56 protein-coding genes (1 of these 56 running past the window's edge) are annotated in these 57,671 nt (G+C 36.0%); 19 read left to right on the top strand and 37 right to left on the bottom strand.

Going from position 1 to position 57,671, the window contains the following annotated elements:
• On the bottom strand, positions 1-346 hold the start of the coding sequence (locus MKX78_RS06885; RefSeq protein ID WP_307318022.1) for an AraC family transcriptional regulator. 512 nt of this gene lie to the left of the window's left edge; the window shows 346 of its 858 coding nt (coding positions 1-346); it begins with the start codon at positions 344-346; the stop codon falls past the left edge of the window.
• Positions 347-612: 266 nt separating this feature from the next.
• On the opposite strand from MKX78_RS06885, the gene MKX78_RS06880 reads away from it, so the two are divergent.
• Positions 613-2,286, top strand: a complete 1,674-nt coding sequence (locus MKX78_RS06880; RefSeq protein ID WP_307318024.1) for a BCCT family transporter — start codon at positions 613-615, stop codon at positions 2,284-2,286.
• Between the two features lie 27 nt (positions 2,287-2,313).
• Here MKX78_RS06880 and hemG read toward each other — a convergent pair whose 3' ends face one another.
• Positions 2,314-3,699 carry a protoporphyrinogen oxidase gene (gene hemG / locus MKX78_RS06875; RefSeq protein WP_095370040.1) on the bottom strand — a complete coding sequence of 462 codons (1,386 nt, stop codon included), beginning with the start codon at positions 3,697-3,699 and terminating at the stop codon, positions 2,314-2,316.
• A 184-nt stretch (positions 3,700-3,883) separates the two neighbouring features.
• On the opposite strand from hemG, the gene MKX78_RS06870 reads away from it, so the two are divergent.
• Together MKX78_RS06870 and MKX78_RS06865 are read left to right on the top strand one after the other, a co-directional pair.
• Positions 3,884-4,573, top strand: coding sequence for an ABC transporter ATP-binding protein (locus MKX78_RS06870; RefSeq protein WP_095370041.1), 690 nt, complete (start codon positions 3,884-3,886; stop codon positions 4,571-4,573).
• Positions 4,570-5,904 (top strand): ABC transporter permease, encoded by a 1,335-nt coding sequence (locus MKX78_RS06865; RefSeq protein ID WP_307318028.1) that lies wholly within the window; start codon positions 4,570-4,572, stop codon positions 5,902-5,904. The genes MKX78_RS06870 and MKX78_RS06865 overlap by 4 nt, the downstream gene beginning before the upstream one ends.
• An 87-nt stretch (positions 5,905-5,991) precedes the next feature.
• Here MKX78_RS06865 and MKX78_RS06860 read toward each other — a convergent pair whose 3' ends face one another.
• The 7 genes from MKX78_RS06860 to kynU form a co-directional block, all read right to left on the bottom strand.
• On the bottom strand, positions 5,992-7,056 hold the full coding sequence (locus MKX78_RS06860; RefSeq protein ID WP_307318029.1) for a C45 family autoproteolytic acyltransferase/hydolase: 1,065 nt from the start codon (positions 7,054-7,056) through the stop codon (positions 5,992-5,994).
• 237 nt (positions 7,057-7,293) lie between these two features.
• A complete protein-coding gene (locus MKX78_RS06855) occupies positions 7,294-7,716 on the bottom strand; it encodes a GNAT family N-acetyltransferase (protein ID WP_095370044.1) in 423 nt (140 codons plus the stop codon).
• A 135-nt stretch (positions 7,717-7,851) separates the two neighbouring features.
• Positions 7,852-8,748, bottom strand: a complete 897-nt coding sequence (locus MKX78_RS06850) for a hypothetical protein (protein WP_180316991.1) — start codon at positions 8,746-8,748, stop codon at positions 7,852-7,854.
• On the bottom strand, positions 8,745-9,266 hold the full coding sequence (locus MKX78_RS06845; protein WP_322910077.1) for a signal peptidase I: 522 nt from the start codon (positions 9,264-9,266) through the stop codon (positions 8,745-8,747). The genes MKX78_RS06850 and MKX78_RS06845 overlap by 4 nt, the downstream gene beginning before the upstream one ends.
• A gap of 287 nt (positions 9,267-9,553) precedes the next feature.
• Entirely contained in the window at positions 9,554-10,402 is an 849-nt protein-coding gene (kynA, locus tag MKX78_RS06840) for a tryptophan 2,3-dioxygenase (RefSeq protein WP_180316992.1), read from the bottom strand.
• Positions 10,402-11,040 carry an arylformamidase gene (kynB, locus tag MKX78_RS06835; RefSeq protein WP_095370048.1) on the bottom strand — a complete coding sequence of 213 codons (639 nt, stop codon included), beginning with the start codon at positions 11,038-11,040 and terminating at the stop codon, positions 10,402-10,404. Before kynB ends, kynA begins: the two co-directional genes overlap by 1 nt.
• Positions 11,040-12,281 carry a kynureninase gene (kynU, locus tag MKX78_RS06830; RefSeq protein WP_307318066.1) on the bottom strand — a complete coding sequence of 414 codons (1,242 nt, stop codon included), beginning with the start codon at positions 12,279-12,281 and terminating at the stop codon, positions 11,040-11,042. Before kynU ends, kynB begins: the two co-directional genes overlap by 1 nt.
• A gap of 211 nt (positions 12,282-12,492) precedes the next feature.
• Between kynU and MKX78_RS06825 the strand changes: the two genes are divergently transcribed.
• Together MKX78_RS06825 and MKX78_RS06820 are read left to right on the top strand one after the other, a co-directional pair.
• Complete coding sequence (locus MKX78_RS06825; RefSeq protein ID WP_095370049.1) at positions 12,493-12,942, top strand: hypothetical protein; 450 nt, start codon at positions 12,493-12,495, stop codon at positions 12,940-12,942.
• Positions 12,930-13,217 carry a YxcD family protein gene (locus MKX78_RS06820; protein WP_224935623.1) on the top strand — a complete coding sequence of 96 codons (288 nt, stop codon included), beginning with the start codon at positions 12,930-12,932 and terminating at the stop codon, positions 13,215-13,217. Before MKX78_RS06825 ends, MKX78_RS06820 begins: the two co-directional genes overlap by 13 nt.
• A 57-nt stretch (positions 13,218-13,274) precedes the next feature.
• On the opposite strand, the gene MKX78_RS06815 is transcribed toward MKX78_RS06820, so the two are convergent.
• Positions 13,275-14,240 (bottom strand): bile acid:sodium symporter family protein, encoded by a 966-nt coding sequence (locus tag MKX78_RS06815; protein ID WP_307318035.1) that lies wholly within the window; start codon positions 14,238-14,240, stop codon positions 13,275-13,277.
• Entirely contained in the window at positions 14,241-15,656 is a 1,416-nt protein-coding gene (locus MKX78_RS06810; protein ID WP_095370052.1) for an FAD-binding oxidoreductase, read from the bottom strand.
• 175 nt (positions 15,657-15,831) lie between these two features.
• Between MKX78_RS06810 and MKX78_RS06805 the strand changes: the two genes are divergently transcribed.
• Entirely contained in the window at positions 15,832-16,548 is a 717-nt protein-coding gene (locus MKX78_RS06805) for a FadR/GntR family transcriptional regulator (RefSeq protein ID WP_233435279.1), read from the top strand.
• A 49-nt stretch (positions 16,549-16,597) separates the two neighbouring features.
• A complete protein-coding gene (locus MKX78_RS06800; protein WP_307318038.1) occupies positions 16,598-17,074 on the top strand; it encodes a glutathione peroxidase in 477 nt (158 codons plus the stop codon).
• 101 nt (positions 17,075-17,175) lie between these two features.
• On the opposite strand, the gene MKX78_RS06795 is transcribed toward MKX78_RS06800, so the two are convergent.
• The 4 genes from MKX78_RS06795 to MKX78_RS06780 all read right to left on the bottom strand — a co-directional run bounded on the left by MKX78_RS06795 (position 17,176) and on the right by MKX78_RS06780 (position 21,420).
• Entirely contained in the window at positions 17,176-18,147 is a 972-nt protein-coding gene (locus MKX78_RS06795) for a proline dehydrogenase family protein (protein ID WP_095370054.1), read from the bottom strand.
• Between the two features lie 400 nt (positions 18,148-18,547).
• A complete protein-coding gene (locus MKX78_RS06790; protein ID WP_307318039.1) occupies positions 18,548-19,258 on the bottom strand; it encodes a LutC/YkgG family protein in 711 nt (236 codons plus the stop codon).
• The gene (locus MKX78_RS06785) at positions 19,248-20,684 is read right to left on the bottom strand and encodes a LutB/LldF family L-lactate oxidation iron-sulfur protein (RefSeq protein ID WP_095370056.1); all 1,437 of its coding nucleotides are present in this window, start codon (positions 20,682-20,684) and stop codon (positions 19,248-19,250) included. The genes MKX78_RS06790 and MKX78_RS06785 overlap by 11 nt, the downstream gene beginning before the upstream one ends.
• Positions 20,685-20,694: 10 nt before the next feature.
• On the bottom strand, positions 20,695-21,420 hold the full coding sequence (locus MKX78_RS06780) for a (Fe-S)-binding protein (protein ID WP_095370057.1): 726 nt from the start codon (positions 21,418-21,420) through the stop codon (positions 20,695-20,697).
• A gap of 551 nt (positions 21,421-21,971) precedes the next feature.
• Between MKX78_RS06780 and MKX78_RS06775 the strand changes: the two genes are divergently transcribed.
• From MKX78_RS06775 to MKX78_RS06760, 4 genes are all read left to right on the top strand, one after another.
• On the top strand, positions 21,972-22,439 hold the full coding sequence (locus MKX78_RS06775) for an RNA polymerase sigma factor (protein WP_233435280.1): 468 nt from the start codon (positions 21,972-21,974) through the stop codon (positions 22,437-22,439).
• 2 nt (positions 22,440-22,441) lie between these two features.
• Positions 22,442-23,632 carry a hypothetical protein gene (locus MKX78_RS06770; protein ID WP_322910054.1) on the top strand — a complete coding sequence of 397 codons (1,191 nt, stop codon included), beginning with the start codon at positions 22,442-22,444 and terminating at the stop codon, positions 23,630-23,632.
• A 3-nt stretch (positions 23,633-23,635) separates the two neighbouring features.
• Positions 23,636-24,985, top strand: a complete 1,350-nt coding sequence (locus MKX78_RS06765) for an MFS transporter (RefSeq protein WP_341050335.1) — start codon at positions 23,636-23,638, stop codon at positions 24,983-24,985.
• Positions 24,986-25,084: 99 nt separating this feature from the next.
• The gene (locus MKX78_RS06760; RefSeq protein ID WP_157733759.1) at positions 25,085-25,243 is read left to right on the top strand and encodes a hypothetical protein; all 159 of its coding nucleotides are present in this window, start codon (positions 25,085-25,087) and stop codon (positions 25,241-25,243) included.
• Between the two features lie 86 nt (positions 25,244-25,329).
• Here the strand turns inward: MKX78_RS06760 and MKX78_RS06755 are convergent, their stop codons facing one another.
• From MKX78_RS06755 to MKX78_RS06730, 6 genes are all read right to left on the bottom strand, one after another.
• Positions 25,330-26,622, bottom strand: a complete 1,293-nt coding sequence (locus MKX78_RS06755) for a globin-coupled sensor protein (RefSeq protein ID WP_341050333.1) — start codon at positions 26,620-26,622, stop codon at positions 25,330-25,332.
• A gap of 276 nt (positions 26,623-26,898) precedes the next feature.
• On the bottom strand, positions 26,899-27,600 hold the full coding sequence (locus MKX78_RS06750) for an ABC transporter ATP-binding protein (RefSeq protein WP_341050332.1): 702 nt from the start codon (positions 27,598-27,600) through the stop codon (positions 26,899-26,901).
• Positions 27,593-28,348 (bottom strand): ABC transporter ATP-binding protein, encoded by a 756-nt coding sequence (locus tag MKX78_RS06745; RefSeq protein ID WP_095370061.1) that lies wholly within the window; start codon positions 28,346-28,348, stop codon positions 27,593-27,595. The genes MKX78_RS06750 and MKX78_RS06745 overlap by 8 nt, the downstream gene beginning before the upstream one ends.
• A complete protein-coding gene (locus MKX78_RS06740) occupies positions 28,348-29,337 on the bottom strand; it encodes a branched-chain amino acid ABC transporter permease (RefSeq protein ID WP_341050330.1) in 990 nt (329 codons plus the stop codon). The genes MKX78_RS06745 and MKX78_RS06740 overlap by 1 nt, the downstream gene beginning before the upstream one ends.
• Positions 29,334-30,194, bottom strand: coding sequence for a branched-chain amino acid ABC transporter permease (locus MKX78_RS06735; RefSeq protein WP_224935586.1), 861 nt, complete (start codon positions 30,192-30,194; stop codon positions 29,334-29,336). Before MKX78_RS06735 ends, MKX78_RS06740 begins: the two co-directional genes overlap by 4 nt.
• 133 nt (positions 30,195-30,327) lie before the next feature.
• Positions 30,328-31,551 carry an ABC transporter substrate-binding protein gene (locus tag MKX78_RS06730; RefSeq protein ID WP_322910050.1) on the bottom strand — a complete coding sequence of 408 codons (1,224 nt, stop codon included), beginning with the start codon at positions 31,549-31,551 and terminating at the stop codon, positions 30,328-30,330.
• A gap of 799 nt (positions 31,552-32,350) precedes the next feature.
• Between MKX78_RS06730 and MKX78_RS06725 the strand changes: the two genes are divergently transcribed.
• Together MKX78_RS06725 and MKX78_RS06720 are read left to right on the top strand one after the other, a co-directional pair.
• Complete coding sequence (locus tag MKX78_RS06725) at positions 32,351-33,448, top strand: CotS family spore coat protein (protein ID WP_370873396.1); 1,098 nt, start codon at positions 32,351-32,353, stop codon at positions 33,446-33,448.
• Positions 33,445-34,803, top strand: coding sequence for a glycosyltransferase family 4 protein (locus MKX78_RS06720; protein WP_307318052.1), 1,359 nt, complete (start codon positions 33,445-33,447; stop codon positions 34,801-34,803). Before MKX78_RS06725 ends, MKX78_RS06720 begins: the two co-directional genes overlap by 4 nt.
• Positions 34,804-35,242: 439 nt before the next feature.
• On the opposite strand, the gene MKX78_RS06715 is transcribed toward MKX78_RS06720, so the two are convergent.
• The 3 genes from MKX78_RS06715 to MKX78_RS06705 are packed head-to-tail and all read right to left on the bottom strand — an operon-like array spanning position 35,243 to position 38,663.
• Positions 35,243-36,433, bottom strand: coding sequence for a glycosyltransferase family 4 protein (locus MKX78_RS06715; protein WP_307318053.1), 1,191 nt, complete (start codon positions 36,431-36,433; stop codon positions 35,243-35,245).
• On the bottom strand, positions 36,433-37,386 hold the full coding sequence (locus MKX78_RS06710) for an NAD-dependent epimerase/dehydratase family protein (protein WP_307318055.1): 954 nt from the start codon (positions 37,384-37,386) through the stop codon (positions 36,433-36,435). The genes MKX78_RS06715 and MKX78_RS06710 overlap by 1 nt, the downstream gene beginning before the upstream one ends.
• Entirely contained in the window at positions 37,383-38,663 is a 1,281-nt protein-coding gene (locus MKX78_RS06705) for a UDP-glucose dehydrogenase family protein (RefSeq protein WP_095370066.1), read from the bottom strand. Before MKX78_RS06705 ends, MKX78_RS06710 begins: the two co-directional genes overlap by 4 nt.
• 208 nt (positions 38,664-38,871) lie before the next feature.
• Here MKX78_RS06705 and MKX78_RS06700 point away from each other — a divergent pair, with 208 nt between their 5' ends.
• Entirely contained in the window at positions 38,872-39,699 is an 828-nt protein-coding gene (locus MKX78_RS06700) for a UTP--glucose-1-phosphate uridylyltransferase (protein ID WP_095370067.1), read from the top strand.
• Between the two features lie 332 nt (positions 39,700-40,031).
• Here MKX78_RS06700 and MKX78_RS06695 read toward each other — a convergent pair whose 3' ends face one another.
• On the bottom strand, positions 40,032-41,117 hold the full coding sequence (locus tag MKX78_RS06695) for a CotH kinase family protein (protein ID WP_307318057.1): 1,086 nt from the start codon (positions 41,115-41,117) through the stop codon (positions 40,032-40,034).
• A gap of 156 nt (positions 41,118-41,273) precedes the next feature.
• Here MKX78_RS06695 and MKX78_RS06690 point away from each other — a divergent pair, with 156 nt between their 5' ends.
• Positions 41,274-41,507: a hypothetical protein gene (locus MKX78_RS06690; protein ID WP_307318058.1), complete on the top strand. Its 234-nt coding sequence runs from the start codon at positions 41,274-41,276 to the stop codon at positions 41,505-41,507.
• Between the two features lie 186 nt (positions 41,508-41,693).
• Here MKX78_RS06690 and rlmD read toward each other — a convergent pair whose 3' ends face one another.
• The 6 genes from rlmD to MKX78_RS06660 all read right to left on the bottom strand — a co-directional run bounded on the left by rlmD (position 41,694) and on the right by MKX78_RS06660 (position 47,324).
• A complete protein-coding gene (gene rlmD, locus MKX78_RS06685) occupies positions 41,694-43,091 on the bottom strand; it encodes a 23S rRNA (uracil(1939)-C(5))-methyltransferase RlmD (RefSeq protein ID WP_095370070.1) in 1,398 nt (465 codons plus the stop codon).
• Between the two features lie 17 nt (positions 43,092-43,108).
• Positions 43,109-43,972 (bottom strand): DNA-3-methyladenine glycosylase family protein, encoded by an 864-nt coding sequence (locus tag MKX78_RS06680; protein ID WP_307318059.1) that lies wholly within the window; start codon positions 43,970-43,972, stop codon positions 43,109-43,111.
• Between the two features lie 128 nt (positions 43,973-44,100).
• Positions 44,101-44,367, bottom strand: coding sequence for a hypothetical protein (locus MKX78_RS06675; protein WP_307318060.1), 267 nt, complete (start codon positions 44,365-44,367; stop codon positions 44,101-44,103).
• A 135-nt stretch (positions 44,368-44,502) separates the two neighbouring features.
• On the bottom strand, positions 44,503-45,297 hold the full coding sequence (gene pdaA, locus MKX78_RS06670) for a delta-lactam-biosynthetic de-N-acetylase (RefSeq protein WP_095370072.1): 795 nt from the start codon (positions 45,295-45,297) through the stop codon (positions 44,503-44,505).
• Positions 45,298-45,423: 126 nt separating this feature from the next.
• Positions 45,424-46,974 carry a fumarate hydratase gene (locus MKX78_RS06665; RefSeq protein WP_095370073.1) on the bottom strand — a complete coding sequence of 517 codons (1,551 nt, stop codon included), beginning with the start codon at positions 46,972-46,974 and terminating at the stop codon, positions 45,424-45,426.
• A gap of 167 nt (positions 46,975-47,141) precedes the next feature.
• Entirely contained in the window at positions 47,142-47,324 is a 183-nt protein-coding gene (locus MKX78_RS06660) for an SE1561 family protein (protein WP_095370074.1), read from the bottom strand.
• A 143-nt stretch (positions 47,325-47,467) separates the two neighbouring features.
• Between MKX78_RS06660 and yfkAB the strand changes: the two genes are divergently transcribed.
• On the top strand, positions 47,468-48,595 hold the full coding sequence (yfkAB, locus tag MKX78_RS06655; RefSeq protein WP_307319343.1) for a radical SAM/CxCxxxxC motif protein YfkAB: 1,128 nt from the start codon (positions 47,468-47,470) through the stop codon (positions 48,593-48,595).
• A gap of 35 nt (positions 48,596-48,630) precedes the next feature.
• Here the strand turns inward: yfkAB and MKX78_RS06650 are convergent, their stop codons facing one another.
• On the bottom strand, positions 48,631-49,440 hold the full coding sequence (locus tag MKX78_RS06650) for a YfkD famly protein (protein ID WP_307319345.1): 810 nt from the start codon (positions 49,438-49,440) through the stop codon (positions 48,631-48,633).
• Positions 49,441-49,786: 346 nt separating this feature from the next.
• Positions 49,787-50,845, bottom strand: a complete 1,059-nt coding sequence (gene cax, locus MKX78_RS06645) for a calcium/proton exchanger (protein WP_095370077.1) — start codon at positions 50,843-50,845, stop codon at positions 49,787-49,789.
• Positions 50,846-51,003: 158 nt separating this feature from the next.
• On the opposite strand from cax, the gene MKX78_RS06640 reads away from it, so the two are divergent.
• On the top strand, positions 51,004-52,182 hold the full coding sequence (locus tag MKX78_RS06640) for an MFS transporter (RefSeq protein WP_095370078.1): 1,179 nt from the start codon (positions 51,004-51,006) through the stop codon (positions 52,180-52,182).
• A gap of 190 nt (positions 52,183-52,372) precedes the next feature.
• A complete protein-coding gene (locus MKX78_RS06635; protein WP_307319348.1) occupies positions 52,373-54,292 on the top strand; it encodes a heavy metal translocating P-type ATPase in 1,920 nt (639 codons plus the stop codon).
• Positions 54,293-54,499: 207 nt separating this feature from the next.
• Here the strand turns inward: MKX78_RS06635 and MKX78_RS06630 are convergent, their stop codons facing one another.
• Positions 54,500-55,324, bottom strand: coding sequence for a YihY/virulence factor BrkB family protein (locus tag MKX78_RS06630; RefSeq protein WP_095370079.1), 825 nt, complete (start codon positions 55,322-55,324; stop codon positions 54,500-54,502).
• Between the two features lie 20 nt (positions 55,325-55,344).
• Positions 55,345-55,695: a YtxH domain-containing protein gene (locus tag MKX78_RS06625; RefSeq protein ID WP_307319351.1), complete on the bottom strand. Its 351-nt coding sequence runs from the start codon at positions 55,693-55,695 to the stop codon at positions 55,345-55,347.
• A gap of 149 nt (positions 55,696-55,844) precedes the next feature.
• On the opposite strand from MKX78_RS06625, the gene MKX78_RS06620 reads away from it, so the two are divergent.
• Complete coding sequence (locus tag MKX78_RS06620; RefSeq protein WP_095370081.1) at positions 55,845-56,072, top strand: DUF1128 domain-containing protein; 228 nt, start codon at positions 55,845-55,847, stop codon at positions 56,070-56,072.
• A 44-nt stretch (positions 56,073-56,116) separates the two neighbouring features.
• Here MKX78_RS06620 and map read toward each other — a convergent pair whose 3' ends face one another.
• Positions 56,117-56,863: a type I methionyl aminopeptidase gene (map, locus tag MKX78_RS06615; protein ID WP_095370082.1), complete on the bottom strand. Its 747-nt coding sequence runs from the start codon at positions 56,861-56,863 to the stop codon at positions 56,117-56,119.
• Between the two features lie 117 nt (positions 56,864-56,980).
• Positions 56,981-57,493, bottom strand: a complete 513-nt coding sequence (locus MKX78_RS06610) for a type 1 glutamine amidotransferase domain-containing protein (protein ID WP_341050313.1) — start codon at positions 57,491-57,493, stop codon at positions 56,981-56,983.
• Between the last annotated feature and the right edge of the window lie 178 nt (positions 57,494-57,671).

Raw genomic sequence — 57,671 nt, 5'->3', positions numbered from 1 at the left:
AGGGCTGATATAATTTCAACTTTCCACGGTATTTCTTTACTTCTGATGGTGAGATATGATGTTGCTTCTTGAATGCCTTAGTAAATGCTTCTGGGGTTTCATAGCCATATTTTAGGGCAATATTAATAATTTTCTCATCATTATTACCAAGCTCAATAGCTGCACCCGTTAATCTTCGTCGTCTTATATATTCCCCTAGCGTCATATCCGTTAAAATGGCAAACGTTCGTTGAAAGTGAAAAGGAGAAGTATTCGCTTGTTTTGCTACCTCCTCACTGTTTAATTTTTTCAACAGGTTTGCTTCAATATAATCCAACGCTTTTTGTATATCTGTTACCCAACTCATAGTCTCTTCTCCTTCGGTTCGATTGTATACCGAATCATTTATTTACTCCTGTCATTTATTGCTCTGTTTGGTTAGGTTAACTACGGTCGCATAAAAGAACAAACACTTCCTATCACTGCAGTATTCCTTACCATTTTTCACATGATAAGTGTACATAATATTTATATTAATTCGAAACACTAGAAAAGGTAAAAGAATTACAGTAGGGATCTTCCATTTAATCATCCGGAGTTACGCTTTGACAATAAAAAAGGTGGTATATGACAGTGAATAATGAAACTAAACATCAGAAATTCGGGGCCGTCTTTTATTGGTCAGTTGGTATTTTACTCGTTTTAATTTTTATCGGTGCATTCGCTCCAAAAGTGATGGAAAACTATACAGCTGCTATTCAGTCAGCCATCACCTCTACTTTTGGCTGGTATTATTTAATCATAGTCACGGTTTTTGTCTGTGTTTGCTTATTTTTAATTGTTAGCCCTTATGGGAAATTAAAACTGGGGAAGTCAGATGAAAAACCAGAATATAGTTATCCTACTTGGTTTGCCCTTTTATTTAGTGCCGGGATGGGTACAGGACTCCTTTTCTGGGGAACAGCAGAACCGATTTCTCATTTCGCAATTGACTCTCCTACAGGGCAAACGGGTACCGATCAAGCAGCAATGGATGCTTTAAGGTATGTCTATTTTCATTGGGGTATTCATGGTTGGAGTATATACGTCATTATTGCTCTTTGTCTTGCCTTTTTCAATTTTCGTCGAGGGGGAGATGGTTCAATTAGCTCTACACTATCTCCTATTATGAAAAACACCGATGGTCCGTTAGGAAAACTAATAGATATTATCGGTATTATTGCCACTGTTGCGGGAATCGCCACTACTCTTGGTTTTGGTGCTAGTCAAATTAATGGCGGGATCTCTTACATTTGGAATATCCCTAATTCTTTTCTCATTCAATTAGTGATTATTATCATTATTACAGTCATTTTCTTAATCTCAGCCACCACTGGGATTGATAAAGGTATCAAACTCTTATCCAATGTCAATATGATACTTGCGCTCGTACTCCTACTCTTTTTTATTGTTTTTGGTTCAACTGTTTATTCCTTAAATTTGTTCACAGACACGATTGGAAAATATATACAACGACTGCCAGAGATGAGTTTTAGATTAACACCCAATAATGAGCAAAGCAGAGAGTGGATTAACAATTGGACGATTTTTTATTGGGCATGGTGGATGGCATGGTCACCGTATGTCGGCACATTTATAGCAAGAGTATCTAGAGGAAGGACCATACGTGAATTTACTATTGGAGTATTGCTTGTACCTACCATTGTTACATTTATTTGGTTCGCTTTCTTAGGAGGTACTGCTATCGATATGCAAATGACAGGGATAGCTGATTTGGCTTCAATGACTACAGAGCAAATGCTATTTGGAACATTAGCAGAGATGCCGATTAGTTTTATTACCTCTGTCCTCTCTCTTATCTTGATTGCTATTTTCTTTATTACATCAGGTGACTCCGCTACTGTTGTGTTGGGGATGCAATCAGTTAAAGGTGTGTTAAATCCGACGAATCGTAATAAACTCATATGGGGTGTCTTACTATCAGCCATCGCCACTGTATTGCTCTATTCTGGTGGCCTACAAGCACTACAAAATACAATGATTATTGCTGCCTTCCCATTTTCGTTCGTAATGATCCTCATGACGATATCTTTAATCAAAGAACTGCAGCAAGTAAAAAGAGAACTAGAGCTTTCAGGCGCAACCAAAGATAAACTAATGTCAAGAAGGTTACAAAAACAATTAATCAAACAAGAACTAAAAGATGAAAAACGTTGGATTGAGAGTAAAATGGAAGAAGAGAAAAAACGCTTAAAAAAGAAAAAGAAAGAAAAAATGGAAGAACTAAATAACAAGAAGGAGGAATAACCTCCCCCCTCTTGTTTTTTTAGTTCTTCACAATGTAGCTGTTATTCTTCTAGCCACTTCAATACCATTCTCCATACAATCCGGAATCCCTGAACCATAGTAAGAACTTCCTGCTATATACACGCCAGGATATTTTTCTATAAGCGTTTGTTCAATTCCTTTGATTAAATGCGGGTGGTCCAGTGTATAAGTAGGCATTAATTCATTCCATTTTGTTATTTCCCATACAATGGGTTCAGCTGTTAGTTTTAAGCTTTTCTGTAAATCTTCTCTTGCAAGATCAAGTAATCCTGTATCTTCCATATCCTTCACGCTAGCGAATGAAGGGTGGCTACTTTTGTAGAAGAGACGGACAAGCAGATTCCCACTTTTAGACGTATGTTTCCATTTTCTACTCGTCCATGTACAAGCATTACAGTGTAGCTCATTATTGCTTGATGTAATAAAGCCAGTTCCATCTTTGGGTAAGACCGCATCAGGAACATCGAATCCTATGTAAACACTAATGAGTGAGCTGTTTTTCATGTTAGAAAAATACTGATTCAATGCTGCGTCATCAAGTAATTGTTGCGCAACTTGATGTGGAGTGCTCAAGACAATATGATCTGCTTTCATCACTTCACCATTTGAAAAACTCACCTTATAATGTTGCTTCACTTTTTGTATTGATTGTGCCTCGTATCCTTTTTTGATTTCCACTGCCCCAAGAGATTTTTCATATGCGTCAATAATTGTTGAAAGACCATTTTTGAAAGAGAGGAACTTCCTTTCACCGCTACTCTGATATTTCTCCTTATGATCATTGAACCCCATGATAATGCTTCCGTATTTCTTTTTATATTCGAAAACAGCTGGTAAGGTAGATGAAATCGTCAAATCTTGTAGTTTTCCAGAATAAACACCCGATAATACTGGAGCAATCTGCTTCTCTACTAATTCCTCGCCAAAATAATAGGTAAGAAAGTCACCAATACTATCTTCAACTGTAAATGGATTCTTATGGTGATAAACGTCTTTTAATGCTCGAACTTTACCTTCAGCAGAGACTAATGTAGTTTTAGCCAATGACTCGATACTTGTCGGTATACCAAATACAGCATCAACTGGGATGGGCTTTATCTCGCCATCGGTAAATAAATAAGAGCGACCTGTCCCGTTATAAACGACCTCATCACTTAAATTCAGTTCTGAAAAGATTTCTCTACCCATTACTTTCCTTGAGACAATAGAATCAGCGCCCGTTTCCATCATAAATCCATCCGCTTCAACGGTTTTAATTTTTCCACCTAGATGATTTTGTGCTTCTGTTAATATAATGCGAATGTCGCGATTGTTTGCGTTTTTCCATTTTTGTAGTTCATGGGCAGCTGACAGACCATTTATGCCACCACCGACGATCAACACCGTTTCCATTACGTACACCTCAACTTTTTCTCAATGATAATAGTTTATCACAACATCACTACTTCAACTCAATCTCTATCAACAATTGAATGACTTTTGCATTTAAAAAAGATTTTTTTTGATAAATATGTAGGGATACTTCATTTCACTTACGTCTATTAAGTTGTATTCAAAAGAAAAGGTGGGAAAATGCATGATTGAGGTAAATAAGATTTATCATTCTTTTGAAATAGGTAAAAAAGAGAAGAAAACGGTCATACCTGTTCTGAAGGATGTATCATTCCAAATTAACAAAGGAGAAATTGTATCCATTGTAGGTAAAAGCGGATCTGGAAAATCAACTTTACTAAATATTATTAGCGGATTTATTAAACCTACGGATGGTGAAGTTAAGATTAATAATCAAACTGTGACGGAGCTTTCTGAAGGAGAGTTTGCTTCCTTTAGACTTCAGCATATCGGTTTTATCTTTCAAAACTTTCAATTGATTCCAAGTATGACAGCATTCCAAAATGTTGAATTGCCGTTAACTTTTAAAGGGATGAATGAAAAGGAACGTAAACAAAAAACGTTAGAGACACTTGAGCGTGTTGGACTAGCAGAGTTCAAGGACCATTACCCAAGCGAATTATCAGGCGGACAACAACAACGGGTCAGTATTGCTCGTGCACTTGTAGTGAATCCACCTCTTATTCTTGCTGATGAACCAACGGGTAGCCTAGATAGTGACACCGAGAAAAGCTTACTCGCTTTCATTAAACAATTAAATGAAGAATTAGGGATTACTTTTCTTATCATTACTCATGATGAAGAGGTTGCCGAGTTCGGTCATCGCACAATAGAAATTGTTGACGGTCATGTATTGGAGGAAGTAGGGAAATGACATTTAAAGATCAGTTTAAGTTCGTTAGACAAAATTTAAAGAAAAATAAATCTAGGTTATTTATGACAGTACTTGCTACTGCGATTGGTGTTGCATTCTTAATTGTACTTGCCTCTGTCGGCTTCGGACTTCATAAATCGATTATTTCTGATATGATGCAAAACCAATTGGTTACCCAAGTGGAGATATACGGGAAAGAAGATTCACAAGGACTAACAAATGAAGATATTACTTATTTTGAAGAAATGGACGGAGTGGAAGCCGTTACCCGCAGGAATGAATTGGCGCAGATGCCTTTCTTCCAACTAGATGACTATACATCTAATACGAATGCCATCGTCACACACTTTCCATCAGAGATTAAAGCAGACTTCAAGCTCGCCTCTGGGCGCTTACCTGAGGGAGAGAATGAAGTTGTTGTCGGTTATCACTTTACTGACAGCTTAATTAAAAACGGTGCTAACCCTGAGAAATTGTACGATGATGAAGGAAATATCAACGAGGACTATGTCTATACTGATGACTTGCTAAATAAAGAAATGGACATGGAAGTCATTAAATTAACAGATGGGAAAGAAACGAAGAAAACCATTTCTGTTAAAATTGTAGGAATCGCTGAAAAGCCTGCTCGCGATTGGGCATATGAAGCACATGTCTTTATTTCCGAAGAAATCTTACAAGAAGTTGAACAATTCACTGGCGTTATGCGCGGTGCCACTGAAATGTACGAAGGCGGCGAACTTGACGCCAAACAATCGGAAGACGTCTATGATTATGTAAAAGTATACGCAAATAACGTTCAAGAAGTAGAAGGAATTAACAAGACTCTTGAAGATAAAGGCTATATGATTTATTCGATTGCCAATGAAATGAAACAAATGAATGTCATCTTCCTTATTATGAAAATCGGCCTTATCTTTATTGGTACGATTGCATTGATTATTGCATCTATTGGTATATACAATACGATGACAATGGCTGTAACGGAAAGGGCACCGGATATCGGAATTATGAAAGCGATTGGTGCACATCCACGTACAATTAAAAATATCTTTTTATTAGAAAGTACTTATATCGGCTTATTAGGCGCCATCTTTGGGACGATTGTTGCTTATGGTGTCAGCTTCCTAGTCAATTTATCTGTACCATTTATTATTCAAACAGCATTTGATGAGGCAGCTCCAGAAGGACTATTATTGTCATATATCCCTTGGTCACTGACCCTTATTAGTGTCGGTATTTGTTTACTCGTTACCGTATTCTCAGGTCTCCGCCCTGCAAAGAGAGCAACAAAAGTGGATGTTCTTAAGGCGATGAGAAGAGAATTATAATCAAAATCAGTACCATAACAGGCCACCCTAAAGCCAGTTTTGAGCATTTCTTCATTTGCACAACTGGCTTTTTCTTTTTTTATCATTTCACTTAAACCAATTCGCCCCTTCATCCATGTGAAGAAAAGGAATATCCGTGTCCACTTTACCAGTCATTCTCTCGATTGATAACTCTTTTCCTAATAGCCAAGAAGCAAAGTCAATCTCATAAGGTTGTTGATTTCCTCCCAATGCCATCCATACTTTTAGGCTACGCGGAAAATATACAGATGTATGAATAGTCCCCGCCCAGCTTCCATACAAATCAGAAAATACACCTTTACCTATACCATTCATCAATTGAAAAGCTTGCTCTGGACTACTCATTGCTGCGCGATTTTCTTCCATAACAGCTAAACGACGCTTTGAATCTGCTAATTGATGACGGTTTTCTGATAAGAGTTTCTCAAAATGGTTTGTACAGGATAGAGTTTCACGCACTGTCACTTCTCTTGGGGTGGTTTCCACTGCCGCACTTCTTCCCTTCTTATCATGAACAACATAAGTAAAGGAATGACGATGAGGAATTTCTTTTAACATCGCAACTGCTTCTTCAACATCTTGACATGACTCTAAAATAAGTCTGCCAATCATACAACAAATAAAACCATCACCTGGTCTTCTTCTATTCATAAAGTTATAGCCCATTGCTAAACCACACTCATTCATACCATCCATTCGCCCTGTTACTCGTTGCGATGGACCAATCATACTATAGCCCATTCCATCAGTCGGTTGGAATAGTGTATATCGCCCTTCATATGTTTTGGGATGATAATCATAATTGCGGATTAAATAATCCTCACCTATATATATAGAACAGCCTGATTTATGATGATTCACGCGATAGCCACCGTATTCTTGTAATACCCGCTCTATTGGCCATTCTAATGCCTCTTGTAAACCCATTAGTTCATCCCAAACACCTGGAGCAAAGTGTGTAATCATCGACTTTGCTTCTTCTACATTGATAGTAAAGCGTGGCTTCCTTACCTTCCACTGGTCTTCTCTATTTTTCACGGACAATGAGTCCTTTAATAACTCCCCTTGCAAGAAACCATAATCATAATGATTGCCTCTAAATTGAATAATATCACTATAGATTTTCTTCATATGTATCCTCCTCACAGTTGCTCTCAACATAAGCATACTGGAAGTCCTTCGGAAAATAAAGACAACTCGCCAGTGCAAATTAAAAAGCAGGAAACCATTAACTTTTCAACTAATATTCTACTTGTTGTGTTCATAATCATTAATGTAAACTCCTTCCATTTCATTCTTTTGCCAATACAAAAAAAAACGAACAAAGCTATTGAAATAGCATTTGCCCGTTTTAATGCAAGAACTTCTTTATATCGTTTTATTAATATTTCTCCCAGACTGCCTCTCATAATTGCGTATAATCATGCTATTTCCCTTCGTCATGGCGAATCTTTCATAGTACGGAACTAAATCATCATCACAAGATAAGTCAATCATATAAATATCGCTCAGTTCCTGTAGCATCATCTTTACAAGTGTTTCTCCAATACCTTGCTGTTGATAGTCTGGTCGTACTTCTAGCAGCGGAATGTATGCCGAGATCACACCATCACTGATAGCTGTAATAAAGCCTACGACTCTATCGTTCGTTTCATCAATGGCCACAATCGCTTTATAGCTATTGTGCATTAGGTATAGATGCGTTTTCGGTTGCGGATAATTCCCCCATCCCACAAAAAAACCTGATAGCATGTCTATCGTTATATCTTGTAGATTACTCGTATATATCATTCTTTAACCCCTTTTCTCGTTAGATTAGGCTGAAAAGAAGATATATATTGATTCATATAATAACAAACAACTTGCCCCTTTCTTACTCTCTCAACTAACTATTCTACAGTAACCCTGGTTATCCTGCCTTCAGTATTAGTTTGAAGTAAACCATTTGTATAACTGTTGCGATTCAATAGTTAGGTAAACATTCGTATCTTTTCTAAAATCGATTACACCAGCCTGAGAAGTATTGACACGATCCGCTGTTAATTTCCAAACTTTTGGTCCAGCGTAATATTCATGATCTGTCACGACTTTATACCATGTATTGCCACCCTCTTGTGATTCTGTTATTGTAAAATTACCGACCTTTTTCTCGAAGTCCCCATTACCTTCTCCCATTTTCACTTCAATGACCTTATTACCTTGGTCATTTTTATAAAAATTCACTTCTTTATTTGCTGTTGTTCTGATATCCCCTGAAGGTGTTGCCTTAAAAGCGATTGAACCAGTATAATACGGAGGTCCTTCCTCTTCATCTACTTGAGTAGCGACAACTTTCAGTTTTAAATTTCCTGTTTTCCCTTGGAAGTTAATATCATTATCACCATGTGGCCACCTTGCGAAAATACGAAATTGCTCGTTATCCACTGTCGGTTTAAATGTTGAAGTATGATCGATTTCCTTCCACTCCCCATTCACTTTTCTTTCTAATGACAAAACAATTGGCGAATTGCCATTGGCAGGGAATAATTTACCCGATGGAATTAAATCTACTTGATACTCAACGGGCACCTTCGTATCATTTTTTTGAATTTCAAAAGCATAAACTTTGACAGGATCCATCCCTGGGTAAAAATTCTCACCTAAGGAGAATTGTCCATCCCCAATTGTCTCACCGCTTTCATTCACTGCGTTCACATTAAATTTTGCAGCTTGAACTGTGTTTCCTGTACTCGTAAAGCTTTTAGAAAAATAAGCAACTGTCCCAAAAATAGCTGTAGCAATTAATAATAATGCCAATGAACTTAACGATAACTTTGTTTTCAACTCTTCTCCCCCTCAAATTCATTTATGATTTTTTTGTTCCTTTTAAATAGCTTGTCTGAAAAAATAATGGCAAGAACAATGAAAAACATCAAACTTAAACCAATTGGACTGATCAAGAATTCAGCAATAGAGCCTACTTTCGGCAACACCCATTCTACTTTACCTGTTAGATGTTCAGACCGTATCTTCGTCTCATCCTCAGTATTATTTGCATCGCCTTTCGTCTTAAAAAATGAGCCAGATTCATCCTTAGCTACTTCAGTTACTCTGTGAGTGACAAAGTCTGCCCCATTTCGGTATGTAATCACATCATTTTCGTTGATTTGATTAAACGTAGATTGTTTAACCACAACAACATCACCTGGTGAGATACTCGGCTCCATGCTTCCTGTTAATACAATAAGAAGACTTCTCCCAAATAGAGATGGTGGCTTTTCTTGATTTTGGTCACTAGTGATTAGCGTGTATAAAGAAAGAACACCTAATAAAATGAGAAGGACAAATAAACTATTACCAATGACCGAAATGACCTTTCGAATACTTCCTCCTCCCTTCTCGTTTCAATTGTTCTTCAATTAAGAATAAATATAGTAATATTAGGAAAATATGACAAGAGAGTAAATACCTAAATATTCAGAAATTTAAGTATAAAAATCAAAACCTGTAACAAACCACTACTTTTTACCTAATGATTTATTATTCCTATCTTATCATTCGTTTACGTAACAATTTGCTATAAAAGTAGAAAAAAGCCCCTGTCTTCAAATGATATAGAGGGCTTTTTGGACTATTACTATTTATTCATTTATAATTCTGTTCTAATCATCCATAACTCAGGGAAGAACTGTTGATCAATGACTTTCTTTAGATAACCGACGCCAGATGAGCCACCTGTACCTTTCTTGAAGCCTATTATTCTCTCTACTGTTTTCATATGCCTAAATCTCCATTGTTGAAACGAATCCTCAATATCTACTAGTTTCTCTGCTAATTCATAGAGCTCCCAATACTTCTCGTTATTTAAATACACCGATTTCCATGCTTCTTTAACCGATTCATTATATTCATAAGTATCTTCTACATCTCTACAAAGTATCGTCTCATCAATTGTTAATCCATTACGCTGTAAACAATGGATACTGACATCATAGAGACTTTTTGCTGCATATGATTTCAACAACTCTTCTTTCAAGTCAGCATCTTTTTGATAGATTTTTAGCACATGCGGTGTTTTATACCCTAGTGCGAATTCTATCATACGATATTGATAAGATTGAAAGCCTGAAGCTTGGCCGAGGAAAGGTCGAAACTCGATATACTCAGATGGTGTGAGAGTAGATAGAACGTCCCAAGCCTGTATAATTTGAGATTGTGTTTTCGTTACCCTAGATAAGCATTTTTGTGCTGTCGACAAGTCATCAGCTTCAATGGCTGCAATACTTGATTGAATTTCATGTAAGATAAGTTTCATCCATAATTCAGATACTTGATGAATAATAATAAACAACATCTCATCATGGTGACCAGACAACCTTTTTTGCGCGCCCAGTACTTGATCTAGTTGCAAGTATTCACCATATGTCATATTCTCATCGAATGCGGTATGTATCCCATTTTCATTCTCAAACGGGGGCTGCCCCTGTTTATTTGTCATCATGCACCCCCTCCTTCTAATTTTCTTATTACTGCTCTTACTGGACTGCCATCCCCGCCTTCAATTCTTAGTGGAAGAGCAATCAGTTCATAGTCTCCCTGTACAATATCATGAACAACGATATTTTCTAGTATATGAATATTATGTTGATGGAGCTTATGGTGAATAGGTAATGCTTTACTATCCAATTCATCCACTGACGGAAAATCAACACCAATCAGTTCCACCCCACATTTTTTTAAATATAACGGGACATCTTCACTGATGACAGGGACCCTTGTTGGAAAATGCTTTGGCTTAGGCTCACTACTCGTTTTGATTAATAGTCGCTTTACATTCTGTAATGGGAATTGGTCTAATAAGGCGGTTGTGATTCTTTCTTCACCTGATAAATCAATCAGTTTAGCTCTACCAATATACAAATTAATATCTAATTCATTTGTCTTTTTACCATCTTCTATAAAATGAAACGGTGCATCTACATGGGTACCGATATGTATACTTGTAGACAGTTGACCAATATTAACCGAACCAGTCTCTTCTCTCGTTGCAGATAAGTTAAAAGAAAAAGCTTCATCTCCTGGCCAATGTGCCATCCCATTGTGCAGTGGCTGAGAAATATCTATCCAATGTCCCATCAGGCAATCACTCCTCGTATATTTTCGAACTTTTTATATGTTTCCTCTTCCATGATTTTCTTCAATATGTTTATTGCACGCCATACATCTTCAAACGAATTATATAAGGACACAGGTGCTAAACGGATTCCATCTGGCATGCGAAAATCAGGAATAACACCTTCCTCCTTTAAAGCTTTGCAAATTCTCGCAGCCTCTTTATGCCCAAGTAAAATATGTGCCCCTCTACTCTCATCCGTGCGGTTGTATAGTTGAAAGGCAAAAGGTTTTAATTCATAGTGAATTAAGTCCATCATATAATCTGTTAATTGCAAAGACTTTTGCCTAATAGCATTAATCCCAACTTCATCAAACATAGAAAGCGCTCCCAATAATGGTGCCATACTTAAAATTTGTGGCGTGCCCATTTGATATGCACTTGCGTCATCTGCTACAGTCATCTCATGTTCCATGTCAAATTGCTTCTGTTTATGAGAACCAAACCAGCCAGCTAAGCCAGGAGCTGTTCCATGATGACATTCATTGATATATAAACCACCTACAGCACCAGGTCCACCATTTAGATGTTTATAATTGCACCAAAAGGCAAAGTCAACATTCCATTCTGTTAATGAATGGGGAATGGCTCCAATGGAATGACATAAATCAAAGCCAATTAGTATGTCTCTTTTATGAGCTTCTTCGACTAACCTTTTCATTTGGAGAATTTGTCCACTTCGATACAATACACTAGGTAAAATAATGAGTGCAATTTCTTCATTCATCGCTGCAATAATATCTTCTTCGCGAATAAATTGACCATCTCTACTTTGAATACTAATAAATTGTTCCTCTGAATAGCCTCTCATACGAAGATGACTTTTGATCGCATAAATATCAGACGGAAAGTTTAGCTCATCCGCGATAATTTTATTTTTACCTTCTTTTGGTTGGAAAAAGGTAGCTAATATTTGATGCAAATTAACTGTCGTAGAATTAGATGCGATAACTTCTGCTTTCTTAGCTCCTACGAGCTTGGCCAAGCTTTCCCCAATTGTTTCGGCCATATAATACCACGGAGCCCCTCCCTCGGTCCAACCATCAATTGCGTATTCCTTCCATGATTGAATTACTTCATTTAGTGATTTTTCAGCTCTTTTAGATAATAACCCTAAAGAGTTTCCATCTAGATATATTAAATCGTCTCTCAGGTAAAATTCCTTACGATATTTTGCCAGTTGATCTTGTTGGTCTTTCTCCATTGCAAACGCAAGTGAGTATCTGTTCAAGCAAACACAACCTTTCTGAAAATTATCTATATCGCGAAAATTATAGCTAACTTCTTTCATCTTTGCAATGAATAACCGTTTAAATCATTTATGTCAAAAAACGCACAATCTAATTTTGCTTACAAATTGTTAACCTATTTTGATATAATAAGTAGTAATACACTATTAGGGGGAACTATAGATAATGAAGAAAATTTTTGCAGCTATACTTACTGCAGCACTTGTCTTTTCACCAGTAGGAACAACAATCTTCCAAGACCAGGTTTCAACTGTTGAGGCGAAATCTTATAAATCAGGTAAAAAAGGTGTAAACTTTAATAAAAGCACGACAAACAATAATAACCAATCGAACGTTCAAAATAATCAGCAACAAAAAAACAACACAGCAACAAATCAACAACAAAAGAATAATGGTGGTTTCTTTTCTGGCGGATTAATGAAAGGACTTATGTTAGGTGGACTAGCGGGATTATTATTTGGTGGCCTGTTTGGAAATATGGGTATGTTAGGTAGTATTCTTGGTTTACTTGTCAATGTTTTAGCTATCGTCTTTGTCATTATGATTATTCGTAAAATCTTTACGATGATTAAAGATAAAAAGAAAAAACAGGAACCAAATCCATGGAACAATTAATTATTCCTGAACAAGATATTGTCAATGCATTATGTGTGTACATTTCTCGTAAAAAACAAGTGAAGCTAGAAGAAGTCGAAATTGAGCTCATGTATGATGACGATTATGGTTTCTCTGCCGAATCTCATGTTGGCGGCCGCAAGCAAGTCTTGATTACAGCGAATATGATCGAAGCATTAAGATTATGGTTAGATGAATTTCTTAATCGCGATCCATATGCAGGTATAAACCTCGTACTCGACGATGAACAAGGAATTATCGCTGTTGTACAATAAACAAGTTTTGTAAAAAGAGCATCCGTAAAGGATGCTCTTTTATTATTGGTATATAAGTTAAATCACCTTTGTTTGTTTAGTGATTACTTCTTTTTCTTTTGCTGGTTTTTTTGACCAGTACGTAGCTAAAATAGGACCCGATATATTATGCCAAACAGCGCCTAAAGCACTTGGAATAGCGGCAACTGGACCAAAGTGAGCAGTTGCTAACGAAACACCTAACCCTGAGTTTTGCATGCCCACCTCAATAGCAATCGCTCTTCTCGTACCTTCATCCATTTTGAAAAGCACGCCAGCCATGTATCCTAATAGTAAACCTGCTGCATTATGGAGCATCACCGCAATAAAGACAGAAAGCCCAGAAGAAGCAATTTTCTCAGCATTCCCTCCTACAACAGCGGTAACGATAATAATGATTGCTGTAACAGAAATAAGTGGAACAACGTTTATACTTTTTTCTACGATAACCGGGAATATTCTCTTCACTACTAAACCAAGTATAATAGGAACGATAATTACTTGAACAATTGATACAAACATACTCCACGCATCAACGGGCATCCATTGACCTGCTAGAGCTAAAAGTATGAGCGGTGTAGCTATTGGTGCAATCAAAGTGGATAACGATGTCATTGTTATCGATAAGGGTACATTTCCTTTTGCTAAATACACCATGACATTAGATGCTGTACCACCCGGGACTGACCCTAATAATACTAATCCCGCTGCTAATTCTGCCGGTAATTGCATAAGGTAGGCAATAGCGAAAGCTGTCAAAGGCATTATTGTAAATTGTGCTACAAAGCCCAGTAAAACTGGGAGTGGGTGAGAAAATACTAATTTAAAGTCTACCGGTTTTAATGTTAAACCCATACCGAACATGACTACGCCAAGTAACAAGGTGATATATCCACCGAAGACTACGAATAACGGTGGATAGAGATAAGCCACAACTGCAGCAATAATAACAAGAAAAGCAAAATACTTTCCTGCGAGATTACTAACGGTTTCCAGAATCTTCAATTAACTCTCCCCCTCCGAATTAAAAGGAATAACCTTATTTGGGTTTAAGATGTGATTTGGATCTAAGACATTCTTAATGTTCCTCATCACTTCTAATGCCTTCCCATGCTCTTGTTCTTGATATTTCATCTTTCCTACCCCAACACCATGTTCGCCAGTACAAGTGCCACCCTTTTCTAAAGCATACAAGACAAGTTGTTCATTGAAATGTTTAGCTTTGTTTACTTCTTCTTCATTATTCAAATCAATCATCACAAGCGAATGGAAGTTTCCGTCTCCTACATGTCCCGTCAGGCCACCAATTAAATTAATCTCATCTAGGCATTTTCTTGCATAAGTAACGGCACCCGCTAATTCTGAGATCGGTACACATACGTCTGTTACCATCATTTTCTTTCCTGGATAACCGTGTACATAAGCGTAGGCTAAATTATGTCTTGCATCCCATAATAGGTTACGAGCAGCCGTATCTGTTTCAAATGTTATATCTTGACAATGGAAATCAGCTACAATTTCTCTCATGAATTCTACATCTTGTTGAAGCCCTGCTTCATTACCATGAAATTCTAAAAATAGCGTTGGCTTAATCTCGTAATTAGTCTCACTAAAAAGATTCACTTGATTAATTGAAGCTTCATCTACCAATTCAACTCTGCCAATCGGAATGCCAGCTTGTAGGATACCAACTACAGCACCAACTGCATCATCAATTGTAGGAAAGGTTGCTCTACCAGCCATTTGGAATTCTGGAATACCGTACACTTTTAACGTCAACTCAGTAAAGCAGCCTAAAGTCCCTTCTGACCCGACAAATAGTCCATTTAAATGATAGCCAGAAGAAGATTTGGCGGCTAAACTACCGGTATGTATGATCTCCCCATTAGCTAAAACCACTTCTAAATCTAGTACTTGATCTCTCATTACACCATATTTAACTGAAGTGGTTCCACTTGCATTGGTTGCTGCCATCCCGCCTAATGTAGCATCAGCACCTGGGTCAACAGGGAAAAACAAACCGTATTTTTTTAACTCTTTATTTAGTTGCGAACGTGTCACACCAGGTTGAACTTTTACTAAAAAGTCTTCTTCCTTAACTTCTAAAATTCTATTCATTTCAGTAAAATTCATCGTTATTCCCTTTTTGTAAGGAATGACATGTCCCTCTAAACTCGACCCAACCCCGAAAGGAATAATGGGCGTTTGGAATTCTCCCGCCTTTTGTATAATTTGACTTACTTCACTAGCATTTTTGGGATAAACAACAATATCAGGATGACTACCTTTATGATAGGATTCATCTTTACTATGTAAGTCAAGAATGGTTTCATTAATAGATACTTGTTCATCTGTTAAAAAACTCAATAAAGCGCTTACTAATTCTTGATTATTCGTTTGACTGCCCTCTGTTGTTTTCATTGTTTAGTCTCTCTCCTTACAAATCAAAATTGTACAGACCAATTATTGAATTTTGAGAAAATTGGTCTAACATGTTCTCATTGTACAAGAAAATTCAAAAAAATCAATAATTAAAAATTTAAAATTGCTGCATTTTCCCTTTTTTTGTATGATGATATGAAAGGGAGTGGAAATCATGTCGCAAAAGAAAAAAATACATATGATTATTACAGAACAATTAGAAGGATATATTATCAATCAACAACTATCATCAGGAGATCGCCTCCCCCCTGAAAGAGTACTTGCAACTCTCTTTTCCTCTAGCAGAACATCAATTAGAGAAGCATTGAAAATTTTAGAAATGAAAGGTGTCTTAGAGATTCGGCAAGGTAGTGGAACATACATTAGATCAGTTGATTGTTTAACTTCTGAAGCACCTATCCTTTCTGCTAATCCAAAGACAAATATATATGAAATGTTAGATTTACGAAAAGTTTTAGAAGTGGAGTGTGCTGGTTTGGCATCATCTAGAGCGACATCAACAGATATAGCCAATATCCGCCATTCGCTTTTAGCGATGGAAACGGCATCCACGCCCGAAGACGGCATCCACGCGGATTTTCAATTTCACTTACATATCGTTTATGCGTCACACCATTCTATATTTATCAAACTCATGACTAACCTTACTGAACATATGAAAAATACTATAAAAGTAACGAGGTCAAACCGGTTTGCAGAAGACAATAAACGGGAAAAATCTACTATGGAAGAGCACCGTGATATTTATTTAGCAATTGCATCAGGAAATGGGAATGAAGCGCGGCAATTAATGAGTAACCATATTAATAGGGTAAGAAAAGAATTAAGCGAATCAATGCTTTTCAATGAACAAGCAGAATCCTACTTATAAATAATAAAGTCGGCTAAAATAAACCTACTTGATGTTTGGAGGAATAATAATGAAAACTATTTATGACTTTGAAGTAAAAAAAACAAATGGTCATACAGAACAGTTAAAAGATTTTGCAGGAAAAGTAATCCTAATCGTTAATACTGCCAGTAAGTGCGGCCTTACTCCTCAGTTTGAAGGATTGCAAGAGCTATATGAAAAATATAAAGATAAAGGCTTTGTCATCCTTGGTTTTCCATGTGCTCAATTTAACAACCAGGAATTCGCTAATATCGATGAAACAACAGAGTTTTGTCAAGTGAATTATGGTGTCTCCTTTCCAATGTTTGCAAAGATAGATGTAAACGGTGATAACACAGAACCACTGTTTTCTTATTTAAAAGAAGAGAAGAAAGGTGTACTTTCAAAGAATATTAAATGGAATTTCACCAAGTTTCTTATTGACCGGAATGGGGAAGTATACGACAGATACGCACCAACAACCGAACCGGAAAAATTAACGAGTGACATTGAAAAATTGCTCTAAAATTAACATAAGGAATCCCCTATTAAATATAGGAGTTTCCTTATGTTCTATTTTCTATGATCAAAAAAAGGCCCCCATTCGGAACCTTTTATTATATCAGTTTATTTTTTCTTTTTAGATAATCTACCGAGTAAGAATGCACCAGCAGCAACGCCAAGAATAGTATTTGTCTTTTTATTAAATACTTGTTTTGCAACGAGATTGATGTTTTGTGGTCTTTCTGCGAGACGTCGCATGTAATAACCGTACCAGTCATCACCAAACGGAATATATGTGGTAAAATTGTAGCCTTCTTTCGCAAGCTCTAATTGCATTTCTTTTCTGAATCCATATAACATCTGGAATTCAAATTGATCATTTGGAATATCGTGTTCCTTTACAAATTTCTTCACATGATTAATTACATGATGATCATGTGTTGCAATTGACGTGAATTTTCCATGTAACAAATGATATTCTATAAGTTTAATATAGTTGCTATCAATCTCTTCCTTCGCAGTATACGCAACTTCAGCTGGTTCTTTATATGCACCTTTTACAATACGCAAACGATAATTTTTATATTTTTCTATATCTTCTATTGCTCTATAAAAATAGGCCTGGATAACAGTCCCTATATTATCATAACTTTTTGATAATTCATCCAATAAATCAAATGAAGGTTGTAAACGGCCATGATCCTCCATATCAAAATTGATAAAGATGCCATATTCATGAGCCTTACTTACTATTTCTTTTAAGTTCTCCAAACAAAAGGAGTAATCAATGTCTAAACCTAATTGAGATGGTTTTAACGAAATATGAGCATCGACTTCATGCTCATGAATCGCTTCAACAACTGCTAAGATTTGTTCTTTTGCTGCAGTCGCATCCTCTTTTTGATTAACAAATTCCCCTAGATTATCGACTGTACATGCGATACCATGGGCATTTAATTCTTTAATCTTAACAATCGCTTCTTCAATATTTGTACCCGCAACGACACTTTGAGCACCCAGTTTTAAACCATATTTTTTTGCTGCACTATTTAAAAATTGATTTTGAGATAAGCCTATAAATAGATCTTTCAGCATAGCGATTACTCCTTGTCTATTAATTTTTACATGGTCATTATATCATAAATTAGCAATAAAAATTATTTTGCGAATAATTATTTTTTTCCTATATTTAAGAAGAAACAATGATTTCTTTCTTTAAAATAACTGTACCACTAAAAGAAAGGAAACAAACCAAAAAATTATATTTAAAAAATAAATAAAGGCGGAAAAGAAGATAAAAATATGTCCATTTCTAATAGTTGTATTTATGTATGATAATTGCGTGGGACGAAATCTAGGGAAGCGCATTGACGAAAATCATAACAAACAACCGAATGAAGAAAAATGATCAATTCCATAAAAAAAACGAACAAACACTATTCCCTAGTATTTGTTCGGATTCTCATTTCGCATATTCCCTTGTTCCTCAGTAACCTTATAAATCAGAGATAATAATATATGTTGCATTTATGGGTCCATGTACACCGACGACTAAGTTCATTTCAATATCAGCAGAATTACTTGGTCCAGTTATAAAGTTAATACAACTAGGAATTACTTCTGTTTCTTTTATTTTTTCCCGGATATAGGCAGCTGCTTGTGTCATTCTCGGTACGATAGAACTTCTAGGTACAAGTATAATTGATTTTTCCGGTAAGAAGCTGACTGTCCTGCCTTTGTGTTTATCACTAAATAATACGACAGTTCCCGATTCTGCAAGGGTAATCTCGCTAATCGTTAATCCGATGTTTGCTTTTTCAGCTATTGCTATATTTTCTACTTCAACTTCATGATTCCATTCATAGTACGCTACCCCTTGCTTATGCAATTCATCAAGCTTGGCTGTTACTCCCCATGCTTTTAATCTACTATCACGCCAAGTTACGATGGATTCACCGCCGTAATCTGACACTCGGTCTTCTAATGTTTGCGGCAAGTTTGATAGATTTGTTTCAATCAAGTCCGTGTGAATTAATTTGCATTGGTTCTTTAAGACCGAAATTAATTCGGACTGTGATGCCCCCTTTAACACCCGCTTTTGTGGGGCATATTTCCACTCGGGTTTTTCTATCTTCTTCCTCACTTCTTCTTTTCCTAATCGTGCTGCAATTTTCTTAAGAAATATATCTCTATTTTCAATCGCCATGATTCTTTTCCTCCTTGCCCCTTTGTTTAAACCAGTCACGGAATCTTTCCTTTTGCGGAGCAGGAAAATCACGGATTTCCGTCCACGCCTTTAATGGACCGACACCTTTTGTTAGCTTTGTCCCATCAGAAAATGGCCCAACAGCCTTTGAGGCAAATTTCCCACCCATTTTATATAAAGCAGGAGAAGCTGCTCCAAGACCAAAAGCTTTCATCGCTAACTTTTCAGAAATGGGGGCTTTTCCTTCTTTTTCAACAATGACTTGCCTATGTTTATGAAGAAGGTCATGCAATGGTATTTTCACCGGACAAACCTCAGTACACGCCCCGCACAATGTGGAAGCATAAGGAAGTTCTTTATATTCTTCATAACCACCGAGTAATGGAGAAAGTACTGCACCAACTGGACCTGAGTAGATAGAACCGTATGAATGTCCGCCTACATGACGGTAAACGGGACATACATTTACACAAGCGGCACAACGTATACATTGGAGGATCGATTGGAATTCTCCACCTAAAATATTTGAACGACCATTATCAACAATAACTAAATGAAACTCTTCTGGGCCATCCACTGCTCCCTCTTCTTTTGGGCCACTTAAAACGGTAACATAACTTGGTAATTTCTGTCCGACTGCACTACGAGAAAGCATTCCTACTAATACTTCTAATTCTGTAAACGATGGCACAAGTCTCTCCATTCCCATAACAGTTATTTGTGTATCGGGCAAAGAAGTTGATAAGTCGGCATTTCCTTCATTCGTTACGAGGCAGATTGAACCTGTTTCAGCGACGGCAAAATTACATCCAGTTATACCTATATCTGCTGTTAAATATTCATTTCTTAGCATTTTCCTAGCATGTTGTGTTAATTCCTCCGGTCTATCTGTCCCCTGGTAACCTAATTTCCTGGTAAACACATCTCTTACTTGTTCTTTATTTTTGTGTAGTGCTGGAGCAACAATATGTGATGGAAGGTCATGATCATCGATTTGCAAAATATATTCACCTAGATCTGTTTCAATGACCTCACACCCAACCGATTCCAAATGATGATTGAGATCGATTTCTTCTGTCACCATTGACTTCGACTTTACTACTTTCTTAGCATTTTTCTTCTTAATTACACCTTTAATGTAATCATTAGCCTCTTCTGGTGTTTGCGCGAAAAAAACATGTCCACCTAACTTTTCTACATTTTCACTTAGTTGAAACAGATAATAATCTAGATTTTCTAATACATGTTGTCTAATTTCTTCCCCATGTGCTCGCCATTCTTCCCAATCGCCTAATTCATTTGCTGCATCCTGTCTACGCACTTCCAAGCGATCTTGCGCCCCTGAAACCGCCCCTCTCATAAAGCGATTTTCTAAACCAGACGCTACTCGATCAGTAAATTGCTCATTTCCAATCCTCATTGGCATATCAATCACCCTATCTTTCTGTTCTACTATTTAATACTTCAGCAATATGCATCACTTTCACTGGTTCGCCCACTCTATCAATTCGACCGCCAATATTCATTAAACAGCCACCGTCAGCGCCAATTAAAAGCTCTGCTCCTGTTTCATTAATATGGGCTACTTTTTCATCTACCATTTGCTCTGAGATGGCCCCCATCTTTACAGAAAATGTTCCACCAAATCCACAGCATTGACTTTTATTTGGCAATTCTGTAAACTCTAATCCCTTTACATGTGATAATAATTTCATCGGCGCTTCTTTTACACCTAACAATCGTGTCATATGACAGGAAGTGTGATAAGTAGCTTTCGCCTGATAGCTTGCGCCTACATCCTCAACTTTTAACACATCAACGATAAACTCTGTTAATTCATACGTTTTTTTAGCTAATTTTTTCGCTTGTGGCCCCCAATGTGGATCGTCTTTAAATATATGCTCATATTCATGAAACATATAGGCACATGAACCAGATGGACAAACTACATATTCAGAATGACTAAAGGTTTCTATCATCCTTTTCATTGCATCCCTTGATTCTTTTACGTAACCACTATTGTAAGATGGTTGACCACAACATACTTGATTTTCAGGAAAATCCACCTCACAGCCAAGCCTTTCTAATAATTCTACAGTTGCTACCCCTGCTTTACTGTTAAACATATCGACTAAACAGGTAGCAAAAAGTGAAACCTTCATCTTAAAAACCCCCTTATCGCGCTAATAAATAATCAGATAACTACTATCTATCGTACCATTGTTTGTATATTTATTAAATTCTAAATATTAATACGTTCTATTCATAAGACGAATAAAAGATGTATCTTTTAAGGTAAAAAGAACGTTTCCAATGGTAAGCTAGATGAAGGAGCCATTGTAAAGGTGAAGAGAACGATGTATATCATTCATTACTTAGGAATGTACAAAATGAAGGGAGACCGGCAAAACCCATTTTTCTAAAGCTTTCATTTTGTACTTTCCAGTTGAGAAAGACAGAGATAATCCTGCAGTTACGTGGATTCTACGGGAAGCGTGCCAGCATTTCAGCTAGAGTGAGTGAGCCATACATTATCCTATTCACTTCTTATGAAATGCCTATATTTCACATTGTTGCTGAGGCCATTTTTCTAAATCTGTTGTTTGAAATTGCACTTTTCTCAAAATTTTTTTATACTCCACCAACATTTGTAGCATCTATTTCGTTATCTATATGAAGCTGAGAAGAAAAACTACTTTTCCATGGAATAAAGGTGATTGTATTGCAATCTATTTATATATCATTGCGGGATGATTTATATAAATTTGCTTCGTCTATTGCTTATGATGAGCATGAAGCACAGGATTTGATCCAACAAGCTTTAGAAAAGGCCATGCATTTAGATGATTTGTCTTCTTGGCCAAAATATAAGCAAAAAGCTTGGTTTTACCGTGTCATGAAAAATCAATTGATTGATCAGCGGAGAAAATTCAAACGAGAAATGAATATTGACCAAAATGAAGAAGTAATTTTACCTACCTTTATGAAAACCTCAATTGAAACGGTAGAGTTACTTAGTCAATTATCAGCTATTGAAAGTGATATCATTTTCAAAAAATACTGGATTGGTTTAAAAAGTGATGAAATTGCTATAAAGCTTGGTTTATCAGCTTCAACTGTTAGGTATCATTTAGCAAAAGCAATGAAAAAACTACGAAAGATCTTAGAGGAGGAACAATAATAATGGGAAAAAAATATAGTAATGTCGGGGTTTTAAATCTTATCCAAGCAACTGAGGAAAGCATTCAAGAAATAGAAAAGATTAATAATGTAGGGTTACTCGTCTATTCACAAAAGAATGCATACCTCGTGCCAAAATTAAATGTAAAAAATATTGGCCAAACCATTATGGTAGAGAAGAATGTGAAAATGGCTAACGGTGTCTACAAGGTTGATTCTGCTTATTTAAAAATTGTAGATGACAATGAAACGGTGTTTATCAATGGAGCAGTCATTGTGAATGTAGATGTCACACTAGAAGAACTTCTGCAAAAAAACATCACATTTATTGTCAACGGTATCATCTACTCTCCATCTCACTTGAACGGCGCTATTCAATCCAAATTATTAACAACAAATGGTACATTAGTCAGTTATGAAGGGCCAGAACCTAAATTAGAAAATGGAAACCTTCATTTAACAACAGGATATTTAGAAGGGTTACGTGAAGGCACAAATCTATTAGTAAACGGGATAATAACAATTGATGAGCATGTTGATTTAACATTATTGAAGGAAAAGATCGCGAGGTTAGATATTAACGGTACGATTCGTTATTATGATTTTCAACAACCTTTAATCTCAGGAAAATTAAGTATTAACGGTAACCAAAACATTATCCCAAAAGGCTATCAAGTACTCTCAACTCAAACCCATTTAAATAAACATAATATTAAGAGATATAAACAACAATCGATTTATACAACTAAACCTATATTTATTGATTCAACTATAACTAGAGAAGGATTGAATGAAGCATTCTCTTCTATTCATTCTTTATCTTATATCTTGTGCCCAGAAGGTACAGAAGATATTCTTTTTGAAAAATTAGCCAATCTCGAAAATGAAGTTTTTGTTTATGTTAAAAACTATATAGCAGTAAAAGAGGAGACATGGTTTTCGACTAACTTTAAGCAGTTAGATCCACAAACAACAATAATCATACAAGATCAACTAACAATAAATGACACGTTAACTCATGCAGATATTGACCATATCTCAGAAATTATTTTAGCAGGGGATATTTTAGTTGTAGATGAAACAACAAAAGTGATATTAAAGAAAAAGATCAGTCAATCTTTTAAAGGTGAAATACATGTTTTACAAGATCATGATGAGCAAATAGCAACTAATATTGGCGAACTTGTTTTATAAACCATGGATCATTATACTCTTGAAATAGCGAAAATCAAAATAGAAGAATTGCTGAGTACAGTGGAAACTCGCACTCGGCAGTTCCCTTCATCATGGCAACCACAAGAAGTTGCGCGTTCCATATGGGAAATCAGAGGATACAGTAGGTTATTTATCTCTTATTGTCTATCAATGATTGGTCAATGGTTTGATATGGTAGCAATTATGGTCCTATTTGGATATGTATGGCAAACGAGTTCTTTTCTACTTGCTTTCATACCCATTGCTTATGCTTTACCACAAGTTTTATTTTCTCAATTTTCTGGCATCTTTGTACAAAAGCGCAATAAAATTATCCTTATGGGATGTGCTGATTTAGTAACGGTTTTCTTTACAATTTTGCTATTCTTTGCAAACACTCCTTGGTTAGCACTCATTTTATTGGCACTTCGATCTTTTGTCGGTACTGTTCACTTTCCTGCTCAACAAGGTTTAGTTCATGAGCTCATTCCAGCTCATTTAAAACTAAAGGCCGTTTCTTGGAATGGAGGTGTGAATCAAGCAGCAAAAATCATTGCACCATTAATAGGTGGTGCATTACTCACCTTATTACCTGCAAAACATTTACTACTATTTAACGCATTCGCTTTTATGATTTCTGCTTGTTTATTATTTTCTTTAAGAAAAATCATACAAACAAAAGCAAAGTATACACAATCACCGCGTGAAACAGTTGACAATACATTTTTAAATCAATGGAAAAACAGTTGGAAAAGTTTATATCGTGCTCCAACTTTAATGATTGTCTTATCATTAAATATAGTAGGAATGTTCATTATCCAATTAGTTGATGCACAATTCCCTGCGCTATTTCAACTAGTTGCGCCAACAAAACCTGCATATATGACATTATTGATTGCAAGCATTGGATGCGGTTCAGTATTAACAATCTATATCATTAGTAAAAAAGAAAGGTTTGTGCGCTTAGAGAGATGGCTTAGTTTAGCCCTTCTTAGTCTTGGTTTAGGGTTTACTGGCCTTGGTTTTTTAGAAAAGGGCTTTTCCCTTAGCTATATTCTCCTCCTTGGTTTCTTGTGCGGAATAGGAACTGGCATTTCTATTATTATTACTAACTATTGTATACAAACAATTCCACAGGAAGCCGAAGTGAGTTCCATTGCTGGTATTTATCAGTCATTAACAAGTTCGACGATTTTCATCTCTCCTCTTGGGGGAGCCTATCTTATTCACCTTTTTGGGATTCAAAATATATTCTTAGTAAGTGGCTTATCTCTTATTATTTTAACTTTTTTACCTTTTCTCATGAATAAAAAGACAGCTATTTACACATTTGTTAAAAGTAATAAAAGCTAGGTACAACTATGTGTACCTAGCTTTTACTTAAATAAATTTTGTTTGATTTTTACACAAATGGGTAAATAAGTAGGACAGAAATAAATAGGAGTGTTGATCATGTTAACAACAGCGGAACAACTTCTTTTTCTTCGTGATTTATACTATTTAAAAAAACTCCTACAAAAAACACCCAAACATCAAAGAAAGACAAAGGACCAAATAGCTGAGCAGATTCTATTGATAGAAAGTGTTGTACAGTTTAAGATAAAAAGTTAGACTGGATTGAACAACACTTCTGTCCTCATTTTTATAAAAAATTTAGCATACCTTTTCATTTACCCATTAAAGATTCTTTCTAATCATCACATATCTTGAGCAATTGAGGTTAAATTCTCTGCTGTAAACGCTACCTCTTCAAACCCTTTTCCTAAAAGATGGACTACGTTAACAATTCCATCGATTTCTTCCATAATCTTTTGATTCTGTTGCATCGTATCTTTCATTGTACCAACAATATATTCAAAATGTTCTTCTGTCGCCTTCATATGAGATTGACCGTTTTGGACTGTATTACTTACTTCTTGAAGTGATTCACTTAATTTATCGATTTGTCCATTTGTATTAGCGATTAATTGTGAGACATTTTCTACAGACGATCTTGTTTGATCCGAAAGTTTTCTCACTTCCTCTGCCACTACCGAAAACCCACGTCCATGTTCGCCTGCTCTAGCGGCCTCAATAGCAGCATTGAGGGATAATAAATTCGTCTGACTCGATATATCCGTTACAATTGTAGTAATTTCATGCATTTCATCCATTACATACAATAAACTTTTAACATCTTGTTTAATTTCTGCAACAGAGTCGACAATCGTCACCATTAATTCACCTTGTTCATTGATAAATTGCTTGCCGTTTTCAGCATACTCCTTCGCTTTTAGAGAAAAATCTTGCCCCTTCTCAGCATGCTCGACTACTTCTTCTGCTTGAGCAATTAATTCTTGGAAAGATGCGTTAGTTTCCTCAGAAATGGCTGCAAGGGTTTCTGTTTCTGTTGCTACATTTCCCCTTATTTCTTGTTTCTTATCTTCTTCTCTTGCTTTTAAAGTCTCTATTTCTGTATCATAAGCCTCTAAGACCAGCTGTTGTTCAAAGCTAAAAATTTTCGTTACGGCAGCAATTAGAAGACAGCAATCACGCGAAGTAAGTTCCATCTTTTCTACAAGCTGGATAATCGATAATAATAATCCTTGGAAAGCAGACATATACCATTTTGTTTGTAAGCCTATTTTCACATGTACATGGGCAATCCGTAACCGCTTCGCCACATACTCTTCATTTATTATACCGGCAAACATTTCTTCAATATGTACCCTCAATGTTCCTTTTAAACGCTCTACCGTACTATAATCTTCAATAATTTCAATAAGTGATTGCTCTTTGTAAATATTATCATAGAATTGATTAACTAATTGTTCACTGTGCGTTTGAATGATTGGCTGCATCTTGTTTATGAGACCTAAATCAGTTTCACTTAAATGAATTAATTCCATTTGTCGTGTGAACTTAGATGCGTCACCAAGGTCCAATACACCCTTTCCTTCTTCAACCTCTTCATTTAACTTTTTACTCGTTCTTTTTTTAAACAAACTCATGAATGCTTCCCCCGAATGATTTAATAGGTAAATTATACTATTAATATCGGTTGTTTTTGAAATAATTCCATATTCTTTCATAAATATAAATACCCATCAAATTCAACTTTCTATTCAAAGGTCCTTTTAAAACGAGAGAACATTTTCGATTGTAAAAAGCTCAAATAAGGTAGGAGGTAATTTGAAACAGTATAAAAATAATCACGAAACAGTTCAAATGTGAACTGTTCGTGATTGATTCGATACACTTAATCCATTTCATTATACATCGGTACTTTATACACCTAAATGGACTTTTAATAATTCATCATTATGCAATAGCTCAGCAGGAAGCCCTTGCCAAACGACTTCTCCCTTGTTTAAAATAATCACTTCATCTGCCACACAACAGGCTAAATCAATATTTTGTTCTACGATTAGCATGGATAATCCTGTTTTCTTGACATCTAAAATGATATTTTTAATTTGTTCAATAATAACAGGTGCAAGTCCTTCAGATGGCTCGTCCATTAACAAGAAATCTGGATTAAGTAAGAGCGCACGGCCAATGGCTAGCATTTGTTGTTGCCCACCTGATAATTCATTGCCCATATTCTCTTCACGTTCTTTTAATATCGGAAATAATTGATAAACTTCTTCAATTGTCCATTGTTTTTCACTAGATATACTTTTTCTTTCAGCTATTAACAAATTTTCTTTCACCGTTAAAGAGGGGAAAACCCGTCTCCCTTGAGGGACAAGACCAACACCAGCTTTAGAAATATGATTTGGTGTTCTACCAACAAGCTCTTTATCCTTAAACTGGATGGTGCCTTCCTTAGGAACAACTAGCCCAGCGATAGAATGAATCGTTGTTGTTTTGCCAGCACCATTTCTACCAAGAAGTGCAATACACTGACCCTTCTTCACCTGTAAATTAACACCGTGTAATATATGGCTATGACCATAATATGAATGTACTTCCTTTAGCTCAATCATGACTCAACGCTCCTCCACCAAAGTAAATTTCTTGGATCATTTGATTTCCTCGAATTTCTTCAGGGCTAGCCGTCATCATCGCTGTCCCATGGTGAAGGACAGTGATTTTATTAGCCAAACTAAACACAACTTCCATATCATGTTCAATAATAACCAAAGTAATATGATCAGGTATTTTTTTGATTAGTTTAACAAATCTACTTGTTTCTGTTGGCGACATTCCTGAGGTCGGTTCATCCAAGAGTATAATTTCCGGATTTGTACTCAATGATAAAATAATTTCTAATAAACGTTGTTCACCATAGGAAAGTTCTTTGACCAATACAGTACGGCGCTCTGTCATTTCCCACTCTTCTAGTAATCTATGACACTCTTCTGCTAAATCATTATAATTTTGCATAGGCTTAAACATATTGAGTCGATATTTCTTTTTCCCCATAATCGCTAAACGTACATTCTCTTCAACTGTTAATTCCTCAAAAAGATTATTCTTCTGAAAAGTTCTCCCCATCCCCTTCTCGGTTCTTTTAAAGGAAGGAATATGATCAATACGCTTGCCCGCTAAATAAACTTTTCCTGAAGATAATGGCAATGTACCATAAATACAATTAAATAAAGTTGTTTTACCAGCTCCATTGGGGCCTATAATCACATGACGTTCTCCCTTATTTACTTCGATATTGACACCTTTTAAGATATGCAATGCCTTAAATGATTTATTTAAGTCTTCAATTTTCAATAATGTCATCAGCTTGCTTGCTCCTTTCCTTTAACATGTTTATCTACAGGAGCATTCCGAGAAGATTTAAATAACTTTAAGCCAAATGTCGCAACAAACTGGAGAAGATGCAATATCCCTCCTCTTTTTAAGAGAACAATTGCTATGAATAATAATCCTAAGATAAGCGGCCAGCGATCTGTCATCGTACTAATATAGTTTTGTAGGAAAACAAATGCCCCAGCACCTAATGCCGGACCAAAAATCGTACCCATACCACCAATAAAAACCATGATCATTACTTCTGCACCCATATGCACACTGAACAGTGCCGGAGAAACAAATTGTGTTTTATAAATGTATAAGCCTCCAGCTAAACCTGCCATACTACCGGCAATTAAATAAGCAAACATTTTATAAGTCTTCGGGTTATAGCCTAGAGCAATCATTCTGCCTTCATTCTCCATCATGCCTTTTAGCACTTTGCCTGCTGGGGCATTAACAAAAAGTTTCAAGAGAAAATAAGTAAGAACAAAGAAAAATCCCATCATGTAAAATAAACCGATATTAGAAGTAATCTCCCCAAAACCAAAATTAGCTATCAAACTTGCACTATAGCCATCATTTCCACCCCAGAACTTCATTCTTGAAGTAATTAAAAATAAGACTTGAGTAAAAGCTAAGGTAATCATTAAGAAGAATACCCCTTTATTACGAATAGCAATATAACCTGTAACGAGTGAGAAACAAAGTGAAATTAGTATAGCTGCACCTAAAAGTAAATAGATATTTGCTGTATATTCACTCAAAATAGCAACGGTGTAAGCACCTAAACCGAATAGTGCACAATGTCCTAATGATGGCATTCCTCCAAAACCCATAATCAGACCCAAACTCATTGCAAAAATAGCGAAAACAAGAATTTCTGTTGATAAATACACCATAAATGGAGAAATGATGTGAGGCAGAATTAAAACAGTGATAAGCAAAAGAATAGTTGATAATAATGCTTTTTTCATGATTCCACCCTTCCGAATAAACCTGTTGGTTTAACCATTAAAATTGCAACCATTAATATGAAGATAAAAGCCATCGCAAACGTAGGCATATAAATTCTTCCGAAAATATCGACAAACCCAACAATCATTGAAGCAATAAAAGCACCTTTCCAACTGCCTAAACCACCAATAATGACGACAATCATTGAATTAACAAGAATCTCCCATTCCATCATCGGGTACATTCCAAGTATAGGTCCACTTAACACACCCCCGAAAGCAGCCAAAGCAGCACCAAAGATAAACACCCCTGAAAAAATGATTTTCACATTAAACCCAAGTGCTGATACCATTTCCATATCATCTACACCTGCTCGCACAATCATTCCTACTCTTGTCTTTGCCTCAAAATACCAAAGAACGAAAGCAAACAGAATTCCCATAGCAATGACAAATAGACGATAAGCAGGGAATGTCATTCCCACAAAATCTAGTGAATAGTCAAAGAGTGCTGGTACTGGGATAGAGAGAAAATTACCTCCCCAAATCCATAACGCTAAATCACCGAGTACAAAAACGAGACCAACAGTTAGCAACACCTGATCAGTTTCACTTCCATGCACTCTCGATATAAGTAATTTTTCAATAATTAGAGCAAAAATGGAAATCACAATGACTGCCAAAACCATCGATAACCAAAAATTCATTCCGCTCCTAGAAAACGAATAAGCAACATATCCTGCGAGTATAAAAAAAGATCCATGGGCAAGGTTCATAATCTTCATTAAACCAAAGATAATGGAGAGACCTGCAGCCATTAAAAATAACAACATGGCATACGCCAATCCTGAAACGGTGTTAGCAATAAAAAATTCCACTTGTTCGACTCCCTTCAGAATAAATAACTACGAAGAAATAACTTCCTCTGTATATTTTTTGGAAAAGGCATTGATGGAGTATCATGCCTTTCCCCTTACAACTCTTTTACAGGTAAAGAGTCCCTCTTAAATCTTATTTTGCTTTCTCGTATCCAGGATCTTCTGCCGGCATTTGCACTTTTTCATACGTACGAACGAGTTCAAAGACGATTTCTCCATCTTTCTCGGCACCTTTTAAAATATAGTGATTTTGGATTGGGTGATTCGTTTTTGGATCTAACTCAATTGGTCCACGAGGGCTATCAAATGACAAACCAGCTTTTAAAGTTTCAATAATATCGCCAACTTCTGTACTACCAGCTTTTTGAATTGATTCTGACATCACTTTGGCCGTATCATAGCCGTTAATAACATAGTTGTCGGGCACTTTATCATACTTCTTGGTATAATCATCAACGAACTTTTTGTTTAACTCATTTTCTAAACCCACATGATAATGAGACAGTGTATAACCATTAACTACTGCATCACCAACTGCTTCAACTGTTGATGGGGCATTCAAAACAGAACCACCATCGACAAGAGCGTAATTCTTAGCTAATCCAAATTCCTTAAATTGTTGCACAAATCTCGGACCGTCCGCACCTGGTATAAACATAAATACAGCATCAGCATCATGCTGTTTAATTTGATTAATATACGAAGAAAAGTCACTAGTACCCGAAGGTGCCCAAAGAATATCTAACACTTCTCCCCCATGCTCTTTAAAATTCGCAGAAAAGTCAGTCGCCTGTTCATGTCCAGCCACATAGTCAGAAGCAATAACGACTGCTTTTTTACCAATATTTTCAGCCATATCAACCCCTAATGTGCCTGCATAATTGAGAGAGGAAAAACCAATTCGCCAAACATAATCACTTTTGTCTCCCCATGATAAGCTATTACCTGAACCGACTACATTAATAATTGGGACACGCTTATCTTTTTCAGCAGCTTCTGTGAGTGCATATGAAATACTACCAATTGTACCTCCTCCAAGGAAATCCACTTCCTGATTCAGAGTTAGTTGTTGATAGTTCTTCAAGGCTTTTTGAGGATCTCCAGCATCATCCTCGAAAAATAATTCCACCGGTCTATCACCAATTTTGTAATCATTCTCTTCGAAGAAAAGCTCTACCCCTTCTTTCACCCCTTCACCCATAAAAGCAAAATTGCCTGTTAAAGCAAGTGTAAAACCTAATTTAATTGACTCACCTTCACCATCTCCTGACGCTTGTCCACCACCACTCCCACAAGCTGCTAGAAGCATACTTAGAACTAACATAATAGCCAATAACGCCCTTTTGTTTTTCTTCATTTACCCTTCCCCCTTATTCAAAATTTTCAGATCTTTTAAACCAAACCAACTACGGAATTTTTGTTTCGAATAGAAAACACTGTTGTCGCAGTGTTTTCTTGTCATTTATTATAGTGGATAAGAAATTGTATGAAAAGACTAAATTTTTTATAAATTAAATATATTTAGAATAAAGTTTTATTAGTAAATCTTTATACTCATTAATTTTTAATAGATATCTGTTTTTCCATAACTTTTTATTATTTAAAAAGAGAAAATAACAGTATATTTTTTATTAAATCTCATGTTAAAACATCTTACATAACTATCAATATACTGATGATAATGGAAAAATAATTACAAATATAAAAAAACAAAAGAGCATCAATGTTTTAAATAAAAAACACCGATGCTCTTTTGTTACATAATTTTTAAAGTAAGAAGTGTATCATAACTCCTTCTGACATATCCTTGACAACTCTTAACTTACTAAAGCATTTAAAGTTAATGTATGGGTGTTTTATAACATCCCACACAAAGAAATTCTGTTCATAGCCACTTATCACCAAATTTATCCATATTGCTTATTACATATGCTCCCTTTTACTTCACTCGTTACACTTTTTTAAAAATTTATTCCAATTGAACAAGTTAAATTGAAAGTAATTCAAACTTTAAAATAAATACCTTCTTGATTCCACTTTTATTACATGGGCTTATACACATTATTTTTCATTTTCATATGGACAAATGTCCAACCTATTTTTACCAAAGTGAATAGGATGTAAAGACAAATTACCCAAGGAAAGGAATGACTAGTTTGGAGCAGCTTATTACACCATGGGATTTAGATGAGACATTAGCTGATTTATATGTGCCACCATTTATTGAAGAAATGGCTCAACAAGTGATTAAACAATACAATTTTAATGTGAGTAGCATGGAAGTTATTACAACAAAGGCAGATAAGGGTGGACTAATATGGAAGATCAATACGAGCATAGGACCCAAAAGTTTAAAAATACTCCATCGGAAACCCTCCAGGAGTTTATTTAGCATTGGTGCACAGGAATATTTAGTTAATGAAAAAAAGGCTAGAATACCACCGATTGTAAAGACAAAATCGGGTAGCAATATAGTGGAAATGGGAGGGAAAATCTGGTTTGTTGCCGATTGGATTGAACCTCTATATCAAGTATCTGCCGATATTGAAGGAGCAAAGCTATTGAGTAACGCTATTGGAGAGTTCCATCAACTTTCCAAAGGATATGTTCCTCCTAAAGGAGCAGAGAATGCTTCAAGACTTTTACGATGGCCTAATGCATATAAAAAAGTAGTGAGAAAAATATCTTGGTTTAAAAATGTAGCCAACTTATATTCAGAAATGCCCACGAGTAAGACGATTTTAAGTACAGTTGATATGTTTGAGGAGCAAGCAAAAAAAGCATTGACTATGCTGGAGCAATCCTCTTATCAACAGTTGGTCGCAAAGGGAAATAAAGAATGGGGATTAGTCCATCAGGATTATGGCTGGTCGAATGGACAAATGGGACCTGGAGGTATGTGGATCATCGACCTTGATGGTGTAGCCTATGATTTGCCTATTCGTGATTTACGCAAACTCATATCTGGTTCTATGGATGATCTAGGAAGATGGGATATTGATTGGATTGTAGGCATGCTAGAAGCGTACAATGAAGCTAACCCTATCACTGACGAGTTGTTTGAGATTCTCTTGATCGATTTCTCATTACCAAATTTATATTATAAAAATGTAAAAGATATGTTATTCGAACCAACCATAGCATTAAATAGTGATTTGGATGCTATTGTCCAGCGAATCGTTGAAATAGATAAGACCAAATGGCCAATTCTTGAGCAATTACGTAAAGAATGGAGAGGGGGAAAAAGGAAATGAAAGTGCTAATAGTCTGTACGGAAAAACTCCCAGTTCCACCAGTAAAAGGAGGAGCAATACAAACATTCATCGCTGGAGCTATTCCAAACTTAAGTAAAAACCATTCTATTACAATAATCGGAAGGAACGATGACACATTACCGGATAAAGAAATAAAAGATGGTGTTCATTATGTAAGGGTTCCAGGAGGATTATTGGAGACTTACAGAGAAGGTGTCGTAGATTATCTTAAAAACAATACTTTTGACTTAATTCACATTTTTAACCGCCCCCGTTTAGTATTACCAATACGGGAAGTGGCACCTAACTCACGACTCATATTAAGCATGCACAATGATATGTTCAAGAGGGAAAAAATAGATACTGAAGAAGCCCAGAAAGCAATTGATCAATTAGATAAGATTATTACCATTAGTAATTATATTGGGAATGAAATAGTAAAGCTTTACCCCGATGCCCAACCTAAAATTCAAACGATTTATTCAGGAGTGGATTTAGAGCGATTTGTTCCAACGTATTCTGTCAAGGGTCAAAGGATTAGAGCTTCCATGCGTCAAAAACACAAACTAGAATCGAAAAAGGTAATTTTATTTGCTGGACGACTTTCAGTGAACAAGGGAGCAGATATACTTTTACGATCCATGCTAGATTTGGCTAAAAAGCATCCTAATGCGGCCTTGGTTTTAATGGGAAGTAAAGGCTTTAGTGATAATAGAATGACCGATTACATTGCTTATATTAAAGCGATTGCAGAACGCCTTCCTATACCTGTTATAACTACTGGCTTTGTTCACCCTGATGAAATTCAAGACTGGTTTGCTACTGCTGATATATTCGTTTGTCCTTCTCAATGGGAAGAGCCGTTAGCACGAGTACATTATGAAGCAATGGCGGCTGGGTTACCCATTGTGACAACTGCTCGTGGAGGAAACCCTGAAATAATCGAGATTGGAAAAAATGGGTTTATCGTTGAGCAAGCAGATGACCCTCGAGAATTTGTAGCTCATTTATCCAAATTACTTTCCAGTCCTTCTCTCTGTAGAGAAATGGGTCAATATGGTCGTAGCTTTGTAGAAAAAAATCATAATTGGAATCGAGTCATCGACGATATTTCCCAAGTGTGGAGCGGGATTGATTATAAAATTAAAAATAACGTTGACATTAGTAGTACTTCTAACATGAATGGCGAGAAAGAAGAACAACTGTTTACCAAAAAAGCTGTAGCTGAGAAGATTTCGCCTATAGAGAAAAAACCAATCCGACCAAAACAAAAGCAGCCAATTAAAAAGATTACTACTGCTTCGATACCATGGATTAATAAAGAAATATTAGCTAATAAAGCAAGCAACTATTGAATCTTAGACTGAATCAACGTTGAGGTAGAGAAACTTCCTCGAAAATGACGAAGCCGTTGAAATTTTACAATCATAAAATTTCAACGGCTTTATTTAAATAGAAATAAGGAAAACTTCTGATATGGTAAAGTGACTGTAACAAGATAAAATTAGGAATAAGGGTCCTGCTGTTTAAAGATTAAACACAATGAAAAGTCAGTTTGCCTTTAGATTTAGAAATGATATTCTTTAAAAGTTATTGCTTATGTACAAGAAGGCTTGCTAGAATATGACCGACGAATGATGCTTAAAATCACCTGATCACCTACACACCAACAGTTTTTATCGGTCGCAAAATTTTGTTTTTAACTGTCATTATTAACATCATGTTTACTAACAATAAAAAAGGTGAGCAAAAGGTTAGCTAGCAACCTTACTCACCCTCTTTTTTGTTAATCGATTAGAATCGAAAGAGTGGCGACCGAAACATTTTACGATAATGATCTTTGTTTTGTTTTGGAATCAACTCAGAATAAACGTTGGTTAACCGGCTAGCAACATGATGAAATTGAAAATTAGATTCCACTAATTCTCTTGCATTTCGGGTAATGCTATTAATAGTATCCGGGTTCTTTAAATAGAAATTAATTCCTTTTGCAAATTCACTAGCTTGATCATACTTTTCAATTAAATAACCCGTTTCTTTATGAGAAACTATCTCTGCATTTCCTCCCCTATTTGTTGATATTATAGGGATACCAGCAGCAAAAGCTTCATAGTGAACCCGAGCTAAGGGTTCTTGCCATTGGGAAGAACAACAGAAAATATCACTCATTAAAAAGATGTTAGAAATTTCACTTGCAGGAATAAAATTTGTGAAAATAACTTTGTCACCTAACGGTTCGGCTAGTTTCTTCAAATAACGAATATAGTTATTTATTCCATCATCACTAAACCACTTTCCCCCAGCAATCACAAGTAAAGTATGAGGGTATCTTTTAGCAATAGCTTTAAAGGCGGATATTAGAAGATGAGGTCCTTTATTTTTAGTGAGTCTTCCAACAAATAATATGACCTTTTTATCTCCAATATTGTATTTTTGTCGATATTCTTCTCTAATTTGTTTTCCTTTCTCTGACCAGACTGGAGGATATTCTACTAGATCTACTCCTGAGTAAACTACTTTTGTTTTTGATTCTGCTTCTGGAAACCTCTCCACCACAGTTTGTTTTATATATTCACTAACTGTAACAATCCTTTCAACAGAGTTTACAATTTCCTTTCCATTCTCCAGTAATACCTTTTTTTCAGAAAGCATATCATTATGAAGTCCTAAAACAAACTGACTTGAAGGGGAAGCTTTTTTATAGAGAGGAATATTTAATGGACGGTTAAAAACATGAATAATGTCAAACCTTTTTTCAGTAAGTATTTTAGCAATATCAATTTCATAACTTTCAGATGGTAACCGAATGTATTGCACTTCGTTACGTACTTCATAATCAGGTAGAGATGGATCGGTGACAGAGAAAATAGTTAAGTTATTTTCTTTACTGAGAAAAGGAACTACACCGTCAATCATCATTTGAATTGCACCTCCCTTTATAGCAGGAGAAGGGAGTTTTTCTGTACAAATTAAAGCAAGCCTCATTACTCTTCCTCCTTATAAATAATCTTTAAATCATTTATTTCACGGAGAAGCCCTTCTTTTAACGGCACAGCTGGCTTATATTGCAGAATCTTCAATGCCTTTGAAATATCTGCCCAAGTATGTCGCGGTTCCCCGCGCGGTTCTCCAATAAATTCCACGGTTGCTTTTTTCCCTGTTAAATCTTCTAATATTTCAATGACATCCAATATAGATTTCCGTTCTTTACCACCAATATTAATTGTCTCTCCAAGGGTATCCTCTGCATAAAGAGCAGCAAAAGTTCCTTCTACACAATCTTCTACAAACGTAAAATCACGTGTTTGTTTGCCATCACCGTATATTGGAATAGGTTTATTCGTTAAAATGCATTCGATAAATCGATGAAATGCCATGTCAGACCGTTGTCTAGGTCCATAAACAGTAAAGTATCGAAGAATAGTTATTGGAAGACCATCATTTTCACTGTATACCTTACATAAATACTCTCCTGTTAGCTTCGTTACACCATAAGGAGAAAGTGGTGAAAGTGGGCAATCTTCTGAAACCATACCAACCTTTTCTCCATATACAGAAGAGGTGGAGGCGTAAATAAACTTCTTTAAAGAGACATTCTTACAAGCCTCTAATAGCCGTTGGGTGACAAGAATATTATTTTCCTCATACAACTTGAAATTGTTACCCCAGCTTGAACGAACACCAGGCACAGCAGCTAAATGATATATCACATCATCTTTGGCAAGAATTTCACTCCAATCAATGCCTAGTAAATTCTTATTTATAAATTGAAAACGTGGATGAATCAACAGATTTTCTATATTTCTTAGTTTAATTGACTTCTTGGATGGGTCTATAAAACCATCAATGCCAATAACAACATTCTCTTCTTCCTTTAATAACCTCTCACATAAATGAGAACCGATAAACCCAGCGGCTCCTGTTACGATAATCCTCATTGTCTAGCCACCCCAATATATTGAAGTTGATGTTTTCTTACGACTTTAGGGTCAATGATATTCCGTCCATCTACTAAAATATTTCCCTTCATTAACTCATTTACCTTTTTCCAGTCTACGGTTTTAAACTGGTTCCATTCTGTTGCAATAATTAATGCATCTGCTCCTTTAATAGCTTCATACATGTCATGATGAATGGTAATGGCAGGTTCAAAAGAATTGACAATAGGATCATAGGCGTGGACCTCTGTCCCTCTTTCCAATAATTTCTCAATTAATAATAATGACCTTGATTCACGTATATCATCTGTGTCGGGCTTAAAAGCTAAGCCCCAAACGGTTATTTTTTTCCCATCCAAGTTTGTTAATTGATTTGTTAATTTATCAATATACAAATCAATTTGAGAGTCATTCACATTTTGAACGGCCCTTAACATCTCAGGATTAACATTTCTCCGTTTGGCAGCGTATTCTAATGCCCGAATATCCTTTGGAAAACAAGACCCACCATAACCTAATCCTGCATTCAAAAAATAGGGACCAATTCTATTGTCTGTCCCTAGCGCTTTTGCAATATGCGTTACTTCCACATTATAGGCGTCGCAAATACGGGCGATTTCATTAATGAATGATATTTTTGTTGCCAACAAGGCATTATTGGCATATTTAATCATCTCTGCTCCTGTTAATGAAGTAATAATATAAGGTGCTTGTAACTTCTCATAGAGAGTTTGAATTATTTTAATAGATTGAGGGCTTTTTCCACCCACAACAATTTTATCCGGGTTCATCATATCAAATACAGCATTTCCTTCTCTAAGAAACTCTGGATTGGATACAACGTCGAACATACGCGAGTCGATCCCTTTTTCTATTAATGTTTGATGAATCCATTCATTGGTACCTGGTAGTACCGTACTTTTAATAATGATTGTTTTATGAGAGGTTATCGTCTGTACCAAGGTGTCAATGACTTCGTTAATCGCAGTTAGATTTTGACTCCCATCTTCTTTTGTAGGAGTACCGACTGTGATGTAAAGAATTGGGCATTCTTTTATCACACGCTGGATATCCGTTGAAAAATGAAGAAGACCTCTTTTTTTATTTCGAACAATCAGTTCCTTTAATCCTGGTTCATAAATAGGGATTTCTCCCTCAATTAATTTTTCTATTATCAATTTATTCTTATCAACACAGTAAAGCTCATGACCTAAGTCTGCCAACACAGCACCAGTTGTTAAACCAACATACCCTGTACCAATGACACATATTTTCACCATTATCATCCTTACTTGCTCATGTTAAAAACATTCAATTTATCATTATCTTATTTAGCTTCAAACAAAACGTGAAAGTGGGAAAAATATTTAAGATGAAAATGGTAAAAAAACAAAAACTATATGGTTAAGTACCTTTTCTTATTGGACAAATTACCAAGTAAAATATATTAGATTAATATATAGAAAGTGAAGAGGAGAGGTTATGATGAAGACAGTAAAAAAAGCAATCATTCCTGCTGCAGGTTTCGGTACAAGAAATTTGCCAATAACAAAGGTGCTTCCAAAAGAAATGTTCCCGATCGCAGGTAAACCAGCCATACAATATATTATTGAAGAAGCCATTGAATCAGGAATTGAAGAAATCTTAATAGTGGTATCCCGTAATAAAAATATGATTTTAGATTATTTTGACCGATCTCTAGAATATGAAGCCTTTTTAGAAAAGACAGGAAAACAGCATTTATTGAATAAAATTGTCGGGCCCGCTATTTCTATTCAATATGTACGCCAACCCTTTGCAGATGGACTAGGTACAGCAATACTCTTAGGTAAAAGATTTGCAAGTAAAGATCCCTTTGCTGTTCTTCTTCCTGATGATATATTTCTACAAAGTGGCCAGCCCGCTTTACGAGAGCTTTTAGACGTATACGAAAATTATCAATCTACAGTAATAGCTCTGGAAAAATTGAATGAAAAGTTATTAAAAAACTACGGGGTAGTGAAAGCGATTGATTTGCAAGATAATACCTATGAAATTTCTGATATTGTAGAAAAGCCTCGCTCCACTCCCCCATCTAATTTAGCCGTAAGTGGGAGATATATTTTTGAACCATCTATTTTTTCATATTTAGAAAAAGGAGGTAAAGGAGTTGGAGGTGAAGTTCAACTAACGGATGCAATCCAAAAATTATTAAAGTTAGAAAAGTGCTACGGTGTGGAAGTATCTGCAAAACGCTATGACATCGGTACGGATAAAGGATATTTAAACCTTATTCAAAAATTAATGAGCAATTCTAAAAAAGAGGATGAATAGTCCTTGTTTGAATTGCTCGAGTTATCCTGCAATTAAATGTCCCATCATACCTTATTGGTATACTACAAAACGAATGAACTTAACAAAATATTTAGAGATTCCGCAGCCTGATCTCAACCTTGTTTTGTTTTGCAAACTAGTTCAACAATATACCTCTTATCTCAGACAGAGGATTTGTCCAGGGCTGCGTTCAAATCCTGCATAACACGACGAGACATGCTCGACTTTGACTCCATGGGAACTTTCATACCCTGTTTATTAACTACCTTTGCACACTAATATGACTCCCATCTAAAATACTGAGAGTCTAGGCATGAAATAATATTTTCCCTTTATTCCAGATCTTTAAGATGATCTCTAAGATACTGATTGCGATTTAAAATAAATTGCAGGATAAATTCTTGTTCTTTATCAAATAAATCGATAGCATCCTTTTTATATGGATCTAATGCTATATAGGGACGCAATAATTTATGAAGATTGATAATTCTTGGTTCAAATTCCGAAACTGTAAAGTAATTCTCTAATATCTCTTCTAGAAGAATGCGGTATTGAACACGAAATTCCTTTACATCAAGAAGTCTTGCCGTGAGTGTATTAAAACCTTCGATAGGAACTCGATTAAACTTCATAACCCCTCCATTCCAATCCCTTCCAAATGTTGCATCAAAATCCCATGGGATCATCTCATACAATCCTGATTCTCCATTTCGATAAAGGGCATAATTTTGAATGAAAGCATCGTAGTTTTGTGTGCAAATCACACCACACAGCCAAATTAAATATTTTTTGACATCCAAGTACTTTACTATTTCTTTGCCAAACTCATTACGTGGTATCGTATTGACTTTTATTATTAGCTTTTCTAAATCAGAATCGTCCTCAACATTCCCAATTTTACGCAAATAGCCTGAAATTAATGAAGATTTAGGCTCACCTTTCGTGGTTAACAAAGAAAAATTAGTTTGATGATTCGTTGCGTAATAAATAGGCCCATATGAAAGTTGTCTTTTTTGTAAAAAGTAATCATCAACAGATTCAAGCTGTAAGTAAATTCCTGAGGACCTTCCATTTATCTCAATTAAAACATACCTGCAATCAGGTGAATTGATCCCAATCTGCTTAAAAAAATCAAAAGATAGCTTATTTCGAATGAAAGAAGGATCGCAATACTCTGCATTAATGTGAATTTCACGTCCAAGAAACTCATCATTATATGTTCCAAAATCAATTTTGTAAGATTTTTTTCTTAATTTACGTGTATGATTTCCTCTATAACTAATACCGATATCAAATGAATGATTGTTTATAACTAATTGAGAAGGAATTAATTCATCATGCCAAATATTTTTTTCTAAAAATTCCATCAGTTCTGGTTGCATAGAAATACTTAATGTAGGTACAGTATTCGTCTGCATCTTATATCCTCGCCTCCCTCACTTTACCCATTATCATATGAAAAAAATAATGCAAATGATCATTAATTAATTGGAAGTTTAGAACCAATGAAAAATTTTTTCATAAAATAAACTACCTTAAATATTAAGGATTATAATGAAAGGTGGTTTTTATAGATGGGAAAAGAAGACGTAAAAAAGCTTCTAAATGAGGCAAAAGACGCTGGAAATGAGGAATTCCTAAGTAGAAACCCAGGATCAAAAGCTAATGATAACCGTTCTGGCTCTGGTTCTGGCTCTGGTTCTGGTTCTGGATCTGGTTCTGGCTCTGGTTCTGGCTCTGGCTCTGGTTCTGGCTCTGGCTCTGGTTCTGGCTCTGGCTCTGGTTCTGGTTCTGGCTCTCGTATATGACCATTAGACATGTTTAATCATAATTACTCATGACATGCAGGTAAGAATTGCACAGTTTGATGAAGTATTAAAATTGTAATAAGTTAATATACGGTCGCTACACACTAAAAAAGCAAGAAGTTGATGTGGTCATTCTGACGTAGTTAAAACGCGATTAATCACATCAATTCCTTGCCAATCACTCTGTTATATCAAGGTTAATAAGACGACACATTCCACGTGCGCCGTTTGGGGAAACATGTCTACCGGCTGTATGCTTTTTACTTTATATTGACGGTGGAGAAAATCGATGTCTTTTGCCAGTGTAGATGGGTTACAAGACACGTAAACCAATTTTTTAGGTTTGACTTGTTGGATTGTTTTTAATAATGCTTGATCCAAACCTGTTCTTGGGGGATCGACAACGATAACATCTGGACGAAAGCCTTCTTTCACCCATTTAGGTAACCATTCTTCAGCCTTACCCGTTACATATTTAGCATGCTTCACTCCATGTTTAGCTGCATTTCTCTTTGCATCTGTGATTGATTCTTTTATGATATCCATTCCACGTATTTCTTTTGCTTGATCTGCCAACCATAATCCAATTGTTCCTACTCCGCAGTACGCATCAACAATCGTTTCTTTACCAGTTAGATTTGCTGCTTTTTTGACTTCATTATACAATTTGACGGTTTGCTCTGGATTGAGTTGAAAAAAAGTACGTGCAGATAATTCAAATTGGATATCCCCTAGCATTTCATATATAAACGTTTCACCCGCAAGTGGTATGGTTTCATCCCCAAAAATGAGAGATGTTTTTTGGCCATTGACATTTTGAATAATCGAACGTAAATTCGGAATCCGCTTGGTAGCTTCTTCTACTATTAGTGAAGACTTTGGAAGCTCTTTTTGTCTTGTAATGAGCACAACTTGCACTTCCCCAGTTTTCACACCCACTCTCGTCACAATTGTACGGATATCACCTTTGCGCGTGCGTTCATTATAAGCACTAATGTTTAAATCTTGAAGAATACGCTTCATCGTATTTGTAACAGATATTGTTTCTGGCTTCTGCACGATGCATTCATCAATATCAATAAGCTGATGTGAATTCATGCTATATAATCCTGCAATCACTTCACCTTGCTTCATCCCTACTTGAAATTGGCTTTTATTCCGGTATCTCCAAGGGTCCTCCATTCCGATTGTTTGTTTTATTTGAATGGTGCTTGGATCTATTTTGGTATGTCTCTCAAGTGATTGAATAACCATATCCCTTTTTTCTATTAACTGGCGATCGTAGCGAAGATGTTGTAACTGACATCCGCCACACTCACCAAATAACGGACAAGGTGCCTCTACTCGGTAGGGAGAAGGTTTCCTAACTTTTTTTATCTTTGCTTCTGAAAATTTCGGTTGAACATTTGTGACTTCTACCACAACCTCTTCATCAGGCAGGGCACCAGGAACAAAGACCACTTTCTTTTTGAAATATCCGACACCCTCTCCGTTAATACCTAACCTTTTGATTGTTAAAGGAAACCGTTGCTTGAGTTTTAACTGAACGGCAGTTTCTTTTTTACGATTCGTTTGTTTATTCAAAAATAATCACTCCACAGTTATTCGATACTACGCCATAAATAATAGGTGGCATAGCTTAAATAAGGCGTCCAGTCTTTTGCATATAATTCCATTTGTTCGTAGGAAGGCTTCTGCTCTAATTGATAAAGCTTTTTTAACGCATTTTGCAAGCCAATATCTGCCATTGGATAAAGATTATCTCTCCCTAAACCAAACATCAAAAAATTCTGCACTGTCCATGGACCTACGCCTTTTAATTTAATCAGTTTATCATGAATTTCACGATCTGACAGTTCTTTTAGTTGCAATAAAGATAATTGCTTTTCTGATAACTCTTTAGCAATCCCAATAACATACTCTGCTTTCCTACCACTGAATTGTAATGCCCTTAAATCTTCAATTGTTACATTAGCTACTGTTTCAGGATCAGGATAAAACCAAGCACCATCTTTCTCATAACCAAACTTATGCACAAACCTCATTGTAAGCGTATAAGCAAATTTCATATTCAATTGTTGATGAACAATACATTTGAGGAGCGAACCAAATAAATCAAAATCTAACACAAAAGGTGTTCCATAATGAGCGAGAAAAACATGGCGCAAATCCGTTTTTAAAAAATGTTGATGAACATCTGCTAAGGGAATATTCCACCGAAAAATATCTGTTAATCTAACCAACGCTTCTTCTTTTGTTACTTCATTTAATCCTGTCATTAGAAATTTAGGTTTGTTCGTTGTACCCAAACCTGTGATTGTAACGACGACGGATTCATTTTGTAACTTAAGGGGTACCTTTAACATTCTCTTGTCTCGATTCACCCAAATAAGCGGGTCACTTGATAAGCGACTTAAAACAGCATCAAAATTATAGGGTCCACCTATTTCTTTTATTATCTCCATTCACCGTTCATCCTTCACTGTTTTTTCTCGTATTATACTAAGGATCTTTTTATGAGCTTTTTCAACTATCTTCTATCAAGACGAATATCTGTTCTTATTTATAATTATAACAAGAATTTTACAATGATTTAATGGGGATTTTTACTTCTTAATAAATGATGAATACTGCATCTATTATTTATGTTGCTTATAAATTTTGATGGAACTTTATTAGCATTGTTTTTCTCTTTTTCACGGCTCATAGATCCGGAGCGCTTTCTGTTTGCTTTGTTTCCCTCTTTTTCATGGCTTATAGATTCAAGATTCAAGAAGTTCACTATTTGCTTTGTTTTCCCCTTTTTCATGGCTTTTAAATCCAGGACACTTTCTATTTGCTTTGTTTTCCTCTTTTTCATGGCTTATCCAGAGACTCGTTGTTTGCTCACCGTTTCCCTTTTCACCCTTATTAATCCCGTTGGCACTCTGTTTGCCATTTTTCTTTCTTTATAAATCAAAACACCTACAATGAAGTTCATTGTAGGTGGTGACTGTTAATATAAGTAAGAGCTATCCAAGGCTTGGCTCCACATGAGATCGTCTAACGATTTGAATTCATATCCTCGTTTTTTTAAATCCACAATTGCTTGTTGCAAAGCATCTGCATTATCTTTTGATACTGTGTGTAATAATAATATGCTTCCTGGATGAATCTGCCTCATAATGTTGTCATAGGAGTATTTCCAGCCTTTTTGTTGATCTGTTTTCCAATCAACAAAGGCTAGAGACCAAAAGATATGGGTATAGCCTAATTCATTTGCGTAAGCCAATCCTTGTTCGTTAAAAATACCACGAGGTGGTCTTAAATAGGACATATGTTTAACACCTGTTAACTTTTCTGTCTCAGCTCTCACTTTTTCTAATTCTTGTTTATATTTATCGCGACTGATCCTTGTCATATCTGGGTGAGTCCAAGAATGGTTGCCGATTATATGTCCGTCCCTTGCCATCCTTTTTACTAAATCTGGTGCCGTATGAATATAATGACCCGTAATAAAGAATGTCGCAGGTACTTTTTCTTTTTTAAGCACATCAAGAATTTTATCCGTATACCCATTTTCATACCCATTATCAAAAGTAAGATAAATTTCTTTTTTAGTCGGATCTCCCTTATAAACAGATTGATGCTTTGTTAGAAGATTATCAAGCATTTTTCCCGCTTCCGCCGGTGATTCATTCTGTGCTTTTTTAATTCCCCAATGGATAGGAGCATGGCTGAATTCACTTGCTGAGACAGGGATTGAACAGATAAACAGAAAGCTACTTACTAATATCATCAATTTTTTCATAGCGCTTCTCCTTCTTTTTTTCTTATTCTTTGCTAGCAACAATAAATTACGAGCGCTAAAAGTTTCCAAAATAATTATTCACATAAAAAAAGAGACACCACTATATGTTGGTGTCTCAAAAACAAATTAAAATACACGTTCTTTAAATTTCGCTAGCTTCTCTAACGAGGATTTGTCTACATCTCTATGAAGACTATTTCCGTGAGAATCCATTGTAACCACTGCTGTGAATCCTTCTACACGTAGGTGCCACATGGCTTCTGGAATACCGAAGTTCATTAAATCAACGCCTTCTACTTCTTTAATACAATCAGCATAATATTGCGCTGCTCCACCAATTGCATTTAAGTATACTCCACCATGATCTTCTAGCGCTTTTAATGTTTTCGGTCCCATACCGCCTTTTCCAATCACGGCGCGAATACCGAATTTCTTCATAATATCTCCTTGATATGGTTCTTCACGAATACTTGTAGTTGGACCTGCTGCTTTTACATGCCATTTTTCTTGATCATCTTTCATCATTACTGGTCCACAATGATATATTACTTGTCCATTTAAATCTACAGGGGCATCGTTCTCCATTAAATGATGATGGATCGCATCACGACCTGTATACATCCGACCATTGATTTGAACAACATCGCCAACTTTAAGTTCACGGATTTGTTCCTCTGTTATTGGAGCTTGAAGCGTAACAACTTTTGTTTCTTGTTCAGCTTCTGCTGTTGCAGCTGTTTCTTGCGCTGCTTCGTCAGCAAAATTAATTTTTTCACCATCTTGATAGTGCCATTCATTAATTTCACCTGTGTCAGGATTTACTTTTACCCCAAGTCTACGATATGCCCAGCAATTATAGGCTACAGATACGAAAAAGCTAGCAGGAATACGATTCATCACACCAACTTTACATCCTAATAAAGTCGTTTCTCCTCCGAATCCCATTGTCCCAATTCCAAGCTCGTTTGCATTTTTAAGAACATATTCCTCCAGTTTTCGTAAATCTTCATTTGGATTTACATCATCTACAGAACGGAATAGTTGTTCCTTTGCTAAATCATAACCAGATGAACGATCTCCGCCAATCCCTACACCTATAAACCCTGCACTACATCCCTGTCCTTGTGCTTGATAAACCGAATGCATTATACATTTACGTATACCATCTAAATCGCGTCCAGCTCTTCCTAAACCATCTAGTTCTGCAGGCAAACTATATTGTATATTTTTATTTTCACAACCGCCGCCTTTTAGAATTAAGCGAACGTCTATATACTCTTCTTCCCACTGATCAAATTTAATAACTGGTGTGCCACCACCTAAATTATCTCCACTATTAGCACCTGTTAAGGAATCAACAGAGTTAGGTCTCAATTTACTATCATTTGTTGCTTCTGCAATAGCATTCTTAATTGCTTCTTTAATCTTTAGTTGATTAACGCCAACTGGTGTTTTGATTTTAAATGTCGGTAATCCTGTATCTTGACAGATTGGCGATACGTTATCATCTGCCATAGAGATATTATTTGTAATTGTTGCCAGACTCATCGCTGATCTCGTACCAGCACTTTCTCTTTCTTTTGCTGCCTTAATTGCCCGACGAACATCCTTTGGTAAATTCGTCGAAGTTTCTACAATTAAGTCGTACATACTTTTTTGGAATTGCTCCATATTCATTTCTCAAAGTTCCCCTTTCCCTTTGCGACCGATCAATTTCTTTTGCGAAAAATTAGAATCATTATCGTATACCATTATATACTCATTCTTTAGTCAAGAAAAGACCAACTGTAGAAACAAAAAAATGGTGAAACCCAATTTTTTTCATAGGGTTTCACCACTTCTTTTTAATCTCTATGATTAAATTCCCTTACTTTAGATTCAAGATCATCGATCATTTCGATGAGACGATCAACATCCTCTAACTCCGTGTTTTCAGGTTCTATCGCATCTAATACGTCCATAAACATATGAAGACGTTGCTTTAAGAAAGCTACTTGATTGTCTTTATCAGTAATTGAATTGCCCACAGTATTCGCTCCTTTCTCTACACAACTTTAATCCTACATGAAATGCAATAGAGCTGCAATAAAGGTTTATTTTTCATTAAAGGTTGACAGAAGCTTACGTTAGATGAATAATGACTACAGATTTACTTAAAGGAGTTTTTTAAATGATATCTCAAACGTTACCAATTTCACCAAGTTATGACCCTTGGGAAGCTTATATGGATATCGATGATTATGGAAAATTAACCTTATCCAATATTGAATTTACAACTACGGTTTTATGCAATATGCGTTGTGAGCATTGTGCTGTTGGGTATACTCTGCAGCCAAAAGATCCTGATGGACTTCCTGTTGATTTATTAATCAAACGTTTAGAGGAAATCCCGCAATTGCGTTCACTCTCTATAACGGGAGGCGAACCGATGCTATCGAAGAAATCAGTTAATAACTATGTGATTCCTCTTTTTAAGTATGCTCACGAACGAGGTATTCGAACACAAATTAATTCTAACCTCACATTAGATAGAGGTAAATATGATAGCATTATCCCTTATTTAGATGTTTTACATATTTCTCATAACTGGGGTACCGAAGAAGAATTTATTGAGGGTGGTTTTGCTATGATGGAAAGAAAACCATCCATAAAGCAAAGACAGGTACTCTTTGATCGTATGATCGAGAATAGTAAAGAACTCGTACAAGCTGGTGTAATGGTCTCTGCTGAAACAATGTTAAATAAAAGAACATTACCCTATTTAGAGAAAATCCATAAGCAAATAACCGAAGAAATGCATTGTCAACGTCATGAAGTTCATCCAATGTACCCTTCAGATTTTGCATCTACTCTCGAAACTTTATCATTAAAAGAAATGCGCCAAGCAATCCATCACCTCCTGGATATTCGAGACAAAGATACTTGGATGTTGTTTGGAACATTGCCGTTTTATCCATGCAGCAATAATGAAGAAGACTTAGCTTTATTACAACGTCTTCATAATGAACAGAATGTCACTGTCAGAAATGATCCTGATGGTCGTTCAAGACTAAATGTAAATATTTTTACAGGTGATGTAATTGTAACGGACTTTGGTGATACACCTCCTTTAGGGAATATACAGACAGATGGACTGCCATCTGTTTTCGATAAGTGGATGGAAACAAAGCTTGCTAAGTCTTTAAATTGCCATTGTAGTGAAGCAAGATGTTTAGGGCCAAATGTGTTAGTAAAAGACAGTTATTACCCTGAAATAGACTTCCAAACTAAAAAAGCAAATATCTCAGTTAAAAAATAGAAAAGTGCGCCAATATAAATGGCGCACTTTTCTATTTAACGTGGTCGTTCCGAAACAATAAAGCCAAATGAGACATGATCCTGTATTGGAATCCATGCGCCAATTCCTTGAGAAGTGATATTTTTCACTACTAAGGTTTTTTTGCTTCCTTTCAACATTATATAAACTTCACCATAAGTAACTTTCCCTTTTTCATTAATAGCAGGTGCGTATGCATATAGGTAGCCCAGACGGTTGATTGCAACATGATATTTATGATCTTTTTTCGTTCCTGCCCCTACAACCGTTTCAAAGGATAAGGGTAATCCACTTTTTTCTGTTGCCTTCAACAACATCATCTTTTTAACATCTTGCGCATGTGGAACCTTAGATGTAAGTCCACCTTTCACTACCTTTTGCATTTCTTGAACATAATTCATTTGATAGACCGCATCTCCCCCGCGATTATCAAAATAGTTCGTATTGATCTTTTGAAACTCCCAATTAGGTGATGTTTCTTGTGATTGATAATTGAGTGGCCATTGACCTAAATAAACAATCGCACGGTATCCGATGGCAAAAGGTGTACTATTTACTGTTGTTTCATTTAACATACGTATTAATTCAGGGTTATCTATTTTTACTCTTGATGTCTCCATTAATTCTTGTGTTAATTCACTCGGCTGTAATGTTGGTAAATCTTGAGCAGGGTTTGGATACGTATTGTCCTTTTCTACATTTAGAACAGAACTTGGTATCTCTATCGTCTCCCCCTTTGTTTCTATTTTTCCTTCAGCAGATATCGCTGATTGAAAGGATGTCACCCCAATGGTCATCAATACTAAAGCATATAGCCATTTCTTCATTTCTCTTACTCCTTTCAAACTTATATGCATTAGTTTTTTCGTATGATGTGAATATTATCCATAAAGGAAAATAAAAAAGTAACATTTTTGTAATGTTTTGAATATTTACAAAAGTCTTTATATATTTTATACTATTTATACACTCACTCGAAAGGAGGGCAGCTTCATTACGATTCGCTTTATTTATGAACAAACACCATAAAGGAGTGGTTAATGAATTCAAGCGAATGCACACTAGCAGTCCTCGATTAAATACTTAATGAGTTAAAAATAAAATTGCAAGCGCTTCCTTTTTATTCGAAATATTTCAAAACGACTCCCGGCTAACCTAGGAGTCGTTTTTTTATTATAGTAAATAAAATCCTATACCGATGATGAAATAAGCTGCTAGAAGGGTGCCACCCTCAAACCAATTAGACTCACCATCGTTGGAGATAACCACCATTAGAAAAACAGCTGATACCATCGTGATTAATTCTGGTACTGTAAATACGAGCGGCATCGCTACAGGGAAAAGTAACGAGATAAGGACAAGTATGGGCGCGACAAACATAGCTACTTGTAAAGTAGAACCAACGGCAATCTCTACGGCAATATCCATTTTATTTTTCGCAGCCATAATAATAGCGGAAGCATGTTCTGCGGCATTCCCTACAATTGCAACGATAATGACGCCGATAAACAATTCCGACCAACCAAATGTCTTCCCTACTTCCTCAAAGGTGTGAACAAGATTTTCAGAAATATAGGCTACAGCTAATGTAGCAAGAGCTAATACTAAAATGGATTTTCCTTTGCTCCATTCTGGTACTTCCTCCACTTTCTTCTTTCCGTCTTCATCTCCTTTATTATACACACCTCTATGTGTAACTAATTTAAAGAATAATGCGGCTAAGTATAAAGCCATCAGGATGATGCTAATTCCAATACTAAAGATCATCGTCTTTTCTTCATTCATTGACATTGAAAATATTTCAGGAATAACGAAAGCCACAATGACTGCAAAGATGAGTAAGCCCGCATTATGGCGTGCATCATGGATATTAAAGCTTTGCCTTTTAAACTTTATACCTCCAATAAAAAAGGAAAGACCGGCTACTAATAATAAGTTACCTAATACACTTCCTGTTAATGATGCTAAAACAACACCAATTAATCCCTCTTTTAATGCAAAAATCGCAATAATTAATTCAACCGCATTGCCGAATGTCGCATTTAACAATCCACCTATTCTAGGACCAGCAATAATACTCAAACTTTCTGTCGATCGTCCCATAAAACTAGCTAAGGCAATGATAGCAACACAATAAATAATGAACATCAATGTACTTGACCAATGTAGAAGACTTCCTATTACGGATAACGGTACGCCAATAAATACGAGTATAGCAAATACTTTATTCATCCCATCCTCCTCAAAAAAATCGCTTTACTTTTCTTAAGATAAACATTTTTAAGGATTGTTATGAAAAGATTATGATTATTCTCTTGTCAATTTTATCTTTCACATATAATATCTATTGTGGTAGAAGATTTATTATTTTCATTTATTGAGGTTATTTTATGGACAAAAAACTAAGAGTAAGGTTTTGGATTTTAGTATTCATTGTTGCGATATCAGGTTTTAGTCAAGGAATGCTATTACCGCTCATCGCTATTATTTTTGAAGGTGATGGTGTATCTTCAAGTTTAAATGGCTTAAATGCAGCAGGTTTATATATTGGTATATTACTTATTTCACCTTTCATGGAATATCCCCTAAGAAAATATGGATATAAACCAGTCATTATTATCGGGGGACTTCTAGTAGCTACTTCCCTCTTATTATTTCCACTATGGAAGAGTTTTTGGTTTTGGTTTATTTTAAGGTTATTGATTGGAATCGGCGACCACGCCCTCCATTTTTCAACACAAACATGGATAACGTCATTTTCTCCTGAACGCAATCGAGGGAGAAATATTTCCATCTACGGATTATTCTTTGGGATTGGGTTTGCTGTTGGACCACTAATGACACCATTAGTTCATATAAGTGAATCTCTTCCATTTATTATTTCTTCCCTCTTTTGTTTTATTGCATGGGGGTTTGTGTTCTTTCTTGATAATGAGCAACCACAGCATACAATCGCTGTTCAATCACTAAAAGGGACTTTCCATCGTTTTTACGATGTATCTACTTATGCTTGGATTGCCTTTATCCCACCATTTAGTTACGGATTCTTAGAATCGTCAATAAATGGGAGCTTCCCTGTTTATGCTGTGCGCATGGGAATAGAAGTCTCATCAGTTTCGTTATTACTTACCTCATTTGCTGTCGGAGCGATTATTTTTCAGTTGCCTTTAGGGATGTTAAGTGACCGCTATGGACGAAGAAATATTTTAATGATTATTTTATTCTGTGGCTTTATTCTTTTCTCTTCTGCTGCGATATTTGAACAGAATGTCAACATTCTAATGTTGCTACTGTTTTTAGCAGGGATGGCTGTAGGAAGTACTTTTTCATTGGGAATTAGTTATATGACAGATTTAACTCCCACTCAGCTTTTACCTACCGGAAATCTTCTTTGTGGTGTTGCCTTTAGCTTAGGCAGTCTTATTGGACCCTACGCAGGCGGTTTATTTATTCAATATATACAATCACTAAGCTTTTTCGCCGTTATTAGTGGGATGATGCTCATCAATTTTACGATTATCGCTTATTTTGGTCGCCATAAGATGAGCAAGCAATTGTTTCACAGTTAAATTATGTTAAAAAACGTCTAATATAGAGAATAACCCTTTTCAAAAGTTACAATATAATGTAAAATTAAAGCAATTAAATATTATCAATTCGGCACTTTTTCTGCTGTCACCTATATGGTGGCAGCTTTCGTCGTTTTTAAGGGTAATGATGTTGATTATTCTTCTCAATGAGAATGGAGGAAATGAAAATATGGAAGGAAATGTCCTAGTACAAAAACAATCGCAATCATCTAGTCAATTATTCGAAAAGTTACTACCACATATCGAGCTTATAGCCGCAATTACTTCAGGTGTTTTTATTCTTATCGGTTGGTTACTTAGTAAAGGAGGCTATGAAACAACTTCTATCACTATCTTTATCTTATCTTTTATAATCGGAGGTTTTGCGAAGGCAAAAGAAGGTATTGAAGAAACGATTGCTAATAAGGAATTAAACGTTGAAATGCTGATGATCTTTGCCGCAATCGGCTCCGCAATCATTGGCTATTGGATTGAAGGTGCCATTCTTATTTTTATCTTTGCAATGAGTGGCGCACTAGAAACATATACAATGAATAAAAGTAAAAAAGAAATTTCTAGCCTTATGGAGTTGCAACCTGAAGAAGCTTTATTAATTCATGAGGATGGTGAAGAACTTGTTCACGTTTCTACACTACAAATCGGAGATAAAATTCTAGTTAAACCAGGGGAACGCGTTCCCTCTGATGGAATCATTGTCTACGGACAAACAACTATAGATGAAGCAACGATTACTGGTGAATCGATTCCGGTAACAAAAGGGTTATCTGAAGAAGTGTATGCCGGCACCGTCAATATGAATGGAGCCATTAAAGTAGAAATCACAAAAAAAGCGGATGAAACTCTTTTTCAAAAGATCATTCAACTGGTCCAATCAGCACAAAGTGAAAAGTCCCCTAGTCAGTTATTTATAGAGAATTTCGAAGGGAAATATGTAAAAATTGTACTACTGACCGTCGCACTCATGCTATTTCTCCCACACTTCTTACTTGGATGGAGTTGGAACGAAACATTTTACCGTGCCATGATTCTCCTAGTAGTCGCCTCACCTTGTGCACTTGTCGCCTCTATTATGCCGGCTACATTGTCTGCGATTTCTAATGGAGCAAGACAGGGAATTTTATTTAAAGGCGGGGTACATTTAGAGAACTTAGGCCATATTAAAGCCATTGCGTTTGATAAAACAGGTACTTTAACTAAAGGACGCCCAGAAGTAACAGATTTTATTACACTACACACTCAGCATCGTGATGATTATTTACGCATTGTTGGATCAATTGAAAACCATGCAAACCATCCACTTGCTACTGCCATCGTCTCGTATACAAAAGAAGAGCAGAGCTCTCCCCTTATAGAGCCCGAATCAATCGAAGATGTACCAGGATGGGGCATTAAAGCAGTGATTAACGGCGTCACTTGGAAAATTGGTAAACCATCATTTATTTTGAACAATAACGAACTTGCGCCAGAATTAAAAGAACAGCAAGAAACATTAGCTTCGAATGGTAAAACGATCGTTTTATTTGAACGCGATCATGAGGTGTGTGGATTAATCGCATTAAAGGATCAAGTTCGTCAAGAAACGAAAGCTGCGGTTAAACAATTAAATGATCAAGGTATATACACCATCATGTTAACAGGCGATAGCCAATCAACCGCTCAAGCCATTTCTACTGAAGCAAATGTAGAAGACTTTATTGCAGAATGTTTGCCAGAAAAAAAAGTGAATCATGTTAAGGAATTAAGAAATCAGTATCAACAAGTAGCAATGGTTGGAGATGGAATTAACGATGCGCCTGCACTTGCGACTGCAAATGTTGGGATTGCCATGGGTGAAGGAACCGATGTCGCATTAGAAACAGCAGATATTGTTTTAATGAAAAACGATCTTCCTAAAATCGCTCATGCAATTGCCCTATCCAAACGCATGAACACCATTATTAAACAAAATATTGTTTTCTCTATATCAGTTATTATGCTGTTAATTTGCTCTAATTTTCTACAGATATTAGATCTTCCTTACGGTGTAATCGGTCACGAAGGCTCAACCATTTTAGTGATATTAAATAGCTTAAGGTTGTTGAAGAACTAAAAGAAAGCAGCTATCCAAGTGTGTGAATGGATAGCTGCTTCTTTATTTAATGATAGCCGTTTTGCTTATTAGCCGAACTAGATGTTTTTTGTTTAGGTTTATTTTTACCTTTTTGTTTTGTGTTACCATCTTTATTTGCAGTCATTGTAATCACCCTCCTTAAGCCTAGGTTGTCCATTGATGCACCTTACAATCAGGTAACTTTTACTATGTGTTTTTCACTTTGCTGTATTTATTTAACAATGCGTTTATTTCTCCACCAATCATAATAATAATACCCGTTAAATAAAACCAAATCATTAATATAATGATTCCACCAATACTCCCATATGTGGCCGAGTAATTTCCAAAATTACTCACATAATATGAAAACGCATAGGAAGATAGAATCCAGCCAATTGTAGCAAAAAGTGAACCTGGGATAACTGTCACATTCGTTAAACGCTTATTAGGAGCAAACCAGTACAGTCCACTAAAGATAATAAAGATGATAAGCGGACTCGCCAGCCATCTAAGTGCATTCCATATGCTCAAAAATTGCTCAGTCAATCCAAATGCATCAAAGATAAATAGACCAATTTGTCTCCCAAACACAGGTAATAATAATGCTACTAAGAAAACAAAAACCATAGAAATAGTTAAAAGCATAGCAATGCCTCTTGCAACAATAAATGATCGACTTTCAACGACATCATACGCCTTATTAAAAGCCCTCATAATGCCATTTATCGCGGCGGACGCGGACCACAATGTACCGATAATACCAATTGATAACAGAGCCCCATTTTTCGTTGTGACGGCACTCAAATTGTCTTCCAATAATGACATAATTTCTTTTGGTGCGAAATCTCTAACGATAGCAAATATATCCTCTTGAGTAATCGGTAAATAAGGCAGCAATGATATCAAAACAATTAATAATGGAAAAAGTGATAGGAGAAAGAAGTAGGCCAATTGTGCAGCTACGCCGAAAACATCATCCTTATCTATTTGCTCCCATAGTTCCTTTCCAAAAGTAGTGACTTGTTTCATCAGCGATCCCCCAAACCTTGTTAGTTATTCCTAACATTCCCTTCTAACTTCGCTTCTGAAACCTCTACTTCACTTTTAGGGTCATTTAAGGCTTCTCTTGTTTCAATTGCCTTTGTTTTAATATCCTCAATTGTGGTCGTTAAGAAAGCCACATCTTCACCGATCTGCTGGGCTGCTGTTCTAACTTTTAAAGAGACACCTTTCACTTGTTGAACGGCTTCATCGGGATTTTTTATGTAATATTTTGCACTTTCTGTCGTTTCTCTGCATTTAGATTTTGCATTTTCTCTTGTATCACGGTCTAGCATCGTGAGCGCACCGCCCGCTACCGCTCCAAGGACAACACCTTTCCAAAACAATGATTTTCCCATTTTCCTCACTCCTTTATTCTTTTTAATCTACCTATACTTTATTTTCTTTTTTTCTCTAAAAACATGCAAGCTTTGCACCTATCAATGGTTGACTTTTCACTTTAACCATGGAAAGATTATACTACTGATGTATTATGGGGGGAAATCAAGTGAATTTATCACAGAAATCAACTGAAAATGTCGATTATATGATCGAAAAAATCAAGGAAAAACTAAAAGTATTAAATATTGGCGCCATTAAATCTTCTCATTTTGACGAAGAAATGTACGAAGAACTAAAAGATATTTACGATTTAGTGATGAAAAAAAATCATTTCAGTCCTAATGAAATGCAAGCAATCGCTGAAGAATTAGGAAACTTGCGCAAGAATAAATAAGACCTTATTATAAGCAGCTGCATGATTTGCAGCTGCTTTTTGTTTTATTGCTCAGTTAAAATCGTGATTCCATCTTTACCGACTGCAATTGTATGTTCATATTGAGCTGATAAACCACCATCAACTGTTCGCGCAGTCCAGCCATTTTGATCCATCTTCATATGATGCATTCCAGTATTCACCATTGGTTCAATGGTGAATACCATACCTTCTTTTATTCTCGGTCCTTTATGAGGGAGGCCAAAATGAGGAACATCCGGTTTTTCGTGGATGCTTGCCCCTATCCCATGACCAATAAATTCCCTTACTACCGAAAATCCTTTCTCTTCAACAAACTGTTGAATCGCATAACCAATATCTCCAATTCGGTTGCCTATCTTCACCTGCTCAATTCCTTTATATAATGATTCCTTTGTGACATCTAATAGGGTAGATACCTTTTCACTCACTTCTCCAACGCCGTACGTCCAAGCTGAATCTGCAAGAGCTCCATTATAATTGACCACCATATCAATCGTTACAATGTCGCCTGATTTTAATGGTTCCCTCCTCGGAAATCCGTGACAAATTTCATCATTAATGCTGGCACAAGTAGCATACTCATACCCGCGATAGCCCTTTTGCTCAGGTGTAGCCCCTATTTTCTTCAGATAGGCATCAACAAATTCTTCAATTTCCCATGTAGTTATACCCGGTTTAATTCTCATGGCAATCTCTTTATGACATTCAGCAAGTACCTTACCTGCTTCATGCATCTTTTCAATCTCTCTAGGTGATTTCAACACGATCAATAGCAAAACCTTCTTTCAGTCACTGTTATATTAAAAGTTATTATACTCTACTTATTAATATTAGCGCTGAATGAAAAGTTTTACAAAAATCATGCAACGATTGCTTTTCTTAAATTATCAGAGTAATTTTAAAGACTCTCTTGTAAAGGCAGGAATATCATCAGGTGTGCGGCTCGTCACAAGTTGATCCTGACAAACCACTACTTCTTTGTCCTGAAGTTTAGCTCCTGCATATTCCATATCTACATGAATGGATTTATAGCCTGTAGCTCCTCTACCTTCTAATGTTTTAGCAGAAATTAATAATTGTGGTCCATGACAAATAGCAAAAACAGGTTTTTTCGCATCCATCATCTTTTTCGTAAATTGAACAAAGCGATCATCTGCTCTTAACATATCCGGAGAAAATCCACCTGGAATAAAGAGAGCATCAAACTCATCTGCGTTCACATCATCTATACTTTTATCAATCGTCACTTGATCATTTCCTTGCTTCCCTTTTACGACTTTACCAACCTCTGATTCAATTGTAATAACCTCATGTCCTGCTTCCTTATAACTTTTTGCTGGTTCTGTATACTCAGAATCCTCAAACATATCGGTAATTAGACAAGCAATTTTTTTACTCATTTACTATCTCTCCTTTATGGTTTATATTGTTGGTTATATTATGTCCGTTCCCTGAAAGTCTTCCCTTAAAACATATATGTATGTTAATTAATATATTAAAGAAAACATGCCCTACAACTATACTTGATATTTATTTTCTGTTAAAATTCTTTTAGAACGGTAAGAATTCAATCTATTC

The sequence above is a fragment of the Cytobacillus sp. FSL R5-0569 genome, assembly GCF_038007265.1.
GTDB classification, from domain to species: domain Bacteria; phylum Bacillota; class Bacilli; order Bacillales; family Cytobacillaceae; genus Cytobacillus; species Cytobacillus kochii.
Note: the sequence above shows the minus strand (reverse complement) of the source record. Positions and strands in the feature narration are given on the sequence as shown.

What these genes read in the sequence shown, in the direction of transcription:
- MKX78_RS06730 (WP_322910050.1), bottom strand. Translation starts at nt 31,551, where the DNA reads ATGAAGAAAAACAAAAGGGCGTTATTGGCTATTATGTTAGTTCTAAGT.
- MKX78_RS06710 (WP_307318055.1), bottom strand. Translation starts at nt 37,386, where the DNA reads ATGAGGATTATCGTAACAGGAGCCGCTGGGTTTATCGGTTCTCATTTA.
- kynB (WP_095370048.1), bottom strand. Translation starts at nt 11,040, where the DNA reads ATGGGACATTGGATAGATATTTCTCAGCCACTGCACAATGGGATGGCA.
- MKX78_RS06855 (WP_095370044.1), bottom strand. Translation starts at nt 7,716, where the DNA reads ATGATATATACGAGTAATCTACAAGATATAACGATAGACATGCTATCA.
- cax (WP_095370077.1), bottom strand. Translation starts at nt 50,845, where the DNA reads ATGAATAAAGTATTTGCTATACTCGTATTTATTGGCGTACCGTTATCC.
- MKX78_RS06720 (WP_307318052.1), top strand. Translation starts at nt 33,445, where the DNA reads ATGAAAGTGCTAATAGTCTGTACGGAAAAACTCCCAGTTCCACCAGTA.
- MKX78_RS06740 (WP_341050330.1), bottom strand. Translation starts at nt 29,337, where the DNA reads ATGAAAAAAGCATTATTATCAACTATTCTTTTGCTTATCACTGTTTTA.
- MKX78_RS06805 (WP_233435279.1), top strand. Translation starts at nt 15,832, where the DNA reads ATGTCGCAAAAGAAAAAAATACATATGATTATTACAGAACAATTAGAA.
- MKX78_RS06800 (WP_307318038.1), top strand. Translation starts at nt 16,598, where the DNA reads ATGAAAACTATTTATGACTTTGAAGTAAAAAAAACAAATGGTCATACA.
- MKX78_RS06810 (WP_095370052.1), bottom strand. Translation starts at nt 15,656, where the DNA reads ATGAAAACAACAGAGGGCAGTCAAACGAATAATCAAGAATTAGTAAGC.
- MKX78_RS06625 (WP_307319351.1), bottom strand. Translation starts at nt 55,695, where the DNA reads ATGGGAAAATCATTGTTTTGGAAAGGTGTTGTCCTTGGAGCGGTAGCG.
- kynA (WP_180316992.1), bottom strand. Translation starts at nt 10,402, where the DNA reads ATGACAAATAAACAGGGGCAGCCCCCGTTTGAGAATGAAAATGGGATA.
- MKX78_RS06790 (WP_307318039.1), bottom strand. Translation starts at nt 19,258, where the DNA reads ATGGCGATTGAAAATAGAGATATATTTCTTAAGAAAATTGCAGCACGA.
- MKX78_RS06785 (WP_095370056.1), bottom strand. Translation starts at nt 20,684, where the DNA reads ATGCCAATGAGGATTGGAAATGAGCAATTTACTGATCGAGTAGCGTCT.
- MKX78_RS06795 (WP_095370054.1), bottom strand. Translation starts at nt 18,147, where the DNA reads ATGCTGAAAGATCTATTTATAGGCTTATCTCAAAATCAATTTTTAAAT.
- MKX78_RS06780 (WP_095370057.1), bottom strand. Translation starts at nt 21,420, where the DNA reads ATGAAGGTTTCACTTTTTGCTACCTGTTTAGTCGATATGTTTAACAGT.
- MKX78_RS06770 (WP_322910054.1), top strand. Translation starts at nt 22,442, where the DNA reads ATGGGAAAAAAATATAGTAATGTCGGGGTTTTAAATCTTATCCAAGCA.
- MKX78_RS06690 (WP_307318058.1), top strand. Translation starts at nt 41,274, where the DNA reads ATGGGAAAAGAAGACGTAAAAAAGCTTCTAAATGAGGCAAAAGACGCT.
- MKX78_RS06675 (WP_307318060.1), bottom strand. Translation starts at nt 44,367, where the DNA reads ATGAAAAAGAGGAAAACAAAGCAAATAGAAAGTGTCCTGGATTTAAAA.
- MKX78_RS06870 (WP_095370041.1), top strand. Translation starts at nt 3,884, where the DNA reads ATGATTGAGGTAAATAAGATTTATCATTCTTTTGAAATAGGTAAAAAA.
- MKX78_RS06700 (WP_095370067.1), top strand. Translation starts at nt 38,872, where the DNA reads ATGAAGACAGTAAAAAAAGCAATCATTCCTGCTGCAGGTTTCGGTACA.
- MKX78_RS06610 (WP_341050313.1), bottom strand. Translation starts at nt 57,493, where the DNA reads ATGAGTAAAAAAATTGCTTGTCTAATTACCGATATGTTTGAGGATTCT.
- MKX78_RS06635 (WP_307319348.1), top strand. Translation starts at nt 52,373, where the DNA reads ATGGAAGGAAATGTCCTAGTACAAAAACAATCGCAATCATCTAGTCAA.
- MKX78_RS06650 (WP_307319345.1), bottom strand. Translation starts at nt 49,440, where the DNA reads ATGAAGAAATGGCTATATGCTTTAGTATTGATGACCATTGGGGTGACA.
- MKX78_RS06820 (WP_224935623.1), top strand. Translation starts at nt 12,930, where the DNA reads ATGGAACAATTAATTATTCCTGAACAAGATATTGTCAATGCATTATGT.
- MKX78_RS06745 (WP_095370061.1), bottom strand. Translation starts at nt 28,348, where the DNA reads ATGACATTATTGAAAATTGAAGACTTAAATAAATCATTTAAGGCATTG.
- MKX78_RS06630 (WP_095370079.1), bottom strand. Translation starts at nt 55,324, where the DNA reads ATGAAACAAGTCACTACTTTTGGAAAGGAACTATGGGAGCAAATAGAT.
- MKX78_RS06715 (WP_307318053.1), bottom strand. Translation starts at nt 36,433, where the DNA reads ATGAGGCTTGCTTTAATTTGTACAGAAAAACTCCCTTCTCCTGCTATA.
- MKX78_RS06750 (WP_341050332.1), bottom strand. Translation starts at nt 27,600, where the DNA reads ATGATTGAGCTAAAGGAAGTACATTCATATTATGGTCATAGCCATATA.
- MKX78_RS06640 (WP_095370078.1), top strand. Translation starts at nt 51,004, where the DNA reads ATGGACAAAAAACTAAGAGTAAGGTTTTGGATTTTAGTATTCATTGTT.
- MKX78_RS06760 (WP_157733759.1), top strand. Translation starts at nt 25,085, where the DNA reads ATGTTAACAACAGCGGAACAACTTCTTTTTCTTCGTGATTTATACTAT.
- pdaA (WP_095370072.1), bottom strand. Translation starts at nt 45,297, where the DNA reads ATGAAAAAATTGATGATATTAGTAAGTAGCTTTCTGTTTATCTGTTCA.
- MKX78_RS06695 (WP_307318057.1), bottom strand. Translation starts at nt 41,117, where the DNA reads ATGCAGACGAATACTGTACCTACATTAAGTATTTCTATGCAACCAGAA.
- MKX78_RS06755 (WP_341050333.1), bottom strand. Translation starts at nt 26,622, where the DNA reads ATGAGTTTGTTTAAAAAAAGAACGAGTAAAAAGTTAAATGAAGAGGTT.
- MKX78_RS06680 (WP_307318059.1), bottom strand. Translation starts at nt 43,972, where the DNA reads ATGGAGATAATAAAAGAAATAGGTGGACCCTATAATTTTGATGCTGTT.
- MKX78_RS06865 (WP_307318028.1), top strand. Translation starts at nt 4,570, where the DNA reads ATGACATTTAAAGATCAGTTTAAGTTCGTTAGACAAAATTTAAAGAAA.
- yfkAB (WP_307319343.1), top strand. Translation starts at nt 47,468, where the DNA reads ATGATATCTCAAACGTTACCAATTTCACCAAGTTATGACCCTTGGGAA.
- MKX78_RS06825 (WP_095370049.1), top strand. Translation starts at nt 12,493, where the DNA reads ATGAAGAAAATTTTTGCAGCTATACTTACTGCAGCACTTGTCTTTTCA.
- MKX78_RS06665 (WP_095370073.1), bottom strand. Translation starts at nt 46,974, where the DNA reads ATGAATATGGAGCAATTCCAAAAAAGTATGTACGACTTAATTGTAGAA.
- hemG (WP_095370040.1), bottom strand. Translation starts at nt 3,699, where the DNA reads ATGGAAACGGTGTTGATCGTCGGTGGTGGCATAAATGGTCTGTCAGCT.
- MKX78_RS06765 (WP_341050335.1), top strand. Translation starts at nt 23,636, where the DNA reads ATGGATCATTATACTCTTGAAATAGCGAAAATCAAAATAGAAGAATTG.
- MKX78_RS06860 (WP_307318029.1), bottom strand. Translation starts at nt 7,056, where the DNA reads ATGAAGAAAATCTATAGTGATATTATTCAATTTAGAGGCAATCATTAT.
- kynU (WP_307318066.1), bottom strand. Translation starts at nt 12,281, where the DNA reads ATGGAGAAAGACCAACAAGATCAACTGGCAAAATATCGTAAGGAATTT.